A 55,614-nucleotide genomic window follows, 5' to 3' on the forward strand; every position below is an offset into this window, starting at 1 on the left:
CAGATGTTGGGGCAGCCCTTTGTCCAGATCCAGAACGACTACACCCGCCGCTACGAGGGCACCGGCCTCGGTCTGTCGCTGGTCAAGGGCCTCGTGGCGCTTCACGGTGGCGAGATTACGATCCGTAGCCGTGAACGCGAAGGCACGGTGATTACCGTTACGCTGCCTTGTGACGGCTCCGGCATCGTCGAGGCCAACCGCGAAGAACAGCGCTCGGCCGTGACTGTCGAATTTCCGCCGCGGCTGAGAGATAACGACACGCAGGCGGTTGCCGATGGCGACCGATTCGAAAGGACGGGTTCGAGCGAGGAACGGGGATATGGCGCCGCGCAAGCGAAAACAGCCTGAACGCAAGAAGGCGGCGCGTCCCGCGCCAGGCCTTGCCATGCGTGGGCTGGCGCTCGCCGGCCGAGGTGTTGCGCTTGCCGGCCGGGTGGTCGCCCGCCACCCCTTGAGTGCCGGCGGTACGGCTGCCTTTGCCGTTGTGTTCTCGTTCGTTGCTGCCAACGCCATGTGGTATCAGCACGGCTCACATCCATCACCTCTGCTTCGCACCCGCGTGCCGCTCGTCAGTCCCGAGACGGCCGAGCGCATCGCCGTCGCCAAGGGCGCCGAGATCGAGCCGCGCAATGTCACGACCTTCGTCATCAAGCGCGAGGGCGACAAAGACGCGGAGAGCGTCGAAGACGTGATTGCAGCATCATCATCCGAAGCGCCGTTGGAAAAGCCGACGCCCGAGCGGGTCGCCTCCGTGCCGGACACATCCGCGTCGCCGCTGGTCGCGGACGTCCAGAAGGAATTGGGACGCATCGGTCTTTACGATGGCGTGCCGGATGGGCGCCCGGGCCCACGCACGTCGGCCGCCATCCTGCGGTTCGAGAAACAGGCCGGGCGGCCCCAGACGGGGATCGCGAGCGCCGAGCTTCTGCACACGCTGCGCGCCACGTCGGGCCCGAAGCTGGCAGCCGCCATGCCTGCAAACCGGCCCTACGCCGACCCGAAACAGGCCGTTGCCGACGTTGACCCGGTCGCTGCCGCCATCCGTTCGGCCGAGACGGACAAGATGCTGATCCCGCGGGCCGAAATCCCGGTTTCCAGCGAACTGGTGCTGAACATCCAGAAGGGGTTGAGCAATCTCGCCTACGCCGACATTGTCGTCGACGGCGTTGCCGGAGATCAGACGCGCGCTGCGATCCGCCATTTCGAAAAGCACTACCGCCTGCCGCAGACCGGCGAGCCCAATCCCAAAGTACTGAAGAAGCTCAAGGAGATCGGCGCGCTCTGACGCACCGTCTCCGGCAAGGTCAGGCAACCGGGGTGCCCATGGCACGGCGTCTTTGATGCGTCGTGCAGGCGCGCCAGCCAACGACTTGGGAGGCCGCGGTGCTTCCTCGCGGCGCATCCGGTTTGCAAGCCCGCCGCCGCCCGTGTACAGGCATCACCATGCGCCTCAAATCCCACATCTTCGTCTCCGCCTTGCTACGCCGTGCTTTCGCGCTCGGGGGGTATGCGGCCGTCCTGCGCAAAGGGGCGGAGGACGCCGGCGCGATCTTCATCCGCCAGCGTACGCGCATGGGGACCGAGACGCTGTTTGCGCCGGCGCCGCAAAATTTCTTCGAAGACGACGCCGATACCGGCCGCAAGTTCGAGACGCGGCTGAAGGATCGTGACGGCGATGCGGTGGAGGATGCGCTTGCTCGCGAAATCCGCTTCGATCCGGATTGCTGGATCGTCGAGATCGAACTGGATGATCGCGCCGATCTGTTCGATGTCGTGCCGGACGAGGGAAAAAGTCTCTCTTGAAACATCCGTGAGAGGCGCTTGCCTCTCCACTTGGAATGGAACGCGCTCGGTCGTGCACAGAGCTCGCTGCGGCTGAAAACTATCGGCGGCCGAACACACGTTGCGCCCTGGCGCCACCGATGGCCGGAGCGACCTTGCGGATGGCGGGCTGACGGGCATCATTGGCATGGTCGTCGGCAAGATAGGCCTGGTGCCGTGCTGTGGGCGCGTCTTCCCGCGCGTCCGACTGCAGCCAGGCGTCAAGCCGCTCTCTGCTTGACTTCGGGTCCATTGTGCCGGTCAAGGCTTCCGCGCGGCTGGCCCCGCCGATGCGCTCGGCGAGATGCGGATAGAGCGATTGCAGGACGAAGATGAGATCGTCGCTTGGCAGCGAAAGGGCAATCAGGCTCGTCGCCAGCTGCTGGCCGGAGACGTCGAGAAGAATGCGCTCGACCAGAGGGCCGCCGGCATCGAGCGCCGTCGCCAGCGCACGAGAGAACAGGATGATCTCACCGCTCCGAGCAAAACGCACCAGCAGCGCGCTGTGCAGCCCGCTGATCGGGACGATGGTGGACGCGGCTTCGCGCGCACCGGTACGCGCAAGCGCCTTTATCTCCGCGCGCAGGCTCTCCTCGCGCGCGGCTCGATCCACTTCGGCGTCGGCATCCGGCTCGGCCGAAGCTGACGGAGCCGTGACTGGTCGTTGCTGCACGTCTGGGCGGGCGGAAAGACCCGCGGGGTTGTGGTGTTCGACCAAGGCATCGATGACGGACGGGGACAGGGCGGCGCGGCGCGCAATCGCGCTAGCATGCGCCGCGCTGTGCTGGCGGATGATGCCGATCAGCGTTCGATCCGAAAGCGCTTGCGAGCGGGTCAGGAAAATGGCGGCGATCGAGATCGGCATGCTGCCGATCAAAGCTGCGACCGGTTCGGGAACATGGGGGCATTGCGACAGCGCGGCGGCGGCCTGACGGCGCGCTTCGCTGCTGGAGCCGAGGAACAGGGGTTCGAACAGTTCGGAAAACTGCTTCATATCGGACTTGCGCGGAATTCGCAGGCTCTCGAAACCGCTGACGGTTGCCATCAGGACGACGTCCTTCAAGCGGCCCGTCTGTGGCCTTTCCAACTCACGAAAGCGATCCGTCACGATAAATCCTTGCACGCAAAACATGATTGCCATTGCCGGCGACCCGGAACGGCACACGTCACTAAAAATAAAAGAAAAGCGTTAGCGTACTGTTAACTATGGAGGTTGGGGCTTTATTCAGGCTTGCGGCGCGCAAGCCGCCGGCGGTTTTGTGTGGTTTCTGCCGTAAAGCCTTGCTTGCTGTGGGTTCGATCGCCTCCAGCCTTAAAAAATCCACAAGCGGCTTTAAGTGATCGCGGTGACGGTGAAGGGTTCCGGACGCCCGCCGACGCAAGAAGGCTTAGTGAAGAGGGGCCTTCCGATGGGAGACAGCTTACTGTGAAGAAAATAGTGTTGCGCGCGGCGGCCATATGCGCGCTTTTCCTGGCGCCGGCGATCGCCGAGGCTGCAGAGGGATTTGCAACTGCCAACGTCAATATGCGGTCCGGTCCAAGCACGCGCTATCCGGCGGTGTCGATGATCCCGGCCGGCGAGTCCGTTGAAATCCACGGCTGCCTTGCTGACCTGCCCTGGTGCGACGTTTCCTTTTATGGCGGCCGCGGCTGGGTAGCGGGGCGCTATGTGCAGGCGAACTATCGCCGCAACAGGGTCTATGTCGAACCGCAATATTACCGCCCGCTCGGTATCCCGACGGTGGTCTTCCAGTTTGATCGCTACTGGGACCGCAACTATCGCAGCCGTGACTTCTATCGAGACCGTGACCGCTGGCGCCGCGGGCCGGATTGGGTCGACGACAACCGTCGCCCGCGGGACTGGGAGCGTCAGCGCGACCGTGATCGCCGCGACTGGGAACGCGACCGCGCCCGGCAGGAGCGCGAGTGGACGCGCGACCAGGCGCGCGAGCAGCGCGAACGGGATCGAGATCGCCAGAACTGGGAGCGCAACCGAAGAGATGGCGAACGTTGGGACGATCAGGCGGGAGGCGACAACCGCCGCGAATGGGAGCGTCGCCGTGATCGCGAAGGCGTCCGTGTCCGGGAAGATTTCGAGGATGGTTATGGCGGCGCGCGCCCAGCCCCGCTCATTCGATGCCAGGCGATGGACCCATCCTGCGTAGAATGATGTGCGTGAAATGAAGAAGCGGCGGGCGGTTTTGCCCTCGCTTTCAGACGGGCGGCCCTTGGGTCGCCCGTTTCCGTTTTCGCACGGGCTTTCGGCTTGTCGTCGGAACCATTGTTGTTTCGATGCGTTGAGGCCGGGCAAGAGAAGGAGCGTTGCAATGGTAGAAAAGAAACTGCAGGCGGTGGCTGACACGATCGAAAGTGAAGTGGAAACATCGGCAGCCCGGGTCGAGTTGGAGGCGCAGATTGCGGAGTTGCGCGCCGAGATCAGCCGACTGACCGAGACCGTTTCGGCGATAGGCACTGGTGCCAAGGCGGTGGTGCAGGGTGAAGCGGAATTGATGACGGAGCGGGTGCGCGAGCGCGTCCGCGAAGAGCCGATTTCGACGCTTCTGACCGTTGCCGGTGTTTCGTTCCTCTTTGGCCTGTTATCCAGGCGCTAGCCGTTCCCCGTCCGCCCAAAGCTGTTACCCCGGATACAGTGTTTAGTTTTTCCGGGGGACATACTGCCCTTAGGTTCGGGGCGCAGATGCGGCGTTAACCATCTGTTAACCAGCCTATGGCTCAATCGAAGCGGACCGTCTATGATTGGTCTGTACCACTCGAGCAAGCCGCAACCTCCGGGCGACCGGAAGAAGGAGAAGATGAGAAAAGCGCGCCTGTCCGGGTTATGCCCGGGAAAATGCGCTGGCCCCGAAAGGGCAGGGTGAAATCTGTACGGTAGTTCATCCGTCTCAAGCCTTTATGGAGACGAGCATGGCAGACGTGATCAGAATTGAGGACCGCAAGGTCCAAATGCCACCACGCAGGCCTCCGGCCATATCGGGCGGAGCGAAAGTGCTTTTGTTTACCGGCATCCGCTACGAGCGTCTCGACGGCCGCGACCCGCAGCCAACCGCGCCTGACGGACGTCGGATCAAAAAGCAGTAGGCTTCTAGCCACCGCCATGTGTCGGCCCCATCGGCCGGCTTAAGCACGGCTTTGTTCGTGCTGACAACGCTCCGTCTGTGCGGACGCGATCATCTTCTTCACGACATTTGAATAGAAACGGCGAGACTGAAGGTCGGATCTTCTGACGATCAGATTGCACGGCCCGACGCGTGATCGCCCCGGTATACTTATGGCGATTTAAGTTTTTGCTTTCGCGCGACATGCGTCAGCGCCGGAACGGCTCGCAGCTTGATTCCGCCAGGAAATTCCGCACCTGGTCTTCAAAGCTGTCAAGCGGCGCCATGGCGCGCAGCACCGCGTAGCCATCCTCTTCCTTCATCTCCACCATGATCGATTGCGCCAGGGCTTCCGGCGGCGCCTTGCGCAGTTCAACCAGTTGGATCGGCGTCGCAACCACAAGATCCAGCCTGCCGTTGACGGCGGTATGGTCGTTCATGCTGAAGACTTCGTTGGAGCTGCTGTCGAAAACGGCGAGCGACCAGAAGGGAACCGAGCCGCTGGCGAGGAAACGCGCCGGTCCATCGGCGATGGAAAAGCTGCAAACCGCCGTGCGCAGGTAAGGGTCGACATTGCTGAGACCCGTCGGCCCGGGCGTGCTGGTCAAGGAAAAGAAGCTGTCCATCTCGAGAAGGCCGAGCACACGCGTATAGGCGTCACGACCGGTAAACTGCGGCAGCACCAGCACGATGACGATATGCAGCAGTGCCGCGCCCACGAGGCCAAGGATGGAGGCGAACAGAACACTACGCATCGCCGCATCCCGTTTTCACGACCTTCGGCATTGCGAGATCGATGAGGCCGGAGGAGCCTGCGGTCGGTGTATCGAGCAGCGTCAGTATGAGCCGGAAGGTGCCTGAATGCCGCAATGCCACCCAGTTGTCCGGCTTGGCGTTCGGCGAGACATGGATGCTGAAGGAACTGTCTTCGGCGCGCAGCACCGTCCATGAATTGATGGCCCAAGGCAGATCCGAGCCGGGGCGCAACGGGACGCCGTCGGCATTCGCAGCATAGAGCGTCCAGAACCGAGCTTGCGGCGTCAGCCCCGTGACATCGTAGGAGCAGGCCGCCGAAAGCTTGTCTCCCTTGTCATCGACCTGGGCCATGAACATCAACCCTTCGGCGCCGCCGTAGAGCAGTTCGCCGGCCCGGGCGCGGTGCGCCTTGGCATAGGGGTCGGCCTTATCGGTCTGTGCCTCGGGAAAGGCAACCCACGGGCCGATCGATATGGCGCCGAAACCGACCGTCGCCTTCAGCGCCCAGACGGCCGACGCGATGCCGCCGCCGAAGGCGATGGCAAGGGCAAGGGCGGCGAGGAGGGGAATTCGGAACAATGGCGGCTCTATCGAATATGGTTATGCGTCGCCGCACGGCGCAGCGCTGCCCATGTCTCGCCCATACGCGCGCGCGACGCAACGGCGATCATTGTGCCGAGCTGGCAGCCAGCATCGATCCGGTCTCTGACATCAAGGTTTCGAGCGCGTTCAGTTGCTGGCGGCATTCGGGAGACCCTCTTGGGTAGATCCACCGTCGGCGGCGCCGAGGACAGCCACCTTGCCGCCATTCTTCTCTGGCGCTTTCAAGGCGGGAGCTTTCTCGAAGGTTTCGCCCACGGAACGCAGCAACCGCGTGACATCCGCCGAAAGAGAGCGCGGCCGCACAAGTGGAGGCAGGGCATTTTCATCCGGCTTGGCGTTGGCGACCTGTGGTTGCTTGCTCGGGGCAGGTGCGGGATTGGTTATTCCCGGAATCTGGCGGTGGTCGATCCCCTGTTCGGCATAGTCCATCAACCTCTTGAAGGTCATCGCCGGCAGCGACCCGCCGGTCATATTGTTGGTCGAAGTATAGTCGTCGTTCCCGAACCAGACCGCGGTCGTGTAATCGCCGGTGAAGCCGACGAACCAGGCATCGCGGTAGGCCTGGGTGGTGCCGGTCTTGCCGCCCGTGACGATACCGTTGTCGAGTGCCGCCTTGCGTGCCGTGCCGATCACCGGGATCTGTGTCAGCATCGAGTTCATCGACGCATTGGCTTGTTCGGACAGGATGCGCTTGGCCGGCGGTTCATCGCGGGAAAAGTCGTAGAGGATGTCGCCGTCATAGTTCAGGATCTGGCTGATGCCGTGCCGGCGCGATTGCAGCCCGCCTGCCGGGAACACGGCATAGGCGGTCGCCTGATCGAGTACCGTCACTTCGGAGGTGCCGAGCGGCATCGTCTTGTCGGTACGCAGCGGCGTCTCGATGCCCATGTTCTTGGCGGTCTGCACGATCAGTTCAGTGCCGAGCTTGTCCTTGGCGAGACGCACAGGGATCGTGTTGATCGACTTGGCGATCGCCGTCAGGATGGTGATGCGGCCCGCGTAGCTGCGGCCGTAATTCTGCGGCGACCAGCCGCGCCAGGTGATCGGCGCATCGACGACGATCGTCTCGGGTGTCATGCCTTTTTCCATCGCGGCCGCGTAGGTGTAGACCTTGAAGGAAGAGCCGGGCTGGCGCAGCGCACGCGTCGCGCGGTTGAACTGGCTCTCACCATAGTCGCGGCCGCCAACCATCGCCCGGACTGGGCCGCCGTTTTCGACCATGACCAGCGCGCCCTGTTTCACATGGAAGCTTTCGCCGTATTGGCGCAGGCTGGATTCGACCGAATCTTCGGCCGCGTTCTGCAGCCCCATGTCGATGGTGGTACGCACGATCAGCGAATGCTGGGCAAACGGCCGGGCGATGCGCTGCACTTCGTCGAAGGCCCAGTCGAGGAAGAAGTCGGGCGCCTTCACCTGGGCGCGGTCGATGACGGTTGCCGGGTTGAGACGTGCTGCAATCACCTGGCCTTCGGTCATCAGTCCGCCCTGGACGAGGTTTGTCAAAACCTCGTTGGCACGGCCGCGGGCGGCCGGCAGGTTGACGTGCGGCGCGTAGCGCGCAGGCGCCTTGAACAGGCCGGCAAGCATGGCGGATTCCGCCAGGTTGACGTCGGTGATCGCCTTGCCGAAATAGAACTGCGCCGCTGCCGCCGCACCAAATGTTCCGCCGCCCATATAGGCGCGGTCGAGGTAGAGCCGCAGGATCTCTTTCTTCGACAGGTTGGATTCGAGCCAGATGGCCAGAAATGCTTCCTTGATCTTGCGCTCGATGGTGCGCTCGTTCGACAGGAACAGGTTCTTGGCAAGCTGCTGGGTCAGGGTCGAGCCGCCCTGGACGACGCCACCGGCACGCGCGTTCTCGGTCATCGCACGGGCAAGCCCGAGAAAGTCGATGCCGTAATGGTCGAAGAAGCGCCGGTCTTCCGTCGCAAGCACCGCCTTGATCAGATGATCCGGCAGCTCGTCGATCGGGACGGAATCTTCGTGGATGATGCCGCGATGGCCGATTTCGTTACCGTAGCGATCAAGGAACGTGACGGCGAAATCGCTTTGCGCCCGCCAGTTGCCCTTGGTTTCCTCGAAGGCCGGAAGCGCCAGTGCCAGCATCAGCACCGAGCCGGCCGTGCCCCAGGTCATGCCTTCGCCAAGCACCTCGAAGACCACTTTCTTCCAGCCGGTAACGCGGAAGCGGCGGAAGAAAATCGTCGTATCCTCCCACCATTGCGAGAGTTTGAATCCGGCATTCCAGACTGTCGAATCGATCCAGGAATCGATTCTCAGAAAGATGTGCCGTTTCTTCGGCCGGTTATCGTCTTTCCTCGGTTCCCGCACGGTCGCAACGTCCTGAAGGCTTTTGGCATCATGCCGGCGCCCCGCGATATTTGCGCGGCGCGAAATTTCACTCTACTTGCATATCGCGCCGGCGGCCTTAAAAAACCGGCAATTTTCTGCGAAATTTCTCTTCTGCATGTTTCCTTCGATCGTCGCCGACTGAAGGGCAAAGCAGGGAGAAACTCAAATCGCTACTGCGACCTTTGTACGTCTGATAAGACGTGCGGCGCAGTAGCGCGACCGATTTGACGAAAGTGTGATGATGATGGGCGAAATGCCTTTCTGGAAGGCGAAGAGCCTTGACGACATGAATGACGCGGAGTGGGAAAGCCTCTGCGACGGCTGCGGGCTCTGTTGTCTCAACAAGCTCGAAGACTGGGAGACGGCCGAGATCGCCTGGACCTCGATCCGCTGTACGCTGCTCGACGGCGAGAGCTGTCGGTGTAAGGATTATCCCAACCGTCAGGCGACGGTGCCGGATTGCATCCAGCTGACACCGGATGCGGTGCGCGAGATTACCTGGTTGCCGCCGACCTGCGGCTATCGGCTGGTGGCGGAAGGTCGTGACCTCTATTGGTGGCATCCGCTGCTCTCGGGCGATGCCGAGACAGTGCACGCCGCCGGCATTTCCGTGCGTGGCCGCACCGTCGCCGAAGACGGCATCGACATTGAGGATTACGAAGATTATCTGGTGACGTGGCCGCTGGAAGTCGGAGAGAAAAGCTCAGGTTAACAGACGGTTAGTCGTTCCGGTGGAATCGGTATCGCAAGCTCGCGCCATTGCGGGCGCCACTGAGAGCAGCTAGAGGTTGATGGAATTCCATCGTTCTCAGGCGCCCCGATGATCAGCACCGACCGTCTCATTCTCCGCCGACCACGGCTGGAGGATTTCGAACCCTATCAGCAGATGTGGTTGGACCCCGAGATCCTTCGGCATGTCGCACCAGGCCCCTTTTCCCGCGAGCAGATGTGGACGCGGTTCCTGCGCCAGGAGGGCGGTTGGCAGTTCTTTGGCTTCGGCTATTTCGTGATCGAAGAAAAAAGCTCCGGTCGTTTTGTCGGGCAGATGGGCTTCCAGGAATTGCGCCGCGAGATTTCGCCTTCACTGACTGGCACGATGGAAACCGGCTGGACGATCGCGCCCGCAGCGCAGGGGCGCGGCTATGCCAGCGAGGCGGCGCAGGCGGCATTCGATTGGGGGCGGGAACATCACGCCGGGCGTCGTGTCACCGCGATCGTCAGTCCGGCCAATGTGGCGTCCATTCGGATCGTCGAGAAGCTGGGAATGCAACTGTTTGCGCAGACGGAGTATCACGGCAAGCCCGTCACGCTGTTCGACCATATTCTCTAAGGCGGTCTCCGCCCGATGCGCTGGAAGTTTCTACGCCAGTTGCGTCAGTGACGGCCGTTTTTCTTCACCAGGCTTTTAGGCGCAACGTTGCGCCAGGCGGTTTCCATCGACTGGCGGATGAGATCCTCGTCGGCCTCGACAAAGTAGAGCGAAGTCCAGCCTTTGTCGCCCCAACCGCCGGGTACCGCGGCACAGACGCCGGGCTCCATTTCCAAAAGCATGCGCTGCTGGTCCGGCGTGAACTTGAAGACCGCCCGACCCGCCTCTGGCAGAGACATGAATATGCGCTTGCCCACGCGGAAGTCCCGCGTGCCGAAATGGGCATTTTCTTCCGTTCCCGGCAGGCTTAGCGCCAGTTTTTCAATCTCGTCGGTCAGCATGGAAAAAAGAGTAGCACGGTTTTTCCGATTGGCCAAAAGGCGGAAAATCGCCACACCGGCAGGTGTAACGAAGCGGTTTTGCATTGTCCTCTGGCGACAAGATCGCGACGCTATTTGGCCGTCAATTTCTGTCTCTGAGCGCGACCAGCATGCAACCTGATCACGCACAGAACGCGAGAATGCCCCAGGGTGCAAGATGCACTTTGTGTCCGCGGCGAATGACAAACAAAAGCCGCTCGCGGCGTTGACCGCGGGCGGCTTGAAGCTTGATGTGGTGCATTATCGACGAGCGCTGCTCGCCCACCAGCGCGTTTATTCAGCCGGCTGAACGGGCTTGGGTGTCGTCTGGCTGGCAGTGCGCATTTCGCGCCATTCGCTTTCGAAACGGTCCAGCAGCGACTGCGGTACCTTGGACTGCTGCGATGCCTGCTGGTTGTTTACGAGCGTCTGCATCCGATCCTCCCGGGCCTGTTGCAATTTCATGACAAGTTGATGGGCGGACAATTTCACATCGTAAACGCTTTGTAAATCAGTAGGTTAAGTCATTTAAACGATTTAAAAATCTTTAAATCGATTAATTTTTAGCTGATCCACAGTTGCGTTCAGGCGGTTGGCAGCGGCGGGCCATTTCGCGCCGTGTGAGTCGAAGGGGTGATGCTTCGGCCAACCGATCTTGTCGAGCCAACGCTGTTTTGCGATCACGGCGGTGGTGCTCGAGCTCACCACGATGGGAGCGAATACCTCACAGCGCATTCCGAAAATCGCGACAGGCAATGTGAGGTGAGACAAGGCTGTCGATTCGAAACGCCTGCAGCCTGCGCGACGGCGTCAAACAAAGCAGAGGCTTAGAGGAGGGAGTGGATTCTTCGCCTGACCGCGCTCACTCAATCCTGCAGGGTCCGGACTCAACTTGGGAAGAGGTGCGGCCAAGGGATTCAAAGGACTCGGATATTCAAACTCACTTCAAGTTCTGCCGCAAGCCCGGCGAAGGAGCCTGCGCCCACTTGGTCCTTGACCAATTGTCGGATGATAGCAAAAAGGGCTTAACAAATGACTGATCGTCAGAGGCTGCGTCTTTGCTATTCTCTTGGTGGGGTGCCGCGCCTGCGAAGGGTAGGCGAGATCTAATATTGCCGCCGAAGCTGGACCTTTTCCAGTATCGCCCGAGATACTTGTGCAATGCCATCGCGCAGGCGCGCTTTGCCGCCGCCGCGCGACGGGCGGACGCGGTATCCCTCCCACCGCGTCCGCCTGCCTTTTTGTGTGCCGGGGGAGTGGCTCACCGAACCGGGACCGGATCGATTGCCCTTTGTCGAAAGGCGGTGAAAACCATCGATAGGGAGAGGTGCGAACATCGACCCGTTCGTCTGTTCGTCGCCTCCGTACGGTGCGGGTCAGGGTTTCGCACGGCTGGTGTCAGGCGATGGATTGATCCCTCCCGGGTTTCGCCTTTAAGGGAATCGTTGCAATCTGCGGTCGGTTCGCCGTGGATACCGGCATTCACGGATAGCTGTTCGCCCGGCTGGGTGGCCGACATTCATTTGCCATTCAGCCTCTATCCGTTATTGCTTTTGCCATGATGCTTCCCAAGTCGAAAGTGCGTTCATGTCTTCACCAGTGATCATAGCCGCGCTTGCCGCAGGCCTTGCGGGCTTTGCTCCGCCTGAGGTCCGCATGCCCACGGACCTTGTCGTTCGTGTGGCCGGCGATTGCAGCGCCGCCGCTCAGCAAGTCGTTTCGGAAACCGGCGGCGAACTGCTTTCGGCGCAACCGACCTCTGATGGCCAGTGCGTGATTACGGTGCTCGTGCCAGGCAATGGCGGGCGACCGAAGAAGGTGACGGTAAGGGTGCCGATGTAATTCGCGCGTGACGACGCTGCGAAAGAGGGGAAGTGGGTACGAATGCGCATTCTGATAGTCGAGGACGACGTCAACCTGAACCGGCAGCTCGCCGAAGTGCTGAAGGAGGCTGGCTACGTCGTCGATCAGGCCTATGACGGCGAAGAGGGACACTATCTCGGCGAAGCCGAGCCTTATGACGCCGTTATCCTCGATATCGGCCTGCCCGAGATGGACGGCATCACCGTTCTCGAAAAATGGCGCGGCGGCGGCAAGACCATGCCGGTGCTGATCCTGACGGCACGTGATCGCTGGAGCGACAAGGTAGCCGGCATCGACGCCGGTGCCGACGATTATGTTGCCAAGCCGTTCCACGTCGAGGAAGTGCTTGCCCGCATCCGCGCCCTGATCCGCCGGGCGGCAGGCCACGCAAGCTCGGAGATCGTCTGCGGTCCCGTGCGCCTCGACACCAAGGGCTCGAAGGCAACCGTCGACGGGACGGCACTGAAGCTGACGTCGCACGAATTCCGGTTGCTGTCCTATCTCATGCATCATATGGGCCAGGTCGTATCGCGGACGGAACTGGTCGAGCACATGTACGATCAGGACTTCGATCGCGATTCCAACACGATCGAAGTTTTTGTCGGCCGCTTGCGCAAGAAGATCGGCAACGACCTGATCGAGACGGTGCGGGGCCTGGGATACCGCATGCAAGCGCCCGGCAATGGCAATTAGATCTCTTACGGCCCGTGTATTGGCGGTTTCGACCGTCTGGGCCGTCGTCGCCCTTGTCGTGATCGGGGTGGTCATTTCCGCCCTCTACCGACAGGGGTCGGAGCGCGGCTTCAAGGACCTCCTGCGCGCCCAGCTTTTCAACGTCGTCAACTCGATTTCGGTCAATGAGAAGACAGTGCTTGCCGGCAGCCCCCAGCTCGGCGATCTGCGCTTTTCCCAGCCGCAGACCGGATGGTACTGGATCGTCGATCCGATCGGCGAGTTCGACACGCCACCGCTGATCTCGACCTCGCTCGGCAATGCGAAGCTGCCGATCGCCAGCGTCGACGAAGTGCCCTTCGATACTGGCTATGTCCGCTTCTACACCACCAAGGATCCCTTCGGGAACGAGGTCGAAGTGGCCGAGACCGAGGTCGTTCTCGACATTCAGGGCCACACCGCCCGTTTCCGCGTTGCCGGCAACCGCGATGTGCTGGAGGCGGACATCAACCGCTTCACCCGCAATCTGACGATCGCGCTCTCCATCTTCGGTTTGGGCGGGCTCGGCATGAACGCATTGACCATTCTCTTCGGCCTCCGGCCGCTCGACCAGGTTCGCCGCTCTCTCGAGAAAATCCGGGCCGGCGAAAGCGAAAGGCTCGACGGTGCCTTTCCGCGCGAAATCCAGCCGCTTGCAAACGAGGTGAATGCGCTGATCGACAGCAATCGGCGCATCGTCGAGCGCGCACGTATGCAGGTCGGCAACCTCGCACACTCCCTGAAGACGCCGATTGCCGTTCTCCTCAACGAGGCCCGCGTGCTCGAGGCGTCGCATGGCGAGTTGGTTCGCACTCAGGTCGATGCGATGCAGATGCAGGTTCAATCCTATCTGAGCCGCGCGCGGATCGCCGCGCAGCGCGAATCCGTTCTCGCCCGCACCGAAGCGCAGCCGGCGCTGGAGCGGTTGGTGCGCGTGATGCGCAAGCTCAATCCGGAAAAAGAGGTTCATCTGTCGATCAATCCACCAGGCCTGGTGCTTGCCATGGAACTGCAGGATGTCGAAGAAACCGTCGGCAATCTGCTCGAAAATGCTGCCCGCCACGCCAGGGGCGAGGTGTGGCTCAATGTTCGTCCAGCTCTAAACGAACAGCATGCGAAGGAGAGCGGGCGGCAATGGATCGTCCTCGACGTTGACGACGACGGAGCTGGTCTTGATCCCGATCAGATCGCGTTGGCGTTGAAGCGCGGCAAGCGGCTGGACGAAAGCAAGCCGGGAACAGGCCTCGGGCTGTCGATCGTCAGTGAAATCGTGCGGGAATATCAGGGCACGCTGACGCTGTCGCGTCGGGATGAGGGCGGGCTGCGTGCAGAGCTGGTGCTGCCGGCTGCGGTTTAGGTGTCACACTGGCGCGCGAAAGTATCGCGTCGACGGCCCCAGCCGTTGCCTCTGTCAACAGGGAATGCCAAAAGAAAATCAAAGGGGAAGTCTTCACTCGACCTTGATGGTCGGTACAGTCGGAGCCCCCGCAGTAGAGAGTACATGTCGCGGATCATGAGGAACCAGGCAGAAATGACACGAACGTTTGTTGTCAGCGGCAGGATCGCGGTGATCGCGTCGGCGGTTGCTCTTGCCGGTTGCAGCACCACGTCGGGCGGGCAGACCGCGGCGGCAGGGCTGGGCACGACCGCAACCCGCAGCGTGTCTTCGACGACCTACATCGCCGCCCTTCAGGGGGGCATCATCGGCCGGCTCAGCAATCTCGATATCGGAACGTCGGACCGCCAGCGCGCGCTCGAAGCCGAGTACCGCGCGCTGGAAGCCGCTCCGGGCGGCCAGCCGGTCAATTGGCAGGGGCGCAGCGTCAACGGCTCGGTCGTCGCTGCCGCTCCTTTTCAGGTCGGTTCGCAGAACTGCCGCCAGTACAGCCACACCGTAACCGTCAAGGGACAGCCGACAACTGCGCGTGGTGCCGCCTGCCGGAATTCCGACGGGAGCTGGACGCCGCTCAGCTGACAGGATTTCCGGTTGCGGCGAAACGCCTCAAATCTCTGTCATCGCAGGTTTTCGAGTTGGAATGGCATGGGTGCCATAGTATTGAGCATGCATGTTGTTCTGGATCCTCGTCGCCACGCTGACGGCGGCTGTAGCCGTCGTGCTCATCCTCCCGCTGTTGCGGGCGGCAGCGCCCGCATCGTCTCCCCACAGTCATGATATCGAAGTCTATCGCGACCAGCTCGATGAGCTGACGCGCGATCAGGAGAGCGGCCTGATCAACGGCGACGATGCCGAGCTCGCGCGTGCCGAGGTTGCCCGTCGGCTGCTTGCGGCCGGCGAGATCGATCGCGCCGCCGCGCCGGTCGCAACGCCGCGCCGCGGTCTCAATTTCCTGGCGCAAGCCTTCGTGCTTCTCTGTCTTCCCGCGATCGGGCTCTGTCTTTACTTGTTCACCGGCAGCCCGGGTGTTCCGGCACAGCCTTTGGCCGCACGCCTCGCCGATCCCGGTTCCGACATCAACATTCTGATCGCGCGCGCGGAAAACCATCTGGCGCAAAATCCGAATGATGGGGCGGGCTGGGAAGTGCTGGCGCCGATCTACATGCGCAACGGTCGCGTCGAGGAGGCGGTCGCCGCCTACGATAACGCTGTCCGCCTGCTCGGGCCAACGCCGGCGCGGCTGGGTGGTTATGCTGAAGCCCTGATCGCGCTTTCGGACGGACTGGTGACCACCGAAGCGCAGTCGGCACTGCGCAGATCTCTCGCCATCGACCCGAACGACCCGCGTTCCGAATACTATCTTGCCCTCGGCCTGAAGCAGGAAGGCAAGAAGGACGAGGCACTTGCTGCCTTCAACCGGCTGATCGCCGGTTCTCCTGCGGATGCGCCGTGGGTGCCGTTGGTCAGGCAGCATGTCGCGGAGCTTTCGGGTGGCGCCGCCGGAAATGCTACCGCCGCAGCGCCCGGAAATCCGAGTGCCGACGATATCGCCGCCGCTGAGGACATGAGCGCCGGCGACCGCCAGGAGATGATCCGCGGCATGGTCGAAAGCCTGGCAAGCCGCCTCAAGGAGGATCCCGCCAACGCCGAAGGCTGGGCGCGGCTGATCCGTTCCCATGTTGTGCTTGATCAAAGAGACCAGGCGGCTGCCGCCCTAAAGGAAAGCCAGAAAACCTTCCCCGCGGACGGCGAACAGGGAAAGCAGCTGCTGGCGCTCGCCCGTGAACTCGGGATCAAGACGGACGGAGAAACGCAATGACGCGCAAACAGAAGCGATTGGCGATCATCGGCGGTGGCGTCGGCTTTCTGACGCTTGCCGTCCTTCTGGTGATGTTCGCCTTCAGCCAGGCGATCGCCTATTTCTACGTACCGAGCGACCTCGCCAAGGCCGATGTCCCGCCCGGAACCCGCATTCGCCTCGGCGGCCTGGTCGAGGCCGGCTCGGTCAAGCGTGGCGACGGAAAGACGGTGACGTTTACCGTCACCGATACGCTCGGCCAGGTGCCCGTGACCTATACCGGCATCCTGCCGGACCTCTTCCGCGAAGGGCAGGGCGTGGTGACCGAAGGCACTTTCGTCGCCGGCAACTCCGTCTTCGTTGCGGATTCCGTGCTTGCCAAGCATGATGAGACCTATATGCCGAAGGACGTCGCCGACCGCTTGAAGGCGCAGGGTGTCGAACTCAGCGGGAAGGAAACCGTTCGTTGATCATCGAACTTGGACATTATGCGCTGGTTCTGGCGCTCGCGACGGCCTTCGTGCAGGCTGCGTTGCCGATACTGGGTGCCAGGCTCAACGATCGCGCCCTCATGGAACTTGCCTCGAGCGCGGCGGTTGCCTGCTTTTTGCTCGTTGCCTTCTCCTTTGCGGTGCTGACCTTCGCCTATGTCACGTCGGATTTTTCGGTCCGTAACGTCTGGGAGAATTCCCACTCGCTGAAGCCGCTGATCTACAAGATCTCCGGTGTGTGGGGGAACCATGAAGGATCGATGCTGCTCTGGCTGTTGATCCTGGTGTTCTTCTCGGCGCTGGTCGCCACCTTTGGCCGCAATTTGCCGGAAACACTGAAGGCGAACGTGCTCGCAGTCCAGGCCTGGATTGCCGTGGCCTTCACGCTATTCATTCTCCTGACGTCGAACCCCTTTGCCCGCCTGATCCCGGCGCCGGGCGAGGGCAAGGACCTGAACCCGATCCTGCAGGACGTCGGCCTCGCCATCCATCCGCCCCTGCTTTACCTCGGCTATGTCGGCTTTTCCGTCTGCTTCTCCTTCGCCATCGCCGCCCTGATCGAGGGGCGCATCGATGCCGCCTGGGCACGCTGGGTGCGCCCGTGGACCCTTGCTGCCTGGACGTTCCTTACGGCCGGCATCTCGATGGGCTCCTATTGGGCCTATTACGAGCTTGGCTGGGGTGGCTGGTGGTTCTGGGATCCGGTCGAAAACGCCTCCTTCATGCCGTGGCTTGCCGGCACCGCGCTGCTGCACTCCGCTCTCGTCATGGAGAAGCGCGAGGCGCTGAAGATCTGGACCGTGCTGCTCGCGATCATGACCTTCTCGCTGTCGCTGCTCGGCACCTTCCTCGTGCGCTCCGGCGTGCTGACCTCGGTCCACGCTTTTGCCACCGACCCGACGCGCGGCATCTTCATTCTCGCGATCCTGGTCTTCTTCATCGGCGGTGCGTTTTCGTTGTTTGCCTTCCGTGCTTCCCGGCTGAAAGCCGGTGGCATCTTCGCGCCAATCTCGAAGGAGGGCGCCCTTGTCTTCAACAATCTCATCCTGACGACGGCGACTGCGACCGTCTTGACCGGCACGCTTTATCCGCTGGTGCTCGAGGCGCTGACCGGCGACAAGATTTCGGTCGGGCCGCCCTTCTTCAACATGACCTTCGGGCTTTTGATGCTGCCGCTTCTGTTTGCAGTACCCTTCGGGCCGCTGCTGGCGTGGAAGCGCGGTGATCTGATGGGCGTCGCCCAGCGGCTGTTTGCGGCCGTTGCCATCGGTCTCGTCGTCGGCTGCATCTATTACTATGCCATGAACGGCGGGCCTATCCTCGCTCTGTTTGGCATTGCTCTCGGTGTTTACCTGATCGTCGGCTCGCTGACGGATCTGGCCTTGCGATCGGGGCTCGGCAAGGTGACGGGCAACGTCGCCTGGCGACGTTTCTCCGGCCTTCCGCGCTCGGCCTTCGGCACGGCACTTGCGCATATCGGTCTCGGCGTCACGCTGATCGGCATCGTCGCGGTCACCGCGTTCGAGACCGAAACTGTCGTTGAGATGAAACCGGGCATGACGGTGGACGCCGGAGGCTACACCCTGCGCTTCGACGGCATGCGCAATGGCAGCGGTCCGAACTACTCTGAGGAATCCGGTCATTTCACCATCACGAGCGGTGGCGTGGTGGTCGCCGACATCTGGTCGTCGAAGCGGCTCTATCAGGCGAGGCGCATGCCGACCACAGAAGCCGGTATCCGCACCTTTGGCCTCAGCCAGCTCTATGTTTCGCTCGGAGACCAGATCAGCGAAGGCGGCATCGTCGTGCGCATCTGGTGGAAGCCGATGATCCTCTGCATCTGGGGGGGAACGCTGTTCATGATGGCGGGTGGTTTCGTCTCGCTCAGCGATCGCCGCCTGCGCGTCGGTGCGCCGACACGCGCCAAGCGGCCGAAGACGATCCCGGTGGGGGCGGCCGAATGAACCGATTGTTGCTCGCGTTCTTTCTGTTTCTGGCGTCGATCGCCCCGGCTTTCGCGGTCAATCCGGATGAGGTCCTGTCCGATCCGGCGCTTGAAGCGCGCGCGCGGGCGATCTCGGCCGAACTTCGCTGCATGGTCTGCCAGAACCAATCGATCGACGATTCCAACGCCGAGCTTGCCAAGGACCTCAGGGTTCTGGTGCGCGAGCGGTTGGCAAATGGCGATAGCGACGACGCCGTGATCGATTACGTCGTTTCGCGCTACGGCGAGTTCGTGCTGCTCAAACCCCGGCTTGAAACCAAGACGATGATCCTGTGGGGCATGCCGATCCTGCTTCTGTTCATCGGCGCGATGACGCTGCTGGTGGCCGCGCTCAAGCGTAGCCGCCAATCGCGCGGCACGCCGCTTTCCGATGACGAGAAGGAAAAGCTGAAGAAGCTGCTTCAGCCCTAGAACCGACTGGCAACCTGCCGCTTTCGATGGCCTTTGCCGACATTACCAAAAATTCATCCTCCGGACAGAACTCAGTAAGGTCCCATCCGTTACATCTTTCGTCATCGGCTGTTCCTCCAGTCAGCCAGTAGCGAGATCGCCACCCCCGCGGCGATTTTCGAAATCACGATGTCGAAGCTGCTTGTCTGCGGCTTCAAGGAAGAGAAAAGGCAAAACGGATGTTTACGAACAAATTCCAGCGTCCCTCCCTCAAGACTGTGTTGAAGGCCTCGACCGTTGCGGGTCTTGCCGCTGTCATGCTGACCTCCGGCCTGCCGGCGACGATCAGCCAATCCTTCGCCGAAGCCGTCAAGGTCGATGCGCCCCAGGTGCCGAGCTTTGCCAATGTCGTCGACGCCGTTTCCCCGGCCGTCGTCTCGGTCCGCGTTCAGTCGCGTGCCAACCCCGTTTCCGACGAGGGTAACGGTTTCACCTTCGATTTCGGCGGTCGCGGTCTGGATGAACTGCCCGACGATCACCCGCTGAAGCGCTTCTTCAAGGAATTCGGTGGCCCGCGCGGCGATGACCGCGCCGAACGCGGCCCCGGCCGTCGTGGCCCGCACGGCGAAGGTCGCCTGCGCCCGACGTCTCAGGGTTCCGGCTTCTTCATCTCGGAAGACGGCTACCTCGTCACCAACAACCACGTCGTTTCCGACGGCTCGGCGTTTACGGTCATCCTCAACGACGGCACCGAGCTTGACGCCAAGCTGATCGGCAAGGACAGCCGCACCGACCTCGCGGTACTCAAGGTCGATGACAAGCGCAAGTTCACCTATGTCAGCTGGGCAGACGACAACAAGGTTCGCGTCGGCGACTGGGTCGTTGCCGTCGGCAACCCCTTCGGTCTCGGCGGTACCGTGACCTCCGGCATCATTTCGGCCCGTGGCCGCGATATCGGCTCCGGCCCCTATGACGACTACCTGCAGGTGGACGCTGCCGTGAACCGCGGCAACTCCGGCGGCCCGACCTTCAACCTTTCGGGTGAAGTCGTCGGCATCAACACCGCGATCTTCTCGCCCTCGGGCGGCAATGTCGGCATCGCCTTCGCCATCCCGGCATCGGTCGCCAAGGACGTTGTTGCCGATCTGATGAAGGACGGTTCGGTATCGCGTGGTTGGCTCGGCGTTCAGATCCAGCCGGTGAGCAAGGATATTGCCGAATCGCTCGGCCTTTCCGAAGCAAACGGCGCCCTCGTCGTCGAACCGCAGGCCGGCTCGCCTGGCGAAAAGGCCGGCATCAAGAAGGGTGACGTCGTCACCGCGCTCAACGGCGACACCATCAAGGATCCGCGTGATCTTGCCCGCAAGGTCGCCGGCATTCGCCCGGGCACCACGGTCGATGTCGCGCTGTGGCGCAACGGCAAGTCCGAGACCGTCAAGCTCGAGATCGGAACGCTGCCGAAGGACGACAAGGAAGCGGCCAAGGATTCCGGTACGCAGTCCGAGGAAGCCCAGCCGTCGAGCGAGCAGGCCTTGGCCGACCTCGGCATGACCGTGGTTCCGTCGGATGACGGTCAGAGCGTGACGATCGCCTCGGTAGACGAGGACTCGGATGCCAGCGATCGTGGCCTGAAGCAGGGCGAGAAGATCGTTTCCGTCAACAATCAGGAAGTGAAGTCGGCGGACGATATCCTCAAGGTGATCAGCACCGCCAAGAAGGACGGCCGCAGCAAGGCGCTCTTCCAGATCGAGGCCGAGAGCGGCAGCCGCTTCGTGGCGCTTCCCATCGATCAGGGCTGATCGCGGCAGCGAATGAATGACCGGGGCGCCGCGATATCCGAGCGATTTCGCGGCGCTCGCCGTTTGAGGCGAAGTGATCGCCAATCCGGTCGTCGGATTCCGAAACCGGTTGAGACAGACAGAGGTCCGGGACTATGGTCACGCGTATGAAGATTCTTATCATTGAAGACGATATCGAGGCAGCTGCCTATCTTGGAAAGGCGTTCCGGGAAGCGGGCATTGTCTGCGACCATGCGAGCGACGGCGAAAGCGGTCTCTTCATGGCTAGCGAAAACAGCTACGACGTTCTTGTGGTCGACCGTATGTTGCCGCGCCGCGATGGCCTGTCGGTGATCACGGAGTTGCGTCGCAAGGACATCCACACGCCGGTGCTCATCCTGTCGGCGCTCGGTCAGGTCGACGATCGGGTGACGGGCCTGCGCGCCGGCGGCGACGACTACCTGCCGAAACCTTACGCCTTCAGCGAGCTTCTCGCCCGCGTCGAAGTGCTTGGACGCCGCAAGGGCGCGCCCGAACAGGACATGGTCTACCGGGTCGGCGATCTCGAGCTCGACCGCCTTTCGCACTCGGTTCGCCGTCAGGGCAAGGAAATCCCGCTGCAGCCGCGCGAGTTCCGGCTGCTCGAATATCTGATGAAGAACGCCGGCCAGGTCGTGACCAGAACCATGCTGCTCGAAAACGTCTGGGACTATCACTTCGATCCGCAGACCAATGTCATCGACGTGCACGTTTCGCGGCTGCGCTCGAAGATCGAGAAGGATTTCGATCTGCCGCTGCTTCGAACCGTGCGCGGCGCCGGATACATGATCAAGGATGATCGGACCGCCAGCGCATGAGCAAGCTCGGCGTCCTGTTCCGGACGACCGCCGTCCGGTTGTCCGCGCTCTATCTGATCCTTTTTTCGCTCTGCGCCGCGTTTCTCGTCTTTTACGTCACCGGCATGTCCGAGCGTCTATTGCAGCAGCAGACACGCGACGCTGTGACTGCAGAAGTAACCCAGATCGAACAGGTCTATACCCGAGGCGGGATCAATGGTCTCTTGCGTTCGCTTGAGAGACGCGCGCGCCAACCGGGTGCCAATCTCTATGTGATCGCCGGGCCGAGCGGCGAAATCCTTGCCGGCAACGTGGCGAGCCTTGAGCCAGGCCTTCTCGATCGCGAAGGCTGGACGGAGAAGCCGTTCGCCTATCAGCGCTATACCGACGAGACCCGCAAGGACAGCCACGTGGCGCTTGCCCATGTGCTGATGCTCGACAACGGCCTGCGCATCCTCGTCGGCCGTGACCTCCAGGAACCGCAGAAGTTCCGTGCCCTCGTGCGCCAGGCGTTGATGGTGGCGCTCGGCATCATGGGCCTTGGTGCGCTCATTATCTGGTTTGCCATCGGCCGCAATGCGCTGAAGCGCATCGACCGCATGTCGGAGGCGAGCACCAAGATCATGGCAGGCGACCTGTCGCAGCGTCTGCCGACGAGCGGCTCAGGCGACGAATTCGACCGGCTTTCCGAATCGTTGAACGCGATGCTCGGACGCATAGAGAAGCTGAACGAAGGCCTGCGCCAGGTTTCGGACAACATTGCCCACGACTTGAAGACGCCGCTGACGCGGCTGCGCAACAAGGCGGAGGCGGCACTGGCGCGCAAGGGCACAAGTCAGCGTGGTGCGCTTGAAGAAATCATTGGCGAGTCTGATCAGCTGATCCGCACCTTCAATGCGCTCCTGATGATCTCGCGTGTCGAAGCGGGCTCTGCCGCTGCCGAGATGAGCGAAGTCGACCTTTCGCAGATCGTGTCGGACTGCGTCGAACTCTATGAGCCGGTCGCGGAAGATGTCGGCCTGAGGCTCGAAGCGGATGTCGCGCCGGGCACGGTCATTTCCGGCAACCGCGAGCTTGTCGGCCAGGCGCTCGGCAACCTCCTGGACAACGCGATCAAGTACGCTGAAGCTGGCGCCGATCCGCTGATCAAGGTCTCGCTCGGCAGGCGCGACGGCAAGGTCATTCTTTCGGTTGCCGACCACGGCCCGGGTGTTCCCGAGGAAAAGCGCGAGGAAGTCGTCAAGCGTTTTGTCCGGCTGGACGAGAGCCGCTCCAAGCCGGGCACCGGCCTCGGACTGTCGCTTGTGGAAGCCGTGATGGAGATGCACCATGGCGCATTGAATCTTGCCGTAACCGATCCCGACGGCGCCGATAACGGCAAGGGTCTGACGGTACACATGGTTTTCCCGGCGCCCGCGACCTGATAGACCGGTTTGCGGAGAACAGGGGGAAAACGGCATGCAGGATACGATGGCAGCGCACTGGTGGGGCATGGAGACGGCGCCGATCAAACCGGCGAGCCAGGCCGACGCCAAATCCGCGCTGTCGGTACTGAAGGACATGGCCAAGGGCCATGATCGGATCAGCCGCCTGCTGGCATCCGAAACGCCGTTCAAGGCTTTCGTCGTCTCTGCCTTTGCCCTGTCGCCGTTCCTGCGCGACACCGGTGGCAGTCAGCCCGGCATACTCGAACAGATCTTGACCGAACCGCTGCCGCAATTTCTTGCCGAAAGGGTTCGGCGAGCGCGAGACGCCTGGGCGCCGGCAGAGCCGGGCGTGGCGCTCCCCGACACCGAGGTCATGACGCGACTTCGAAAGGCCAAGCGCGAGCTTGCTTTTGCCGTGGCGCTGGCTGATCTCTCCCGACACTTCGACGGTCGCGAGACGACGCGCTGGCTGAGCGAATTTGCCGGTGCTGCGGTTTCTGCCACGATCGACCATCTGCTGCTGAGCGGCCACCAGGCGGGAAAGCTTGCACTCAAGGATGTGACTGCCCCCAGCGAAGGTTCCGGCGTCGTCGTTCTCGGCATGGGCAAGCTCGGCGCCTTTGAGCTCAATTATTCCTCCGACATCGATCTCGTGGTGTTCTACGATCCGCAGTCCGGCATCGTCGTCGATCGCGACGACGCGTCCGAGACCTTCGGCCGGCTGCTGCGACGCCTCATCCGCATCCTCCAGGAGCGCACCGGCGACGGCTACGTCTTTCGCACAGATTTGCGGCTGCGTCCGGATCCCGGCTCGACTCCACTCGCGATCCCCGTCGAGGCGGCCATGCTCTATTACGAGGGCAGGGGGCAGAACTGGGAGCGCGCCGCCTTCATCAAGGCGCGTCCCGTTGCCGGTGACATCGCTGCTGGCGATGCATTCTTGAAAGAACTGACGCCGTTCGTTTTCCGCAAGTACCTCGACTATGCGGCAATTGCCGACATCCATTCAATCAAGCGGCAGATCCACGCGCACAAGGGCCACGGCGAGATTGCGGTCAAGGGGCACAATATCAAGCTCGGTCGCGGCGGCATCCGCGAGATCGAGTTCTTCGTTCAGACGCAGCAACTGATCGCCGGCGGGCGCATGCCCGATCTGCGGCTGAAGGCAACCGAGCCGATGCTGCGCGCGCTGGTCAAGGCCGGCTGGATCGACGAGACGACGGCAGATGAACTGGTCGAGGCCTACTGGTTCCTGCGCGATGTCGAACACCGGATCCAGATGGTGCGCGACGAACAGACCCATGTGTTACCGGAGACAGAGGCGGAGCTGAAGCGCATCGCCTTCATGCTCGGTTTCGAGGACACGGCCAGCTTTTCAAAGGACCTGTCAAAGGTCCTGCGTACCGTCGAGCGACGCTACGCCCAGCTCTTCGAGCAGGAGGCGAAGCTTTCGAGCGAGACCGGCAATCTGGTCTTCACCGGCCAGCGTGACGATCCCGATACGCTCGAGACCCTGAGGAAGCTCGGTTTCCAGCGGCCCTCCGACATCTCGCACACGATCCGCACCTGGCATTACGGCCGCTACCGCGCGACGCAGTCGGTGGAAGCGCGCGAGCGTCTGACGGAACTGACGCCACAGCTCCTGCGCGTTTTCGGCGAGAGCCGGCGCGCCGACGAAGCACTCTTGCGTTTCGATCACTTCATTTCCGGTCTGCCAGCCGGCATCCAGCTGTTTTCACTGCTCGGCAACAATCCGCGGCTCCTGTCGCTGATCGTCAACATCATGTCGTCTGCGCCGCGGCTGGCCGAGATCATCGCGGCGCGGCCACATGTGTTCGACGGCATGCTCGATCCCGGCCTCCTGGCGGAGTTGCCGACCAGGGACTATCTGGCGCCGCGCATCGCCAACTTCGTTTCCGGCGCCCGTCACTATGAAGAAGTGCTCGACCGGCTGCGCATCATCGCTGCTGAACAGCGTTTCCTGATCGGAATTCGCCTGTTGACGGGCTCCATCTCTGGTGCGCAGGCGGGCCGGGCCTTTACCGATCTTGCCGACCTGATCATCGCTGCGGCGGTGGACGCGGTGCTGGCAGAGGTGCGTTCGGTCCACGGCGATTTTCCGGGCGGGCGCATTGTTGTCGTCGGCATGGGCAAGCTCGGCAGCCACGAGCTGACGGCGGGCTCTGACGTCGATCTGATCCTGCTCTACGACTATGACGACGCTGCCACGGAATCGGACGGCGGCAAGCCGCTCGATCCGATGCGCTATTTCACCCGGCTGACCCAGCGCCTGATCGCAGCCCTCTCGGCGCCGACCGCCGAAGGTGTGCTCTATGAGGTCGACATGCGGCTCCGGCCATCCGGCAACAAGGGGCCGGTCGCCACCCGCATCAATGCCTTTGCCAAGTATCAGCGCGAAGAAGCCTGGACCTGGGAGCATCTGGCGTTGACGCGGGCGCGCTGTATCTGCGGTGACGACAGCCTGAAGGCGCAAGCCGACGCCATCTTCGCCGAAGTGCTCGGCCAGAAGCGCGATGTTGCCAAAGTCAGCGCCGACGTGATCTCGATGCGCGAGATGATCGACAGCGAGAAGCCGCCAAACGACATCTGGGATTTCAAGCTGATCCCCGGCGGTCTTGTCGATATCGAGTTCATCGCGCAATACTTGGCGCTGATTGCACCCACCAAGGGCGTGCCACCGCTTGAAGCCGGCGCCCATACGGCCGATGCCTTGAGGGTGCTTGGTGGTGCGATGATGAATCCGAACGATGTCGATACCACGATAGAAGCGCTGGGCCTCTTCACCGAGCTGTCGCAGATCGTGCGGCTGTGCATCGAGGGAGAGTTCGACCCGAAGGAGGCGCCGGCCGGTCTCGTCGACCTCGTCTGCCGTGCCGGAGACTATCCCGACCTGAAGACGCTGGAGGCCGATATCAAGCGGCTGTCGAAGGCCGTCAGGCGAATTTTTCAGTCTGTGGTTTCGGGATAGGGCTGCGGGTCGCTTTCGCGATCGGGCATGCGCAGAGAAATGATCGTGCCGACGTTCTCGGCGGAATGGATCTTCATCGTTCCGCCGTGAAGGCGCGTCAACGAGCGGGAGATGGCAAGCCCGAGGCCGGAGCCGCCCTTGCTCTTGGCATACTGGCTTTGCACCTGCTCGAAGGGCTGGCCGATCTTCTGCAGGGCGTCGCGCGGGATGCCGATGCCGGAGTCTGCGATCGTCAGCGTCACCGCCCCGGTGACCTTGCGGGCGCGCAACGAAATGCGCCCGCCTTCATTGGTGAACTTGACCGCGTTCGACAGGAGGTTGAGCAGCACCTGCTTCATCGCCCGACGATCCGCGACCACGGTCAGGCCCGAAGCGATATGCTGCACCACATGGATGTTCTTCTGCTGCGCCGGGATCGTGGTGAAGCGGATCGTCTCCTCGATCAGCGGTGCGAGATCGATCGTCTCGCGGCTGATGCGCATATGGCCCGCCTCGATCTTCGACATGTCCAGGATGTCGTTGATCACGTTCAGGAGGTGTTTGCCGCTCTCGTGGATGTCGCGCGAGTACTCATCGTACTTCTCGGAGCCGAGCGGCCCGAACATCTGGGTCTGCAGGATCTCCGAAAAGCCGAGAATGGCGTTGAGCGGGGTCCTCAGCTCATGGGACATGTTGGCCAGGAATTCCGACTTGGCGCGGTTTGCTGCCTCGGCGCGTTCCTTCTCCGCCTGGTAGTTGGCGTTGGCGATCGAAAGCTCCGTCTTCTGCCTTTCCAGCGTCATGCGCGAGGCTGAGAGATCGCCGATGGTCGCCATCAGCCGGCGCTCGGATTCGCGCAGCCGCACCTGGTGCCGCTTCAGAAGCGTGATGTCGGTGCCGACAGAAACGAGGCCGCCGTCGCGCGTGCGCCGTTCGTTGATCTGCAGCCAGCGCTCGTCGGCGAGCTGCACTTCCGTTGTTTGCGAGTGGTTGCTCCGGTCCGGATCAGCGATGCGGCGCTCAACCACCGGACGGGCTGCCGCCGCGTGAACGGCGATGCGTTCCGTGCCCGGCACCAGCACGTGGTCCGGCAGCTTGTAGGCTTCCTGGTAGTGCGTGTTGCACATGACCAGCCGGTCCTGCTTGTCCCAGAGAACGAAGGCTTCGGACGTGCATTCGATCGCATCGGCCAGGCGCTGGTCAGCTTCCGCGTAACGCTGGGCCAGGCGATGCTGTTCGGTGACGTCCATGGCGATGCCGATGAGATGGGCGCGGCCGGAAACGGTGCGGATGATCTCGGCGCGGGCGCGCAGCCAGACATAGTGGCCGTCCGCATGGCGCATGCGGAACACCTGGTCGATCTGGCGTGCATCGCCGCGGGCGATCGTGCGGGCAACGCCATAGATCCCGCGATCATCGGGATGCATCAGCCGTGCGGCGTCGCCGAAGGACAACACGCTGCTTTCGCCGGGCATGCCCAGCATTTCGTACATCGACCGCGACCAGAACAGCCGTCGGTTGGCAAGGTCGAAATCCCAGAGGCCGCAGCGGCCGCGCGATAGCGCGGTCTCTACCCGCAGGTTCGATTCGACAAACACCGAGTCGGCGTCGCGGGCCCGTTTGGCCTGGATGTAGTAGGCATAAAGGACCACCAGCAGGATCGCCGAAATGCCGGCAAACAGTGTCACATTAAGCGACACCTCGTCGCGCCACGCCGTTTCCAGCTGGGTCACCGGCGTTGCTGCCAGGATGACGCCGGCCGCTTCCGGCAGCTGCGCCAAGGCGACGATATGGTCGATGCCGTCGATGGCCGTCTTCATGATGCTGGAATGTTCGCCGTAATACTGCAGCGTGGCGATATCTGGTGCCACCGAGGCAAGTGTCCGGCCGATCAGCGGCACGCCATCCGGCGTGCTGGCGAAGATCCGGCCATCCTTGCGCACAGTCAAAAGGAACGTGCCCGGATCGAGCATGGTGGTGGGCAAGTACTGGGTCAGGCGCTGCTCAGCGTCCCAACGGCGGCCCTCGTCAAACAGCGTCATGCCGTCGGCCTGAAACGCTGCGACAGCGGTGGCGGCTGCGAGACCGACGGTCTGGCGCGAGCTGTCCTCCATCCTGCTGTGTTCGTCCATGATGCCGGACATGCGCGAAACCGCGACGATAATTAGGAATGCGATGATGAGGATCGGGATGGAACGCTTGAGAATAGGCTCCGCGCTCGCCAGACGCTGCGACGTCGGCTCGGCGAAAATCTTCGCCTGCGAGATGAACTCGCTTTCCAGGCCGGCAAAGCCTGGAAACCTGAGTCGCAACCGCCCGTCGGCTGCGCTCGCTGGTCGCGCGTCCGCCATCTTACCCAATGTGAAACCCTCTGATGATTCGGCGCGCCGCTCGCCCGAATCTGACTCAATGAATCACAGGGCGATTCGCCTTGTCCAGAGGAAAGGGTAAAGATTTCTTAACCATTTCTTATCGTTGGAAAATAATAGGCCGGGTCGCCCAAGCGGCCCGGCCTTTCGATAACGGCTGTTTTTCCCAGGCTTTTCAGGCCTTGAGCATGCGCTCGACGATGTCGCTGACATCGGCTGAAAGCTTGGTCGCGCTTACAATTTCCTTCAACGCATTGCGGGCGTGACCGGCGCGCACGTCTTCGAGCGAGCGCCAGGAGCGCATCGAGGTCAGGATGCGCGCTGCGAGTTGCGGATTGCGCGGATCGATGTCTAGGATCTGCTTGGCGAGGAAACGATACCCCTCGCCATCGGCGCGGTTGAAACCTGTCGGATTGGCGAAGGCGTAGCTGCCGATCAGCGACCGCACGCGGTTCGGATTGTTACCGTTGAAAAGCGGCTCCGTCATCAGGGTCTTGATGCGATCGAGCGTGCCGGCGCCCGGGATCGTCGCCTGAACGGCGAACCACTTGTCGATGACGAGCGCGTTGTCGGCAAATCGCTTGCGGAAGGTCGCAAGTGCCTGAGCCGCCTCGGGCGCATCCGGGAACCGGTGCGCCAGCAGCGCCAGGGCATGGCTGAGGTCGGTCATGTTGTCGGCGGCTGCAAAGGCTTCCGCCGCCCGCGCCGGATTGTCTTCGCCATGGACGAGATAGGTGAGGGCGGCGTTGCGCAGAGCGCGGCGTCCGGCACTTTCCGCATCCGGGCTGAAGGCAGCCTTCGACGCCATTTCGTCCGCGAGCCGAAGGAAGGTTTCGCGTCCGGCAACGGCGATCGCCTTGAGGACCTGCTGCCGGGCGGCATGGATGGCGTCTGGATCGTTGTCGGCGCCGATCTCGCGGGCGATGTCGGCTTCGCTTGGCAGCGACAGCGCCTGCGACCGGAATGCCGGCTCAAGAGTGTCGTCGGCGGCCGCGCCGATAAGGCCATCGATGAGGGCTCTTTCGACAGTGACGGATTTGCCAGCACGAACGTCGGCTGTCGCTGATACCAGATTGGCAAGCGCAATGGCGTTGAGCGCCTGCCAACGGGCGAACAGATCGCTCTCATGCCGGGCGATCAGCGCCAGATCGTCGTCGGACTGCTCGATATGCAGGTTGATCGGGGCAGAAAAGCCCCGGTTGAACGATGGAACCGGGCGCGAGGTGATACCGGAGAACACCACAGTCTGCTTGCGCTCGGTGAGGTGGAGCACGTCGCCAGTGATATCCGCGCCAGTTACGCTCGAAAGGTCCGCTTCCGCACCGTCCTCGAGCAGCAGGCCCATGCGCAGCGGAATGTGCATCGGCTCCTTGGCACTTTGCCCAGGCGTCGCCGGCACGGTCTGTTCGAGCGACAGTGTGAAGGTCTGTTTTGCCGCGTCATAGGCGCCGGAGGCCGTCACCAGCGGTGTGCCTGCCTGATGGTACCAGAGCGAGAACTGGCTGAGATCGCGGCCGCTGACTTCAGCGAAGCAGGCGATGAAATCCTCGATCGTCACAGCCTGGCCGTCGTGGCGCTCGAAATAGAGATCCATGCCCTTCGTGAACAGGTCGCGACCGAGAATGGTCGCGATCATCCGGGTGACTTCGGAGCCCTTCTCATAGACGGTCGTCGTGTAAAAATTGTTGATTTCGCGATACTTCGTCGGCCGGACCGGGTGGGCGAGGGGGCCCGCATCCTCGGGGAACTGTTCCGATTTCAGGTGCCGGACTTCGGCGATGCGCTTGACGGCGCGCGAGCGCATGTCGGCAGAAAACTCGTGGTCGCGATATACCGTCAGGCCTTCCTTGAGGCAGAGCTGGAACCAGTCGCGGCAGGTGATGCGGTTGCCGGTCCAGTTGTGGAAGTATTCGTGTGCGATGATCGCTTCGATGTTGGCGTAATCGGCGTCGGTCGCTGTTTCCGGGTCGGCCAAAACGTATTTGTCGTTGAAGACGTTGAGCCCCTTGTTCTCCATGGCGCCCATGTTGAAGTCGGAGACGGCGACGATCATGAAGATGTCCAGATCGTATTCGCGGCCGAAGGCCTCTTCGTCCCACTTCATCGAGCGCTTCAGCGCGTCCATCGCGTAGGATGCGCGCGGCTCCTTGCCGTGTTCGACGTAGATCTTCAGCGCGACCTCTCGGCCAGACAGGGTGGTGAACGTGTCCTCGACTACGCCAAGGTCGCCGGCAACCAGCGCAAAGAGATAGCTGGGCTTCGGATGCGGATCGAACCAGGCGGCGAAGTGCCGGCCATCGCCCATGTCGGCGCCGCCGAGATAGTTACCGTTGGAAAGCAGCAGCGGCGCGGACTTCTTGTCGGCGATGATGTTGACCGTATAGACGGCGAGAACATCAGGGCGATCCGGGAAATAGGTGATGCGGCGGAAGCCTTCCGCCTCGCACTGCGTGCAATAGACTCTGTTGGTGCGGTAGAGACCCATCAGCTTGGTGTTGGTCTCGGGCGAGAGCAACGTGGTGATGGTGACTTCGAACGGGGCGGCCTCGGGCAGGCCACGGATGGTCAGCGTGTCGTCGGTCACGTCGTAGAGCGTGGCTGCGAGTACTTCCTGGTCGAGCAGCAGGCCGGTCATGACGAGTTCGTCGCCGTCGAGCACCAGGGGCGCCGATGCGTCGACGCCTTCCCGCCGATGCAGGATCAGCCGCGCTTCGACCTTCGTTTCCTTCGGGTCTAGTTCGAAGGTCAGATCCACTCTTTCAAGAACGAAGTCGGTCGGCCGGTAGTCTTCCAGATGAATGATCTGGCCAGTATTTGTCCGCATGGTCAGTCCCGCTCGCGCCTTGCTACTGGTGGATTTGTAGAGGGCGCTTGTGATGGTGAAAAGGCCAAAGGGCGAAAAGCCGGATATGCCACACGATTGTGATGCCGGCGACCGCACTTCCGGCAGAAAAGACATGGCGTCCGGTATTCTTCCCGCTCCCTTATCGCTTTGACGTGTATCGAAGTGGCACTAACAAGAAATAAACCGGAAAGGTTTTTTTCGACCTCGCTAAAGAAATCTTTGCGGCCGGCGCGACGACTGCGAATTCATCAAGAAAAAACACAAGTCATCAAGAAGTTTGATCCGACTTTCGCGGGCAGCACGGCTACAGTGACATGGTTCTCCGGTGAGCTTCTCACCCAAATCTCCCAAACTGTCGCCGCTGCGGTCCTTGTCCGCGCAGGCCCGAGAAGTGCTTTCCATGGATGCCGAAGTCGAAAACCCGATGAAAGGGATCCTGCTCAAGGTCCTTTCGGTCGTCATTTTCGTTTGCATGTCGACCCTGATCAAGGCGGCGGGAACCGATATCGCCACTGGCCAGATCACCTTCTATCGATCCGCTTTCGCCATGGTGCCGATCCTCGGTTATCTCGCCTTTCGCGGCAATGTGCGCGATGCATTCAAGACGAAAGACCTGGGTGGCCACATCGCGCGCGGCTTCGTCGGTATCCTGGCAATGAGCTTCGGCTTTTATGGTCTTGTGCATTTGCCGCTCCCGGAAGCCATCGCCATCGGCTATGCGATGCCGCTGATCGCCGTTGCCTTTGCCGCGATCTTTCTCGGCGAGACCGTCCGCCTCTACCGCTGGTCTGCTGTCGCCATCGGCCTGGTCGGCGTCATGATCATCACCTGGCCGCGGCTGACGCTGTTTCGTGAAGGTGGTCTGGGGTCGTCCGAGGCGCTCGGAGCGGCAGCGGTGCTGCTTTCGGCGGCCCTCGGCGCGATTGCCATGGTGCTGGTGCGCAAGCTGGTGAAGGCCGAGCGCACCCACACGATCGTGCTCTACTTCTCGCTCTCGGCCTCGGTCTTTTCGCTGGCCACCCTGCCGTTCGGCTGGCCAAGCATCTCGCAGGAAGCGTTCCTCTTACTGATGGTCGCCGGTTTTTGCGGCGGCGTGGCGCAGATCCTGTTGACCGAAAGCTACCGCCACGCCGACATGTCGACGATTGCGCCGTTCGAATACACGTCGATCGTGCTCGGCCTGATCATCGGCTATTTTCTGTTCGAGGACATTCCGACGGGCACGATGCTGATCGGCACTGCCATCGTCGTCGGCGCCGGCATCTTCATCATCTTTCGCGAACACCGTCTCGGGTTGGAGCGCAAGGGCGCCCGCAAGCACGTCACGCCGCAGGGCTGACATCCCGGATTTACTCTGGCTGGCGCTCCCAGGCCGGCACCGTGTCGTCCTCGATCAGCCTCTCCTGCGATGCTTGCTGGGCGGTCGCGCTTGTGACGTCGGGTCCCGGTGTCGGCAGCACCGTGGTCGCCTGGAAGTCGGTCTTGGCGACCAGTCCCTCGTGCTGGCCGCGCCGCAGGATGCGCCAGGCGGCGTAACCTCCATAGAGAGCGAAGTAGACGGCAAGCACGATGAACAGTGCCGCCGGCCCGAAGCGGTCCATCACGGGCCCGACCATGAGCGGGCCGGAGATCGTGCCAAGGCCGTAGGTGATCATCAGGCCTGAGGAGATCTCGACATACTCGTCCGGTTTGGCGAGGTCGTTGGCATGCGCGACGTTGAGCGCATAGATCGGGAACAGCACCGAGCCGACGAAGGCAGCAATCACATAGAGCACCGTCGGGCTGCTGCCGATGGAGGCAGACATGACCAGGCAGGAGATAACCCCGACGATACCGCAGCCGGCCATGACGATGCGCCGGTCGATGCGATCCGAGGCGCGGCCGATCGGGATCTGCGAAATGGCGCTGCCGGTCAGGAGCGAGGCAAGCAGGGTTGCGCCTTCAGCCGTCGAGAGGCCGATCTTCTGGGTAAACACGCCGCCGAGATTGAGCCAGGCGCCCGAAAGTGCGCCGGCGAGAAAGCCGCCGACCACGGCCACGGGAGAGCGGCGAAACAGTCCGGGAATATCGAACCGCGCCTGTGCCGGCGGTGCCGGCATGGGAGAGGAGGAGAGCGCCGTCGGCAGCAGCGCCAAAGAGAACAGCACGCCGCACAGGATGAAGAGCGACGTGTTGGTCGGGTCTCCGAGCGGCACCATGTATTGCCCGCCGATGGTGCCGACCATCGTGGTGATGAGGTAGAGCGAGAACAGCATGCCGCGGTTCTCGTTGGTCACCCTTTCGTTGAGCCAGCTTTCGATGACGAGATAGCTGCCGGAAATGGCAAAGCCGGATATGGCGCGAAAGACGATCCACAGGCGCCAGTCGACGACGAGCCCGCAAAGCAGGATGGCGATCGAAAGCAGGGTGATCAGTGCCGTGAAGACGCGGACATGGCCGACGCGCAGCACGAATTTCGGCGTGACGATGCAGGAGAGCGTGAAGCCGACCGTGTAGCCGGTGGCGATGACCGAGACAGTCAGCGTCGACCAGTTCTCGGCGACGGATCGAACCGGGATGACATAGCTCTGAAGCCCGAAGGCCACCATCATCAACAGGGTGGACAGCATCAGGCTGAGGACGGAAGCGAGACTGGCCAGCATCGGCGCTCCTGAAAACAAATACGCGCCGAGTTGACCAACCGGATGGCTGGCAACGAAGGCGCGACGTGGAGCGAGGGCAGTCAGGCGGTGATGCCGGATGAACCGATCGCTTCAAACTCGAAACGAGTGTGGCTGTATCCAGTTTTCAAGGCGCTGTCGATTGCGACAGCCGATAGCAAAAAGACGGTAACTGTCCGTCGTCGGGCATTGTCAGTTCGGCAGCAGCGGGCTGATCGCCGAGCGATGAGCGCGGCGGGCATCCTTGGTGGTGCTGAGCGCGGTGTATTCGCGCGAGGCACGAACGGCTGTGCCGATATCGGCGATCGAATCGAACAGGACCCTGAGGCTTGCGATGGGCTTGGTCATGATCGTGTTCCTTGTCTTATCGTCGTCTCATTAGGGCGGCACGCCTCGGCGCACCGCGTAGCGATCAACGCTGAATGAAGTCGGCGAAAAGTTGCGACGGACGGGTGGTCCGGGCAAGGCCGATTGCAGTCATCTGCTCGTTGGCTGCCGTGCCGAAACGGTTGAACGGCGTCCGCAGAGCAGCGCCCGTATGACGGAGCGTCTCAAAGCTGCTGTGGATCGGGCGAAAGCGGGCAGTCATGGTTCTTGTTCCTTATTCCATTCCTCCCGTTCCGATATATTGCGCTGCAGCATGGATTTTGCAATGCATCAGAACGCCGCACAGATATGCGCAAACCGCATGGCTTTCTTCACACTTTGTTCATGAAAAGGACAGGCGGCGGTCAGCCGCTGATGCGAGCCTTGAAGGCCAGCATATCCTGCCAGGCGAAGCGCTTGTTGATCGGCGCTGACACCAGGTCCTGCGGGTGCAGGGTAGCGAGGGTCGGGACGGTGTGCCCGCCCATTTGCAGGTCGCGCCATTCGCCGCGCAGCTGGTGGATTGTGTCGCTGCCGCCGAAAAAGAAGCGCGCCGTGAAATTGCCGAGCAGCAACAGGTGCTTGGGCTCGGCGAGCGCAACCTGGCGCTCGATGAAGGGGCGGCAGATGTCGGCTTCGCGCGCGGTCGGCACGCGGTTGCCCGGCGGTCGCCACGGCACGACATTGCTGAGAAGAACGTTTTCGCGCGACAGCCCGATTCCGGCCAGCATGCGGTTGAGCATGTCGCCGAGCCTTCCTGAGAAAGGCTGGCCGTCGCGATCGTCGTCCGCATAGGGCATGGGGCCGACGATCATGACGCCATTTGACGTGTCGCCTTCGGCAAAGACGAGATTGCGGGCGCTGTTTCTGAGATTGCAGCCGACGAAGCCTTCCATGGCGAGGCGCAGCTCGGCAAGCGAGCGTGCCGAATCGGCGGCAAACTGCGCCTCCTTGACGGCCTGGGCGTCGGGGATGGCGACCGCCGGGGCGTTGACGGCGGGGGCCGGAGCGCGCGTTTCACGGGCCTGATTGGCGGCCGGGCTTGCCTGCTGTCGCGTCGCAGGCGCTGCCTCCGAGCGGGCTGCGGGCTGGCTTGCGCCTGCTTGCTGGCGCTGCTCCGAACGCGCCGCCTTCATCGCCTCGAACTCGGCGAAGCGATCGACAGGCTCCTCCTCCATGAGCCACTCGACACCCGCGTCCGCATGGAAGGCGAGCAGGGCGGCGAGTTGGCCGGGGGAGAGGGTGTCGGCAGAGATCATGGGCGCCAACCTAGCACGTCAGAAAAGTCGGTCCAATGGCTTCATGCCGCATTCGCGGTCCAGTGGCCGATATCGTCATGTTCGCCGATCAGCGCCAGACCGTGGGCGATCGACAGCAATTCGCCGCCACTTTCGATCCGGTCCTTTTCGAAGCGCCGCTCGAACAGGTTGCGCACCGCCGGCACGAAGGAGGTGCCGCCGGTGAGAAACACCTTGTCGATGCTTGCGGGCGGCGTCTCCGTTGTCGTCAGGACCTCGTCGAGCGCTTCCTCGATGCGGGCAAGCTCGGGCGCAATCCAGCCTTCGAAGTCGGCGCGGCGCACGGTGCGGCGAGACATCTCGCCGAGCGGCGAGAAATAGAACTCCGTCTCTTCCTCTTGCGACAGGCGCATCTTCGTTGCGGAGATCGCCTGGTAGAGCGGGTAACCCTCGTCATGCTCGATCAGGTCGACGAAGGCCTCGAGTTTTTCCGGCTCCAGGCTCTGGCGCACCAGCTTCTTCAGTTCCGTGAAGTCTTTCAAGGTCTTGAAGATGGAAAGCTGATTCCAGCGGCCGAAATTCGCATAGTAGTTCGACGGGACTTCAAGCAGCTTGTCGAAGCTCTTGAACAGACTCCCCTTTCCGATCAGCGGCGAGATCACATTGTCGATGATGCGGAAGTCGAAATGATCGCCGGCGATGCCGACGCCCGAGTGACCGATCGGCGTCGCCGTCAGGCGCCCCGCCTTGGTCTCGAAACGGATCAGCGAATAGTCGGTGGTGCCGCCGCCGAAGTCGGCAACCAGCACGGTCGCGTCGCGCTTGAGGTTCTGGGCGAAGTAGAATGCCGCCGCCACCGGCTCGTAGACATAGTGGATTTCGGGGAAGCCGAATTCCGAAAGGGCAGCGCTGTAGCGCTCGAGTGCCAATGCCGGATCGGGGCTGGAACCGGCGAAACGGACGGGTCTGCCGACGACGATGCGGCTATATTGGCTCATCCAATCGTCGCCGGCATAGTCCTTCAGCTTGGTCAGGAACACCCGCATCAGGTCTTCGAAGCTGTGGCGCTTGGCATAGATCTGCGTGCCCTGGAACAGTGGGCTGGCGGCGAAGGTCTTGATCGACTGCAGGAAACGACAGTCGCCGGGATTGTCGATGAACGAGCGGATGGCCGCCTGTCCTGCTTCCACCTTCAACGCTGACGCGCCGAGGTTCGGATCCTTCATGAAGGAGAGTGCCGTGCGCATGGCGTCGGTGCTGCCCGCCAGGCTGTCGAAATTCATCGAATGGGTGGTGTCGCCTGCCGAAACAGCGAGGACCGAGTTGGTGGTGCCGAAATCGAAGCCCAGTGCTCTGGCCATGTGATGTCTCCTGACGTCCTATGTCTTTGGTGTCGTTGCGCCATGCCCTGTCCAGGGCTGCGCAAGGCGACACGGCTTTGTTCCGCACACCGCTTTCTAGGCTCGTGCCGGGGAGGTCGGCGACACCTGGAATGCAGCGAAAGGCATGCCGTTCCGGCGCCGTGGGCGCCTTGCCGAAATGCCGGTTGCGGATGGGATTGCCGGCGTCTTCCGCCGGAATGTCGAATGACCGGCCTCGTGACATGGCTATTCGGCAAAAGCAAGGCTGCAAGCCCGGCAGCCCACAATGACAGCGGCGAAATGACATATTTACGTTTACGTTCACGTCATATAGACATTTGTGCTAAACTCATGACCTCATGCGCAAAAGCGGGCATCGTCTGTCGCATCCCGGCTCGACAAGCCAAACTGCATTTGCCATGACGAGATGATATGGCCTGGGAACTGAGCTGGCAGAAGACCGGCGGGACTGGAGAGACGGAATGAGCGAGCGACAAGAGCTACCCGAGCGCGAGAGCATGGAGTTCGACGTGGTGATCGTCGGCGCGGGGCCTGCGGGTCTTTCAGCCGCGATCCGGCTGAAGCAGATCAATCCTGAGCTTTCCGTGGTGGTTCTGGAAAAGGGCGCCGAAGTCGGCGCGCATATCCTGTCGGGCGCCGTGGTCGATCCCATCGGCATCGACCGGCTGCTGCCGGGTTGGCGCGACGAGGCGGATCATCCGTTCAAGACTGAAGTCAAGGACGATCACTTCCTGCTGCTCGGCCCCGCGGGCTCGATCCGCCTGCCGAACTTCGCCATGCCGCCGCTGATGAACAATCACGGCAACTACATCGTCTCGCTCGGCAATGTCTGTCGCTGGCTTGCCGGTCACGCCGAAGCGCTCGGCGTCGAGATCTATCCGGGCTTTGCCGCAACCGAAGTTCTCTATAACGATGAAGGCGCCGTCATCGGCGTTGCCACCGGTGACATGGGCATCGAGAGGAATGGCGAGCCTGGCCCGAACTTTGCCCGCGGCATGGCGCTCCTTGGCAAGTACACGCTGATCGGCGAGGGCGTGCGCGGTTCGCTGGCCAAGCAGCTGATTTCGAAATTCGATCTCTCCAAAGACCGCGACGTGCCGAAATTCGGCATTGGCCTCAAGGAACTCTGGCAGGTCAAGCCCGAGAACCACAAGCCCGGCCTGGTGCAGCACTCGTTCGGCTGGCCGCTCGGCATGAAGACCGGTGGCGGCTCGTTCCTCTACCATCTCGAAGACAACATGGTCGCCGTCGGTTTCGTCGTGCACCTCAACTACAAGAACCCCTATCTCTTCCCGTTCGAGGAGTTCCAGCGGTTCAAGACCCATCCGGCCATCCGCGGCACCTTCGAGGGCGGCAAGCGCCTGTCGTACGGCGCTCGCGCCATCACCGAGGGCGGCTACCAGTCGGTGCCGAAGCTGTCGTTCCCGGGCGGCGCTCTGATCGGCTGTTCGGCCGGCCTCGTCAACGTGCCGCGCATCAAGGGCAGCCACAATGCGGTGCTCTCGGGCATGCTGGCGGCCGACAAGCTGGCCGAAGCGATCGCGTCGGGCAGGGCCAATGACGAGCCGGTCGAGATCGAGAACGAATGGCGCCAGACCGACATCGGCAAGGATCTGAAGCGGGTCAGGAACGTCAAGCCGCTGTGGTCGAAGTTCGGCACGGCGATCGGCGTGGCGCTCGGCGGTCTCGACATGTGGACCAACCAGCTGTTCGGTCTGTCGCTTTTCGGCACGCTGAAGCACGGCAAGACCGATGCGCAGAGCCTCGAGCCGGCTGCAAAGCACACGAAGATCGATTACCCGAAGCCCGATGGCGTCTTGACCTTCGATCGTCTGTCCTCGGTGTTCCTGTCGAACACCAACCACGAGGAAGACCAGCCGATCCATCTGCAGGTGAAGAACCCGGAACTGCAGAAGACCTCGGAGCTCGACGTCTTTGCCGGGCCGTCGACGCGCTACTGTCCCGCCGGGGTCTATGAATGGGTGGAGAAGGACGGCAAACCGGTCTTCGTCATCAACGCGCAGAACTGCGTGCACTGCAAGACCTGCGACATCAAGGACCCGAACCAGAACATCAACTGGGTGCCGCCGCAGGGTGGCGAAGGACCGGTCTATCCCAACATGTAAGGATGGGTTTTCGCGCGACTGCGCAAAACTCAACCTCCGAACAGCAAGCATCTGGAGGCGCCGCGCACTTGCCCGGCGCCTTTTTCATGTCAATTGCGCGCCGATATCCGATCGACGAACTCGGCGATCAGCGGTGCGATCTCGGGCAGGCGTTCATCGAGGGCGAAATGGCCCGTATCGAACAGATGAAGCTCCGCTTCCGGAACGTCGGCCAGGAAGGCGCGAGCGCCGGCCTCGGTGAAGAACGGATCGTTGCGCCCCCAAGTGATGAGAACAGGCGGACGCGCGTCGCGCAGCCATTGCTGCCATTCCGGATAGCGCGTCAGATTGCTCTTGTAGTCGAAAGCGAGATCGATCTGCGGCTGGCGGCGATCCGGCCGGTCAAGGAAATGCTGATCCATCGTCCACCCATCAGGGGCGACCAGTTCCGGGTCGGATGTGCCGCCTTCATATTGCGCCCGCGTCATCTCCAGCGTCAGCAACTGCCGCACCTGTTCTGTAGCGCCTTCGTCTCCGGGCGCGAGCGCGATGAAGTCACGGGCTGTGTCTGAAAGACCCTCCCGGTACGCATTGCCGTTCTGGACGATCAGCCCGTCAATCAGTTCTGGACGGCGCCTTGCCAACCGGAAGCCGACTGGGGCGCCGAAATCGAAGGCGTAGAGAAAGAAGTGCCTGAGCGACAGGGCCTCGACAAAACCTTCGATCAGGTCGGCGAGGCGATCGAAGCTGTAGAGGAACTCGCCTCCTTCGTTCGTCGAAGTGGGCGCGTCGCTGTGGCCGAAGCCCGGATAATCAGGTGCAATCAGGCGATAATGGCCGCCAATCGCGTCCATCAGTCGGCGGTATTGATGCGAGGATGAGGGAAACCCGTGCAGCAGGAGCAGCGTCGGCGCATCCGCATCGCCCGGCACACTTTCCCGGTAGAAGATCTTGACGCCGTCAACGACCGCAAAGCGGTGTCGAATGGCGGGGACGCTGATCGCACTCATATCACACTCCTGTTTCCAATGTTTATGCATTAGAATTGCGCTGGAGAATCTAATGTGTCAATATCAAAAATATGCATTAGATAAATGAGCATGACATGGAATTGATCCCTTTCGTTGGAGAGCCCCTCGCGCTGGACCTGATCAACACGCGTCCGTTGACCGGGGAAGGGCCCGTTGACCTTATCGGCGATGCGGATGGGCTTGCCGCGTGGGTAGAGCAGCAGGCGGGTCGGTTGCAGGACGCCTCTCTCTTGGTTTCCGGCAGGCTTTCCGTTGAAGAACTGGCTCTGGTGCATGCCGTGCGCGACCACGTGGCCTCGGCAGTCAGAAGCCTGATGGAAGGTCGGGATGTGGCGGCAGGCGATGTCGCCGGCCTCAATGCGGCTATGGCTGCAGCGCCGGTGACGCGGCGGCTGGATTGGAGGGATGCACCTGCGGTCAAAAGCGAAAGGGCGGGAAAATCAGGCGTCCAGCTGGCAGGTTTCCTGGCGGAGGATGCCGCCCTGTTGCTGGCGGGGCCGGATGCCGGGCTCATCCGCAAATGCGAGGCCGATGACTGCGTCATGCTGTTCGTCGGCAACAATGCCCGTCGGCGCTGGTGCTCGGCCGCCCGCTGCGGAAACCGGGTCCGCGTGTCGCGCTACTACAAGCGCAGCAAGTCGTCCTGATCGGACGTGGTCTTTCCTTCCCCCATGCGCCGGCAACGGCGGGAACATTAGGAAAGGCAATCGTTGACGCAAATGGGAAAGTCCTTGCCGGAAAGACCCTATAGCCTGGAGGTGTCGTTGTCGTGCCAAGCGCGTCGACGGATCTGCAGGCCATTCGGTCCCTGTTGTTTTTGCGTTGGACCGGAGCCTGTTGACACGCGGCCGATCACTGCGGTGAGATCAGTCGTCCGACGGGACGTACCGCCAGAACAGAGGGAACAGAAATGAACAAGCTTCTTGCAACGACTTGCCTGGCCGCCGGCCTTCTTGGCCTTGCCGGCACGGCCTCGGCAGCCGAATGCGGCGACGTGACGATCGCCAACATGAACTGGCAGAGCGCCGAGGTTCTGGCGAGTGTCGACAAGATCATTCTGACGGAAGGCTATGGCTGCAACGCCGAGCTTGTCGTCGGCGATACCGTGCCGACGATCACCTCGATGATCGAAAAGGGCCAGCCCGACATTGCGCCGGAAGGCTGGGTGGATCTGCTGCCTGATGTTGTCAATCGCGGCCTTGAAGAAGGCAAGCTGGTCGGTGCCGCCGTGGCGCTTTCCGATGGCGCGGTGCAGGGCTGGTGGGTGCCGAAATATGTCGTCGACGCCAACCCCGATATCAAGACGATCGACGATGTGTTGAAGCACAAGGATCTCTTCCCTGATCCGGAAGACGCCAGCAAGGGCGCCGTCTTCAATGGCCCGCAAGGATGGGGCGGCACGGTTGTCACGACCCAGCTCTACAAGGCCTATGGCGGCGAGGCGGCCGGCTTCACGCTGGTCGATACCGGCTCGGCTGCGGGCCTCGATGGCTCGATTGCCAAGGCCTACGAGCGCAAGCAGGGTTGGGTCGGCTACTACTGGGCACCGACGGCACTTCTCGGCAAGTACGAGATGGTGAAGCTCGGCCACGGCGTCGAGGCTGATGCTGCGGAATGGAAACGCTGCAACACGGTTGCCGATTGCCCGGATCCGAAGAAGAACGACTGGCCGAAGGACAAGGTCCAGACGCTGGTAACCAAGACCTTTGCCGATCGCGCCGGTCCGGCCATGGACTACTTGAACAAGCGCGCCTGGACCAACGACACCGTCAATAAGCTGATGGCCTGGATGACCGACAACCAGGCAAGCGGCGAGGAAGGTGCAAAGCACTTCCTCCAGGAAAACCCTGATATCTGGACCACCTGGGTCTCCCCTGACATTGCCGAGAAGGTCAAGGCCGCGCTTTGATTGCCATCGACTGATGAAATCGGGCGGCGCACTGTTCCGTGCGCCGCCCTTTGGTTGATGGTTGGTGGACGCAAAACAAAAACAAGGTCGCCACCGTGGAAGAGTGAAGGGGAATGAAATGGAATGGTTGACCCAATTTCCACATATGGATGACGACCGCCTGCGGGCATTGAAAAAGGCGATCGACGAGGGGTTTCGCACCTTCACGCGCGCCTATGGCGACGGCATTGAAGCGTTCTTCGAGCCGTTACAGTTCTTTCTGATCCAGTCGGAGCGCTTTATGACGCGCACGCCCTGGCCGATCATCATCCTGCTGATTGCTGCTCTCGCCTGGTTTGCCAGCCGGAACTGGAAGATCGTCGCTGGCTGCGTCGGCACGCTGCTGCTCATCGGCTATTTCGACATGTGGGACGATACGATGAAGACGATCTCGATGATCTTCGTCTGTACCGTGCTGTCGATCGCCATCGGCATACCGCTCGGCATCGTCATGTCGCGCTCTGACCGCGTCCAGAATGTGGTCAATCCGATCCTCGACGTGATGCAGACCATGCCGAGCTTCGTCTATCTGATCCCGGTAGTCATGCTGCTCGGCATCGGAAAGGTGCCGGGGCTGATTGCCGTTGTTATCTACGCGATCCCGCCGATGATCCGGTTGACCAACCTCGGCATTCGCCTCGTCGATAAGGATGTGCTGGAGGCGGCCGATGCGTTCGGCTCTTCCGGCTGGCAGAAACTGAAGAACGTGCAGATGCCCTTGGCGCTACCGACGATCATGGCCGGTATCAACCAGACGATCATGATGGCGCTGGCCATGGTGGTCATCGCTTCGATGATCGGGGTTCAGGGGCTTGGGCAGCCGGTGCTGAAGGCGATCGCCAACCAGTATTTCACGCTCGGCATTTTCAACGGCCTGGCCATCGTCGGTATCGCGATCATCTTCGACCGCGTCAGTCAGGCCTACGGCCACCGGCTTCAGAAGCATCGCGAGATCGTTCACGGCTGAAAATGACGGCGCCAACAAACAAAGTGGCCCGGAAGCTGTCGCTTCCGGGCCATTTTTCGTTCCGACCCTTTACGGCTTGCGCGGTGAAAGGATGCCGGTCGAGAGCGCGACGCCGGCTGCCGTGATGATCGCGGCAACGATCTCGAATGGGCCGATCTCTTCGCCGAGAAGGACGGCACCGCCGATCATCGCCAACACCGGCGTCAGTGCCGTGAAGGCGGCGGCCTGGGTTCCGCCGAGGCTGCGGACCGCGACACCATAGGCAACCATGGCGACGAGGCCCGAGAGAAGGCCCTGGCTGGTGATCTGCAAGGCGATCTCCTTCAATGGAACGCTGACAAGCGTGCTGCCGAAGATGCCGGCAAGCAGCAGGTGGATGAGGAACGACCAGACCGCAATCAGTGCGCTGCCTTCGAGCGGGCTGAGGCCGGAACGCCGGAAGGCGTGGGTATAGATTGCCCAGAGCGTGGCTGCAGCCGGGAGCAGCGCGTAGCCGGCCCAGCCGGTGCCGGTGGTGCCGACAAGGCTGCGGGCAAGCAGGAGGGCGACGCCGGCGACGATCGCGGCAAAACCGGCGATACGCATGCGGTCGGGCCGCTCACCGAAAACGGTAATGCCGATCAGTGCCGTTGCCAGCGGCATCGAGCCCCCGAGCAGCACGCCGACCGAAGATGCGGGTGTGGCATGAATGGCAAAGGCTGCGACCTGGAAGAACAGCGCGCCGGAGCCCGCGACCATCAGGATGAGCAGGAGCGCCGGCAGCTTGGCCGGTAGCAACCCGGTCTTCAGCCACACCGGTGTGAGGACCAGTGCTGGAATGCCGTAGCGGATAAGGCCAAGGTCTATCGTGCCGAGCGCGGTGCCGGCGGTGTGTCGTGTCGCAAGAATCCACCCGGCCCAGATCAGCACGGTGATGAAGGCGCCGGCATAGCCGGTGGCGACGGGTGCGGTGGTGCCGCGATCGAGTGTGAGCGCAACCATCTGATTTTCCTTCCCGAATTGGATGCCCGTCGTTATCGGGGTTGGGAAGAAGATTACTGCCAATGGGCAAGGCATGTCCTTGCGATTTATGCTCGAAATGGCCTATGGTGCGCAATCATGTGCCAAAATGGCCTCATTGGAACGTCAGCTATGCCAAATCTGGATAAATTCGATCTCGCGATTCTCAAGATCCTACAGGAGGATGCGCGGGCAACGAACGTGGAGATTGCCGAACGTGTCAATCTGTCGCCGTCTCCTTGCCTGCGGCGTATCCGAAATCTGGAGAAATCTGGCATCCTGCGTGGCTATCGGGCTGACATCGACCGCAAGGAGGTGGGGCTTGGGCTGACCGTTTTCGTGGAGATCAAGGTCGGCCAGCACAGCCGCGAGAATGCCCAGCGTCAGCAGGAGGCACTGCTTGCCATTCCCGAGGTCGTATCCTGCTTCCTGATTTCAGGAAATGCCGATTTCCTGGCTGAAGTCGTCGTCGAGGACCTATCGGCCTATGAGACTTTGCTGACGGAGACGTTGCTGGCGATGCCCGGCGTGACGGACATTCGCTCCAATTTCGCCATCCGCTCGATTAAGACGGGCGGCCCGCTGAAGCTGCCGGAGTAGGGCTGAAAGCAGGTCGGCGATAGCGAAACCGGGCTCCCATCTCCCGCAGGCGGCAGGTTAAGTTTTTGTAAGGCACTGGAAACGGCGCCGATTGCGCTTATCTCATCGCGGTGGCCGCCCCCGTGTCACGGCAATGGAGCCAGTAAGCCTTTCATGAAAATCAAAGCGATCTTCAATCGGGACGGTGGAACCTTCCGAACGACGGACATGACGGCCTATGGCAGCAAGGTTGAGGCAATCTTTCGCGACGCCGGCCACCAGATCGAGATCGCGACCGTCTCGGGTGCCGAGATGCAGCAGGCACTCGAAAAGACCTGCAGGCGCGACGATCTCGACGCGATCGTCGCTGGTGGCGGCGATGGCACGATTTCGGCAGCCGCCGGTGTAGCCTGGAAAACCGGCATGCCGCTTGGCGTCGTCCCGGCCGGGACGATGAACCTTTTTGCGCGCACACTGAAATTGCCGCTCGATATCTGGAAGGCGCCGGAGGTTCTGGCGCAGGGCACGATCATCGATGGCGACATCGGCAGCGCCGACGGCCGCGCCTTCGTGCACCAGTTTTCGATGGGGCTGCACGCGCGCATGGTGCGTTATCGTGAGTCGTTCAGCTTTCGATCGCGGCTGGGCAAGATTACGGCCAGCACGCGCGCTGCCGTCGGGGTCATCCTCAATCCGCCGGATTTCGAGATCGAGTTCGACGTGGATGGCCATCATGAAAGCCGCCACGTCTCGGCGGTGTCCGTGTCGAACAATCCGTTCGGGCGCGATACGCTGATGTATGCGGACGATGTGACGGCCGGCCACCTCGGTTTCTACACTGCGCCGCCTCTCAGCCCGCCCGGCGTTGCCAAGCTGGCGCTCGACGTGCTGCGTGGCAAGTTTCGCGACAATCCCGTGATTACGGAAATGAGCGGCCATGCGCTGGATCTGCATTTCCCCAAGGTTGATCGGAAGATCAATTGCGTGATTGATGGCGAACTTCTGCCGATGGGGCGGGACGTCGCTCTAAGGATCCATCCGGGCGAACTGAAATTGCTCGTCGGTGCCGATAGGCCTGGTTCTTAAGCCTGGGCCGGTCCGTGACCCCGGGCCAATCCATCGCTCCGGGGCTCGGCCGACGCACCTGAGGCAGCCGATGCTGTCGTCGTTCTCGTCCTTGCCGTATGGCGCGGGAGCAATTGGCCGGCGCCAACTTCCATTTGCCATGCATCGCGTCCGCTGTCGCGGACACGATGCAGCTCTGAAGAAAGCCGGAAGGGTCGTTGCCGTCTACTGGAACGACGTCTCGTAAAAGCTTCTGAGCTTGCGGGAATGCAGCTTTTCGGGCGGCATCGAAGCCAGCTTCTGCAGAGCCAGAATGCCGATCTTCAGATGTTGGCTGACCTGCGTCCGATAGAAGGTCGTGGCCATTCCCGGAAGCTTGAGCTCGCCGTGCAGCGGTTTGTCGGAAACGCAAAGCAGGGTGCCGTAGGGTACCCGGAAGCGGAAGCCGTTGGCAGCGATCGTCGCCGATTCCATGTCGAGCGCGATGGCGCGCGCCTGAGACAGGCGCTTGACCGGTCCGCGCTGGTCGCGCAGTTCCCAGTTGCGATTGTCGATGGTGGCGACGGTGCCGGTGCGCATGATCTGCTTGAGATCATAGTCGCGGTAGCCGGTGACTTCGGCGACGGCGTCCTGCAGCGCCACCTGAACCTCGGCAAGTGCCGGCAGTGGGATCCAGACCGGCAGGTCGTCGTCCAGCACATGGTCTTCGCGCATGTAGGCATGGGCAAGCACATAATCGCCGAGGCGCTGGCTGTTCCTGAGACCGGCGCAATGCCCGAGCATCAGCCAGACGTGCGGGCGCAGCACGGCGATATGGTCCGTGATCGTCTTGGCGTTGGACGGGCCGACGCCGATATTGACCATTGTGATGCCGCCATGGCCCTTCTTCTTCAGATGGTAGGCGGGCATCTGCGGCAGGCGGGCGAGCGTATAATCCGTTTCGGGCTTGTCGGCGCCGGCGGGCGTTATGATGTTGCCGGGTTCGACGAAGGCCGTGTAGCCATTGCCGCCTTCCGCCATCTGCTGGCGTGCCCAGGCGCAGAACTCGTCGATATAGAACTGGTAGTTGGTGAACAGCACGAAGTTCTGGAAGTGCGTCGCGCTCGTGGCCGTATAGTGGCTGAGGCGGGCCAGAGAATAGTCGATGCGCTGGGCTGTAAACGGTGCCAGCGGCGAGGGTTCGCCCGGGCCCGGTTCATAGGAGCCGTTGGCGATCTCGTCGTCAGTCGTCGTCAGGTCCGGCGCGTCGAACAGGTCGCGCAACGGAATATCGATGGAATCGCCGGCCGATGCTTCGACGTGCGCGCCTTCCCCAAACGCAAAATGCAGCGGGATCGGGGTCGAGGATTCCGACACGGTGACGCCGAGGCCGTGATTGCGCATCAGGTGCCCCAACTGTTCCTTCAGATAGTGCCGGAACAGTTTCGGTCGCGTGATCGTCGTGGTGTAAACGCCCGGTGCGCTGACATATCCGTATGACAGGCGGGAATCGACATGGCCGAAGCTGCTGGTTTCGATGCTGACCTGTGGGTAGCAGGCGCGATAGCGCGTCATCGGAACGCCGTTCTTGCCCAGCCCCTCGAAAGCCTCTGTGAGGAACCGGGTATTGCGATCGTAAAGTGCCTCCAGGCAATCAACCGCGGCCGCCGGATCTTCGAAGAACTGCGGCTCGAACGGGTCGGGTGTGGACACGGAAAGGACGGAGTGTGAAGAGATTCGCTTGTTCATGTCGCATTATAGGCTGCGGCTTCTGACAAGCAAACGACAAGATGCGGCATGCACAACCGCACCGATCAGAACAACTTTAGCGCGGTCCGGCGAGAATGATGGTGCTGCCGACGAGGGCGACGGCCATTCCGGTCAGATCCCAGCGATCGGGCTTGATGCCTTCGGCGAGCCACAGCCATAGAAGCGACGCGGCGATATAGACCCCGCCATAGGCGGCATAGGCGCGGCCGGCCGCCTCGCTGTCGATCAAGGTCAGCAGCCAGGCAAACAGCGCCAGCGACGCCACGCCCGGGATCAGCCACCAGATCGGCCTGTCGAGTTTCAGCCAGGCCCAAAAGGCGAAGCATCCGGCAATCTCGGCAAGGGCAGCAAGCGAATAGACGGCATAGGCTGGCATAGATGGCGGATCCTTTCACGCGTGAAAGGACAGGAAGGCGTTTGGCGATGCAAGAGAGGAAGGCAAAATAAAAGGCGCTGGTGGCGCCTTCGGTCAGCTCATGGATTGGCGCTGCAGCGTCACGAAGAGAACGAGGCCGGCGCCCTGCTTGCCGATGCCGAGGCCGTTGGCCTTGCTATAGGCGAGCGCCCCAACCGGCGCCATCAGCAGGCTGGCAAGTGCAAGAACACGCAGCGAGAGAAAGGCGGAGGTGGAAAGGGCGGCCAGCATGTCGGTCTCTCCGTTAGAGCTTGGCTTGGCAGTATTGCGCCGTATGCGCGGTGCAATCGGTCAGCGAGCCGAGATAGGTGTTGGTGCGGCGACGTTCGGTGTCTGCACTGACTGCGGCTGCAAGGGTCATCGCGAAAACAACCATCAGAAGGCTGATAATAGTGAGGCGCCGAGCAAGAATGTCCATGGTTCTGTCCGTTGGTCTGGAGGCGGTTCAAATCGATTGAGTGGGTTTTCGCACAACCAAACTGAACTCTTGCTGATATCGCCGTTCATCTGGCGTTCATCTTGCGATTGATGTCGCCGTCATTCTCGCGGGTAGGGCGCGGCAAACGCGGTAATCAGGCAGTGGGTGGTGTTGGGTTGACGGCTCGATGGGCCCGTCCTTGCAAAAACAAAACCCGCCGAAAATCTCGGCGGGCTTGTCGATGATCGGAGGGCATCTGAGGGGCACCCATTTTAGAAGGATCGTTCCTGGAGAATCCCGCTCTTCAATAGATTCACCGAAGGCCGATCGGGTACTTTGGAATTCAAGTACCGGAGCGTGCTTTGTGCGCCCTTCTGAAGGCCCGGCGGTCTAGAGGCGCGACCAGGTCTGCGTTTTGCAGAGAACCTTGAGCACGCATCCCTTCATCTTTAGCGAGTTGCCGTCGACCGCACCGGAGCCGCTATAGGTCTTGTCGGTTTCCGGATCGGTGATTTCCCCGGAATAGTTGCCGCCCGTGCCGGTCAGGTTGCCGATCCGCTTGCCGATGAATTTGCCGGTCTTCAACGTGACGCAGTAGGCGCCGCCGCAAGGGGCGATTTCGGCCGTCGCGCCGGTTGCGGTCTTCCAGTTGCCGACGATCGGTTCGGCGGCAGCAGCCGTTCCGGCAACGCCGACAGCGAGAGCCGCTGTCATGATCAAGGTACGTATCATTCATTCCTCCAGATAGAAGTCGCCGGCGCGGTCCGCTTCGCCGGCATCTCTGCAGATATCCTCGTTTGAAAGGCAGTCTCCTCACCGCCGCGGGCAAGATAGCTTACGCGTACGTAAAGGTAAACTGGCTTGTACGCACCCGTTTATGCTTTTTCTTTGCCGGTTTCCGGCGGAGAAAAATCGAGGAAACACAGCATCTGCGGGTTGGGTCCTTTTTTCGTGGTTACCATTTGGTTGAAATCGGCGGTTGAATATTTCGTAAATTTTTATGCGAATGCACTGAATTTCCGGCCTTTCGATGTTTAACAAAAACTCAAGTTTACCAAGCGTTTGAACTTTGTTTGTCTCAAATTAATCATGCATTTTAAGCGCGTATTGAAGGCCGTGCCGCATAGTAAGACCCATAAGACGAGCGGAGAAATTCACTCCGCCGAATGACCGAAGATGACGCTGCAAAAGACGGCGCGGTTCGGAAAGGCCCGCAAAGAGGCACGGTCGAACAGGGACCAAAAACAAATGCTGATCTGGAGCATGGTCCGCCTCTAAAGGGCGGGCCGCTTCGGAAAACCAACCAGGCAATACAGGGACAAGACAATGGCACGCTTTGATATGCAGGTTGCTTCGAATACCGCGATGGGTGGTGAAAACCAGGCGGACGTCTTCTGCGAGATGGGGCTGGCCTATGCCACCGGTCGCGGTCGTCCGGTCGATCTGGTGGCCGCCCACAAATGGCTGAATATCGCCGCGATCAAGGGCTGCGACCGCGCCGTCGAACTGCGCGCTGACCTTTCGATGACCATGAGCAAGGCCGATCTGGCCGCCGCTCTTCGCGCTGCCCGCGAATGGATGACGGTTCACTGAGAAACAGGCGGGGCCCGCGCTCCCGTCCAGCGGCGCCCGCGAGCGGGCAGGCGCCGGATATATGACCTACTGGCCGCCAGCCAGTTTCGCCATAACGTTGGGCAAGGCTGCTTCCAGCAAAACCATCTCCGCTTGCGGGCCGGTGCTGACGCGAATGCAGCGGTTGAGCGGAGCGACGCCGGGCATGCGGATGAAGATGCCGTGGTCGCTCATCAGCGTATCGACGATCGCGCGCGCATAGACCGCGTCGCGCCCACAATCGATCGCAACGAAATTGGTGGCCGACACGAGCGGCGACAAGCCGTTGTGTCCAGCGATCTCAGCGATGCGTTCGCGCGAACCCGCAATCCGCGCCGTGACCGTTGCCAGATAATCCTGATCCGCGAGTGCCGCGACTGCTGCTGCGACGCCGATCCTGTTCATCCCGAAATGATTGCGGATCTTGTCGAACGCCTGGGCGGTCCCGGGCGTGGTGATGACGTAACCGACCCGCGAGCCCGCAAGCCCATAGGCTTTCGAGAAAGTCCGGGTTCTCACGACATTGGGCATGTCGATGAACGCGTCGGTCGCCGGCAGGGCTTCCGCCGGCGCCGTCTCGCAATAGGCCTCATCCAGAATGAACAGCGTGGTTTCCGGCAACGCCTTGGCGAATTCGACGATACGCTCGGCCCCCCACCAGCTTCCCATCGGGTTATCAGGGTTGGCGAAGTAGACGAGCGGGGCGTTCTCCTTTTTGACCGCAGCAAGCAAGCCGTCTAGATCCTCGCGATCGCCGACATAGGGCACCGTCACCAGCCGTCCACCATGCCCGACGACGTGGTAGTTGAACGTCGGATAGGCGCCGAACGAGGTGACGACCGGCATGCCGGGTTCGATCACAAGCCGCACGATCTGGCCTAGCAAGCCGTCGATGCCTTCGCCGATCGCAATGTTGGCGGCCGAGACACCAAGTCGAGTGGCCAGCGCCTGCTTCAGATCATGGTTTTCCGGGTCCGCATATTTCCACGTTCCGGTCGCCGCCTCCCGCATCGCCTGCACGACGCTTTCGGCAGGCCCGAAGCCGCTTTCGTTTGCACCGATGCGGGCCGCGATGGCGCGTCCGCGCTGGCGCTCGATGGCCTCGGGTCCGACAAACGGAATGGTGGAGGGCAGGGATTGGATGAGTGGCGTGAAACGAGTAAAGGCGGACATGCTGGATATAGGGCCCCGTTCGAACAAAGTTCGCGGAACTTACTGCATAATTCCCTAAATCGGAATCGATTTGAGGGCAAAACGATGCCGCGATTCAAAGTGTTGCAGCAACGTTTGCCCGCCTAAGCGGACACGCAGCCCTGCAACGCATGCTTTGGTGATGCGGAACAGCCTTGATGAGAAAATAGCGACGCGGATTGTAGCGCTTCGACGGGCGAGAGCCAGCAGGGCAAGACCTAGCGGCGCTTGGGTGCATTGGCGTTCTGGCCGGTAAAGAATTCCTGCCGGATGATCTCGCGCAGCAGGGTCTGTTCGATCGGCTTGATGAATTGCACGCCGATGCGCTCGCCGTTGCGATAGACCTCGGCGCAGCCGATGCGAAGCGACGTGCCGATGATGTGGAGATAATAATGCTGTGGTAGGCCGATCGTGGTCTGCACGGCAAAGCTCGCGCCGCCACGCGAGATGTCGATCATCCGACAGGTGCGGACCGACACGCTGCCAAGCCCCGGCTGTACCGTCGTCAGGGTGGCGGCATGGCCGATGGAAAAGCGTTCGTATCGACGCTCGTAGAACGGCGAGGGCACGCAGGAATACATCGTCTGCTGCATCTGTCATTCTCCGCCTGCGCCGGATCGCGAAATGCGATCATTCGGCCTTCGATCGTGGGCAATTCATTTGTCCACGCTTAATCCTCGCGTGAATGCCGAGGTAAGTCGAGTGCAGTTTCGGTGCAGAAGTTTGCAATCCCCTGAAGGAGATCGATAAAAATGTAACGTCGGTCGTTTTCCTTGAGGCGAAGCCGGCGGGGCTCAAAAACCACCGCTTGAAAATTGCATGCGGATCAGCCGGCTGACGAAGTCCGGGGCGAGCAGCATGTTGAAGCGCACGCCAAGCTCAGCACCGCTACGATGGACCTGAGAGCAGCCGATCTCTTCCTTGAACCCGTCGATCTGGAGGAAGAAGTGTTTCGGCACCATCAGCGCGGCATTGAAGTCGAGCATGGCGCCGGCGATCGAAATGTGACGCAGCAGGCATTGATATTTGGTCTTTGCCTTGAGGTGCTGGCCGATGATCAGGATTCGGCAGGGACGCTCAATGAAGTAATGTTGATACGTGGTTGCCAGCTGCCCTGGCTTCGCTTCCGCGACATGCATTTTCATCGACATGGCAAGCTCCGATAACGCATAGCCTTTCCTTGGCGCAGGAGATGCATCGCGCCCGCCCGGAATCACCCGGCGCAAGAGATGCGGCGTCTGAGTTAAGGTTGCCGACTTGCTTCGACCTTGCGGCGCAGGCCGGAGGACGAGGCTCAAAAAATATGGCGAACGGGGACATTGAAAGCCTCTGGCTCATACGTAATAGTTTCATCAGGGCATGACTGTGGGGCGGTGGCATCGTTCCGAAATGCCGGCAATGGGGTTGTGCGCCTCCTGTCTCCTGCTCCCGAAGAGCCAGGATGTGAGGGAGCGCCGGAGGGAAGAGCATGATTACGGGGCAACTCCCGCGGTGGCGTTCATTCGTCATTCTTTTCGTGGCCGTGCTGGCCTTTGCGCCGACGGATGTCCTGGCCGCAAAACGCGTCGCCCTGTTGATTGGCAACGAGAAGTATGAGGCGACCTCGCAACTCAACAACCCCGCCAATGACGTCGAGCTGATGAAGGCCTCCTTCGAGGAGGCCGGTTTCGATTCCGTCACCACGGTTCACGATGTCGGGCGCCAGGCTATGGTCAAGGCGCTGCGGGATTTCGAAGACCTGGCAACGGGCGCCGATGTGGCGATTGTCTACTATTCCGGCCACGGCATGGAAATGAACGGCCAGAATTTTCTTCTACCGACCGACGTAAAATTGCAGACGGACAAGGATATCGAGGACGAGGCGGTCGGGCTCGATCGGGTTCAGCGTTCGCTTGAGGGCGCGACCAAGCTCAAGCTGGTGATTCTTGACGCCTGTCGCAACAATCCGTTCGAGCAGAGCATGACGCGCTCGATCTCGACGCGGGCAGTTTCGCGAGGTCTCGCGCGGGTTGAACCGGAATCGGCCGACCTCTTGGTCGCCTTTGCCTCCAAGGCCGGCACAGTGGCCCTTGACGGCGAGGGGAAGAACAGCCCCTTTGCCACGGCGCTTGCCAAGTATCTCACGGAGCCGGGCGTCGATGTGCGGATCGCCTTGGGCAAGGTGCGCGACGAGGTGGTTTCTGTCACCAACCGCGGCCAGGAGCCCTTTGTCTATGGATCGCTCGGTGGCGCGCAAATCTTCCTGAACATAAAGGAAGTCAACATCAGCATCACCAACAACGGCGAGCAGCTCTCGCCGAACAGCCAGTCGGCCGCTGCCGCCGACTGGCAGAATATCCGCGATCTCGCCGACAAGGACCTGATTGCCGCCTTCCTCGCCAAGCATGGAACCGATCCGGTCTACAAGATGCTGGCGGAGAAGAAGCTGAAGCTTTTGAGCGAGGCCGAGCAGACATCGAGCGTGACACCTGACGAAATCGCCTGGGACGCCCTGAAGCAATCGACCGATGCCGCAGCCCTCACGCGGTTCCTCGAGCGTTATCCCGACAGCAAGCATAAGGCGGAGGCGGAGCAGCAGATCGCGGCCCTCGAGCCGCAAAAGGGCCTCAACATCTCGCAGACCGGCAAGGACACGCAGGCCTCGCGCGACTGCTATCTGCTGGCAGGCGAACCGCAGTCCATGCCCGGTTTCGTCGGTGTGAATTTCCTGAAGCTTGATTCGGCGCGCGCACTGACCGCCTGTGCCCAGGCGGTCAACGAGAACCCCGACGACATGATGCTCGTCAATATGCTGGGACGAGCGCAGGACGCCGGACGCGATTACATTGAGGCGCGCCGCAATTACCAAAAGGCCGCCGACGGCGGAAATATGTATGCGTTGACCAACCTGGCCTGGTTCTCCGTCTACGGCACCGACGGGGCCGTCGATGTCGATCAGGGCAAGCGAATGTTCGAGCAGGCGGCAAAGGCCGGCAATGCCTATGGCCAGGCATCGCTCGGCTGGCTCTATCGCGAGGGTTATGGCGGCATTGCCCGGGACTACGAGGAAGCGGCGAGGTGGTATCAACTGGCCGCCGACCAGGGCTACGCCAATGCCATGGCGACCGTCGCGTGGTTCTATAGAGAGGGGCTTGGCCTGTCGAAGGATCTGGCGCAATCGCTCGCCTGGTACAAGAAGGCAGCCGAAGGCGGCGACGTCAACGCGATGTCGTCACTCGGTTGGGCCTATCAGAACGGGCTTGGCACCGAGCAGGACTATGTGGAAGCCAAGACCTGGTATGAAAAAGCGGCCAATGTCGGTGACTCCTATTCGATGGCGTTGCTTGGCTGGTTCTACGATGTCGGCACCGGCGTCGCCCAGGACTATGCTCAGGCGCGCATATGGTACGAAATGGCAGCGAATGCCGGCAGTGCCTACGCGATGGGAAATCTGAGCCGTCTTTATGACTATGGGCTCGGCACCAAGGCGGATGCGAGGGAGGCTGTGCGCTGGGCGGCAGCCAGCGTCGAGGGTGGTGACCCAGCCAAGCTTCAGGAATTGAAGTCCCAGCCGAGCAATTTCACGCCTGCCTTCCGCAAGGAAATGCAGGCGCTGTTGAAAGACCGCGGCCTTTACAGCGGTCCCGTCGATGGGGACTTTGGAGCGGCGACGCTCGATGCGATCGACAGGCTTTCCCGGAAGTCATGAATTGATCCCCGGCGGCAAGCTCTTGATCAGGGCGCCACTGGCATTGTCCGAGCAGGGGAGGCATCGCAGGCAACGCGAGAGCGATCCGTATCCGCCGGCATTTTGTGAACAACGCCTTTGCCGGGATCGTGTGGGATCAAACGTGCCGCGATATCGAACTAATCGGCGCGGATTTTGATGGGAACTGTGTCGATGTCGCCTCAGGCAGCTTGTCGAGCATGGGCGAGATCCGGTTGCTGGGTGCGTCCACCCGCTGGAAAACCATCGGCGGTCGTGCCGGATACCAGGGCGAAAATGGGGCAACTCCCGTTCGCGGGCTCTACATCAACACCGGCGCTGCCGATAATTTCAAGTTCATTGTTATTCGTACTCCTAATGGCGCTATTGCGAACGGCGCCACCGGCTCTACTCAAACTTGGCTTGGAGTTGACGGGGAGCCAGACCGAGTATCCCTTTCGAAGTAGTCCGACGCGGCCAACGATGCGGCAGCAGCGTCGGCCGCCGTTCCGGTTGGTGGGTAGTACCGGAACGGCTCGGCTCTAATGGTCCGCACCGTTTAGTTCGGGGTGAAGACCACGTTTATCATCTCGTAATTGTTGGGGAGCTCTTCGCCATCATAGGGCGCCCCAATGCCTTCGAGGGTCAGGTGCTCACAACGATAGCCATGATCCTTCATGTAGTCGACAAAACCCTTGGGCGTCCGGTTGGAAACAGCTTGCAGGGCACGGGGGTTGAGTTCGCTCATAATCAGTGGGCGAGAACTTCTTAAAACGTTCGATGCGCCGTCAAAGGCGAGTGGTTCGGCGCCCTCGATGTCAATCTTGATGAAGTCAACTTTTCGGTCGCGGATGACGTCATCGAGCGTGAGAACTGGCGTCGGTTGCAGTTCAGCACCAGCGTTGCGGAATTGCTCCTGCAGCCAGCCTTCGGGGAGTGTCCACGTTCCGCC

54 protein-coding genes (2 of these 54 running past the window's edge) are annotated in these 55,614 nt (G+C 61.7%); 30 read left to right on the forward strand and 24 right to left on the reverse strand.

Annotated elements, in window-relative coordinates:
* The 3 genes from LPJGGPFB_RS07185 to LPJGGPFB_RS07195 all read left to right on the forward strand — a co-directional run.
* Positions 1 to 348 carry the 3' portion of a sensor histidine kinase gene (locus LPJGGPFB_RS07185; protein WP_173420976.1) on the forward strand. It extends 1,230 nt beyond the left edge of the window, so 348 of the gene's 1,578 nt are visible here — the last part of the coding sequence; its start codon lies beyond the left edge, outside the window; its stop codon occupies positions 346 to 348.
* Positions 320 to 1,285 carry a peptidoglycan-binding domain-containing protein gene (locus tag LPJGGPFB_RS07190; protein WP_173419363.1) on the forward strand — a complete coding sequence of 322 codons (966 nt, stop codon included), beginning with the start codon at positions 320 to 322 and terminating at the stop codon, positions 1,283 to 1,285. Before LPJGGPFB_RS07185 ends, LPJGGPFB_RS07190 begins: the two co-directional genes overlap by 29 nt.
* Positions 1,286 to 1,443: 158 nt before the next feature.
* Positions 1,444 to 1,803: a DUF1491 family protein gene (locus LPJGGPFB_RS07195; protein ID WP_173419364.1), complete on the forward strand. Its 360-nt coding sequence runs from the start codon at positions 1,444 to 1,446 to the stop codon at positions 1,801 to 1,803.
* Positions 1,804 to 1,882: 79 nt separating this feature from the next.
* On the opposite strand, the gene LPJGGPFB_RS07200 is transcribed toward LPJGGPFB_RS07195, so the two are convergent.
* On the reverse strand, positions 1,883 to 2,953 hold the full coding sequence (locus LPJGGPFB_RS07200; protein WP_173420977.1) for a DUF2336 domain-containing protein: 1,071 nt from the start codon (positions 2,951 to 2,953) through the stop codon (positions 1,883 to 1,885).
* 294 nt (positions 2,954 to 3,247) lie between these two features.
* Between LPJGGPFB_RS07200 and LPJGGPFB_RS07205 the strand changes: the two genes are divergently transcribed.
* The 3 genes from LPJGGPFB_RS07205 (at position 3,248) to LPJGGPFB_RS07215 (ending at position 4,920) form a co-directional block, all read left to right on the forward strand.
* Positions 3,248 to 3,991: an SH3 domain-containing protein gene (locus LPJGGPFB_RS07205; protein WP_173419365.1), complete on the forward strand. Its 744-nt coding sequence runs from the start codon at positions 3,248 to 3,250 to the stop codon at positions 3,989 to 3,991.
* Between the two features lie 157 nt (positions 3,992 to 4,148).
* The gene (locus LPJGGPFB_RS07210; protein WP_173419366.1) at positions 4,149 to 4,433 is read left to right on the forward strand and encodes a hypothetical protein; all 285 of its coding nucleotides are present in this window, start codon (positions 4,149 to 4,151) and stop codon (positions 4,431 to 4,433) included.
* 313 nt (positions 4,434 to 4,746) lie between these two features.
* A complete protein-coding gene (locus LPJGGPFB_RS07215) occupies positions 4,747 to 4,920 on the forward strand; it encodes a hypothetical protein (RefSeq protein WP_171986895.1) in 174 nt (57 codons plus the stop codon).
* 226 nt (positions 4,921 to 5,146) lie between these two features.
* Here the strand turns inward: LPJGGPFB_RS07215 and LPJGGPFB_RS07220 are convergent, their stop codons facing one another.
* The 3 genes from LPJGGPFB_RS07220 to LPJGGPFB_RS07230 all read right to left on the reverse strand — a co-directional run bounded on the left by LPJGGPFB_RS07220 (position 5,147) and on the right by LPJGGPFB_RS07230 (position 8,627).
* Entirely contained in the window at positions 5,147 to 5,692 is a 546-nt protein-coding gene (locus tag LPJGGPFB_RS07220) for a DUF1254 domain-containing protein (protein ID WP_173419367.1), read from the reverse strand.
* Entirely contained in the window at positions 5,685 to 6,272 is a 588-nt protein-coding gene (locus LPJGGPFB_RS07225; RefSeq protein ID WP_173419368.1) for a DUF1214 domain-containing protein, read from the reverse strand. Before LPJGGPFB_RS07225 ends, LPJGGPFB_RS07220 begins: the two co-directional genes overlap by 8 nt.
* Before the next feature lie 150 nt (positions 6,273 to 6,422).
* On the reverse strand, positions 6,423 to 8,627 hold the full coding sequence (locus LPJGGPFB_RS07230) for a transglycosylase domain-containing protein (protein WP_173419369.1): 2,205 nt from the start codon (positions 8,625 to 8,627) through the stop codon (positions 6,423 to 6,425).
* A gap of 265 nt (positions 8,628 to 8,892) precedes the next feature.
* Between LPJGGPFB_RS07230 and LPJGGPFB_RS07235 the strand changes: the two genes are divergently transcribed.
* Entirely contained in the window at positions 8,893 to 9,360 is a 468-nt protein-coding gene (locus tag LPJGGPFB_RS07235; RefSeq protein WP_173420978.1) for a YcgN family cysteine cluster protein, read from the forward strand.
* 108 nt (positions 9,361 to 9,468) lie between these two features.
* Positions 9,469 to 9,978: a GNAT family N-acetyltransferase gene (locus LPJGGPFB_RS07240; RefSeq protein ID WP_173419370.1), complete on the forward strand. Its 510-nt coding sequence runs from the start codon at positions 9,469 to 9,471 to the stop codon at positions 9,976 to 9,978.
* 44 nt (positions 9,979 to 10,022) lie between these two features.
* On the opposite strand, the gene LPJGGPFB_RS07245 is transcribed toward LPJGGPFB_RS07240, so the two are convergent.
* A complete protein-coding gene (locus LPJGGPFB_RS07245) occupies positions 10,023 to 10,358 on the reverse strand; it encodes an MmcQ/YjbR family DNA-binding protein (RefSeq protein ID WP_077504029.1) in 336 nt (111 codons plus the stop codon).
* A gap of 312 nt (positions 10,359 to 10,670) precedes the next feature.
* On the reverse strand, positions 10,671 to 10,811 hold the full coding sequence (locus tag LPJGGPFB_RS07250; protein WP_171986894.1) for a hypothetical protein: 141 nt from the start codon (positions 10,809 to 10,811) through the stop codon (positions 10,671 to 10,673).
* 1,152 nt (positions 10,812 to 11,963) lie between these two features.
* Between LPJGGPFB_RS07250 and LPJGGPFB_RS07255 the strand changes: the two genes are divergently transcribed.
* From LPJGGPFB_RS07255 to LPJGGPFB_RS07310, 12 genes are all read left to right on the forward strand, one after another.
* A complete protein-coding gene (locus LPJGGPFB_RS07255; protein ID WP_173419371.1) occupies positions 11,964 to 12,218 on the forward strand; it encodes a hypothetical protein in 255 nt (84 codons plus the stop codon).
* Between the two features lie 42 nt (positions 12,219 to 12,260).
* Positions 12,261 to 12,932, forward strand: a complete 672-nt coding sequence (gene feuP / locus LPJGGPFB_RS07260; RefSeq protein ID WP_077504027.1) for a two-component system response regulator FeuP — start codon at positions 12,261 to 12,263, stop codon at positions 12,930 to 12,932.
* A complete protein-coding gene (locus LPJGGPFB_RS07265; protein WP_173419372.1) occupies positions 12,922 to 14,307 on the forward strand; it encodes an ATP-binding protein in 1,386 nt (461 codons plus the stop codon). The genes feuP and LPJGGPFB_RS07265 overlap by 11 nt, the downstream gene beginning before the upstream one ends.
* Before the next feature lie 174 nt (positions 14,308 to 14,481).
* On the forward strand, positions 14,482 to 14,925 hold the full coding sequence (locus LPJGGPFB_RS07270; protein WP_173419373.1) for a hypothetical protein: 444 nt from the start codon (positions 14,482 to 14,484) through the stop codon (positions 14,923 to 14,925).
* Positions 14,926 to 15,016: 91 nt separating this feature from the next.
* On the forward strand, positions 15,017 to 16,165 hold the full coding sequence (gene ccmI, locus LPJGGPFB_RS07275) for a c-type cytochrome biogenesis protein CcmI (RefSeq protein ID WP_173419374.1): 1,149 nt from the start codon (positions 15,017 to 15,019) through the stop codon (positions 16,163 to 16,165).
* Positions 16,162 to 16,614, forward strand: coding sequence for a cytochrome c maturation protein CcmE (gene ccmE / locus LPJGGPFB_RS07280; protein WP_173419375.1), 453 nt, complete (start codon positions 16,162 to 16,164; stop codon positions 16,612 to 16,614). The genes ccmI and ccmE overlap by 4 nt, the downstream gene beginning before the upstream one ends.
* Positions 16,611 to 18,599, forward strand: coding sequence for a heme lyase CcmF/NrfE family subunit (locus LPJGGPFB_RS07285; protein ID WP_173419376.1), 1,989 nt, complete (start codon positions 16,611 to 16,613; stop codon positions 18,597 to 18,599). The genes ccmE and LPJGGPFB_RS07285 overlap by 4 nt, the downstream gene beginning before the upstream one ends.
* A complete protein-coding gene (locus LPJGGPFB_RS07290) occupies positions 18,596 to 19,051 on the forward strand; it encodes a cytochrome c-type biogenesis protein (RefSeq protein WP_173419377.1) in 456 nt (151 codons plus the stop codon). Before LPJGGPFB_RS07285 ends, LPJGGPFB_RS07290 begins: the two co-directional genes overlap by 4 nt.
* A 218-nt stretch (positions 19,052 to 19,269) precedes the next feature.
* A complete protein-coding gene (locus LPJGGPFB_RS07295; protein ID WP_173419378.1) occupies positions 19,270 to 20,829 on the forward strand; it encodes a Do family serine endopeptidase in 1,560 nt (519 codons plus the stop codon).
* Positions 20,830 to 20,963: 134 nt separating this feature from the next.
* Entirely contained in the window at positions 20,964 to 21,665 is a 702-nt protein-coding gene (locus LPJGGPFB_RS07300; RefSeq protein ID WP_173419379.1) for a response regulator transcription factor, read from the forward strand.
* Positions 21,662 to 23,068 carry a sensor histidine kinase gene (locus LPJGGPFB_RS07305; protein WP_173419380.1) on the forward strand — a complete coding sequence of 469 codons (1,407 nt, stop codon included), beginning with the start codon at positions 21,662 to 21,664 and terminating at the stop codon, positions 23,066 to 23,068. Before LPJGGPFB_RS07300 ends, LPJGGPFB_RS07305 begins: the two co-directional genes overlap by 4 nt.
* Before the next feature lie 34 nt (positions 23,069 to 23,102).
* The gene (locus LPJGGPFB_RS07310) at positions 23,103 to 26,060 is read left to right on the forward strand and encodes a bifunctional [glutamine synthetase] adenylyltransferase/[glutamine synthetase]-adenylyl-L-tyrosine phosphorylase (protein WP_173419381.1); all 2,958 of its coding nucleotides are present in this window, start codon (positions 23,103 to 23,105) and stop codon (positions 26,058 to 26,060) included.
* Here LPJGGPFB_RS07310 and LPJGGPFB_RS07315 read toward each other — a convergent pair.
* Both LPJGGPFB_RS07315 and pepN read right to left on the reverse strand, forming a co-directional pair.
* Positions 26,039 to 28,399 (reverse strand): PAS domain-containing sensor histidine kinase, encoded by a 2,361-nt coding sequence (locus LPJGGPFB_RS07315; protein ID WP_173419382.1) that lies wholly within the window; start codon positions 28,397 to 28,399, stop codon positions 26,039 to 26,041. The genes LPJGGPFB_RS07310 and LPJGGPFB_RS07315 overlap by 22 nt on opposite strands.
* Positions 28,400 to 28,583: 184 nt before the next feature.
* Positions 28,584 to 31,232: an aminopeptidase N gene (pepN, locus tag LPJGGPFB_RS07320; protein ID WP_173419383.1), complete on the reverse strand. Its 2,649-nt coding sequence runs from the start codon at positions 31,230 to 31,232 to the stop codon at positions 28,584 to 28,586.
* Positions 31,233 to 31,653: 421 nt separating this feature from the next.
* Here pepN and LPJGGPFB_RS07325 point away from each other — a divergent pair, with 421 nt between their 5' ends.
* Positions 31,654 to 32,592 (forward strand): DMT family transporter, encoded by a 939-nt coding sequence (locus LPJGGPFB_RS07325; RefSeq protein ID WP_173419384.1) that lies wholly within the window; start codon positions 31,654 to 31,656, stop codon positions 32,590 to 32,592.
* 10 nt (positions 32,593 to 32,602) lie between these two features.
* Here LPJGGPFB_RS07325 and LPJGGPFB_RS07330 read toward each other — a convergent pair whose 3' ends face one another.
* The 5 genes from LPJGGPFB_RS07330 to LPJGGPFB_RS07350 form a co-directional block, all read right to left on the reverse strand.
* Positions 32,603 to 33,895, reverse strand: coding sequence for an MFS transporter (locus LPJGGPFB_RS07330; RefSeq protein WP_173419385.1), 1,293 nt, complete (start codon positions 33,893 to 33,895; stop codon positions 32,603 to 32,605).
* A 210-nt stretch (positions 33,896 to 34,105) separates the two neighbouring features.
* On the reverse strand, positions 34,106 to 34,261 hold the full coding sequence (locus LPJGGPFB_RS07335; protein ID WP_173419386.1) for a hypothetical protein: 156 nt from the start codon (positions 34,259 to 34,261) through the stop codon (positions 34,106 to 34,108).
* A 64-nt stretch (positions 34,262 to 34,325) separates the two neighbouring features.
* Positions 34,326 to 34,502, reverse strand: coding sequence for a hypothetical protein (locus tag LPJGGPFB_RS07340; RefSeq protein ID WP_112807130.1), 177 nt, complete (start codon positions 34,500 to 34,502; stop codon positions 34,326 to 34,328).
* A gap of 142 nt (positions 34,503 to 34,644) precedes the next feature.
* Positions 34,645 to 35,538 carry a uracil-DNA glycosylase gene (locus tag LPJGGPFB_RS07345; RefSeq protein WP_173419387.1) on the reverse strand — a complete coding sequence of 298 codons (894 nt, stop codon included), beginning with the start codon at positions 35,536 to 35,538 and terminating at the stop codon, positions 34,645 to 34,647.
* A gap of 41 nt (positions 35,539 to 35,579) precedes the next feature.
* Positions 35,580 to 36,878, reverse strand: coding sequence for an Hsp70 family protein (locus tag LPJGGPFB_RS07350; RefSeq protein WP_173419388.1), 1,299 nt, complete (start codon positions 36,876 to 36,878; stop codon positions 35,580 to 35,582).
* Between the two features lie 482 nt (positions 36,879 to 37,360).
* Here LPJGGPFB_RS07350 and LPJGGPFB_RS07355 point away from each other — a divergent pair, with 482 nt between their 5' ends.
* On the forward strand, positions 37,361 to 39,025 hold the full coding sequence (locus LPJGGPFB_RS07355) for an electron transfer flavoprotein-ubiquinone oxidoreductase (RefSeq protein WP_173419389.1): 1,665 nt from the start codon (positions 37,361 to 37,363) through the stop codon (positions 39,023 to 39,025).
* Between the two features lie 89 nt (positions 39,026 to 39,114).
* On the opposite strand, the gene LPJGGPFB_RS07360 is transcribed toward LPJGGPFB_RS07355, so the two are convergent.
* A complete protein-coding gene (locus LPJGGPFB_RS07360; protein ID WP_210264365.1) occupies positions 39,115 to 40,014 on the reverse strand; it encodes an alpha/beta fold hydrolase in 900 nt (299 codons plus the stop codon).
* 95 nt (positions 40,015 to 40,109) lie between these two features.
* Here LPJGGPFB_RS07360 and LPJGGPFB_RS07365 point away from each other — a divergent pair, with 95 nt between their 5' ends.
* From LPJGGPFB_RS07365 to LPJGGPFB_RS07375, 3 genes are all read left to right on the forward strand, one after another.
* Entirely contained in the window at positions 40,110 to 40,682 is a 573-nt protein-coding gene (locus LPJGGPFB_RS07365; RefSeq protein ID WP_173419391.1) for a CGNR zinc finger domain-containing protein, read from the forward strand.
* Positions 40,683 to 40,945: 263 nt separating this feature from the next.
* The gene (locus tag LPJGGPFB_RS07370; protein WP_173419392.1) at positions 40,946 to 41,944 is read left to right on the forward strand and encodes an ABC transporter substrate-binding protein; all 999 of its coding nucleotides are present in this window, start codon (positions 40,946 to 40,948) and stop codon (positions 41,942 to 41,944) included.
* A gap of 118 nt (positions 41,945 to 42,062) precedes the next feature.
* On the forward strand, positions 42,063 to 42,950 hold the full coding sequence (locus LPJGGPFB_RS07375) for an ABC transporter permease (RefSeq protein ID WP_173419393.1): 888 nt from the start codon (positions 42,063 to 42,065) through the stop codon (positions 42,948 to 42,950).
* Positions 42,951 to 43,019: 69 nt separating this feature from the next.
* Here the strand turns inward: LPJGGPFB_RS07375 and LPJGGPFB_RS07380 are convergent, their stop codons facing one another.
* Complete coding sequence (locus tag LPJGGPFB_RS07380) at positions 43,020 to 43,931, reverse strand: DMT family transporter (RefSeq protein ID WP_173419394.1); 912 nt, start codon at positions 43,929 to 43,931, stop codon at positions 43,020 to 43,022.
* A 150-nt stretch (positions 43,932 to 44,081) separates the two neighbouring features.
* On the opposite strand from LPJGGPFB_RS07380, the gene LPJGGPFB_RS07385 reads away from it, so the two are divergent.
* A complete protein-coding gene (locus tag LPJGGPFB_RS07385; RefSeq protein ID WP_053246850.1) occupies positions 44,082 to 44,549 on the forward strand; it encodes an Lrp/AsnC family transcriptional regulator in 468 nt (155 codons plus the stop codon).
* Positions 44,550 to 44,702: 153 nt separating this feature from the next.
* Positions 44,703 to 45,614, forward strand: coding sequence for a diacylglycerol/lipid kinase family protein (locus tag LPJGGPFB_RS07390; protein ID WP_173419395.1), 912 nt, complete (start codon positions 44,703 to 44,705; stop codon positions 45,612 to 45,614).
* Between the two features lie 204 nt (positions 45,615 to 45,818).
* Here LPJGGPFB_RS07390 and LPJGGPFB_RS07395 read toward each other — a convergent pair whose 3' ends face one another.
* The 5 genes from LPJGGPFB_RS07395 to LPJGGPFB_RS07415 form a co-directional block, all read right to left on the reverse strand.
* Entirely contained in the window at positions 45,819 to 47,321 is a 1,503-nt protein-coding gene (locus LPJGGPFB_RS07395) for an AMP nucleosidase (RefSeq protein ID WP_173419396.1), read from the reverse strand.
* A gap of 76 nt (positions 47,322 to 47,397) precedes the next feature.
* Complete coding sequence (locus tag LPJGGPFB_RS07400) at positions 47,398 to 47,718, reverse strand: YnfA family protein (protein WP_173419397.1); 321 nt, start codon at positions 47,716 to 47,718, stop codon at positions 47,398 to 47,400.
* A gap of 93 nt (positions 47,719 to 47,811) precedes the next feature.
* On the reverse strand, positions 47,812 to 47,988 hold the full coding sequence (locus LPJGGPFB_RS07405) for a hypothetical protein (RefSeq protein ID WP_162174731.1): 177 nt from the start codon (positions 47,986 to 47,988) through the stop codon (positions 47,812 to 47,814).
* A 13-nt stretch (positions 47,989 to 48,001) separates the two neighbouring features.
* Entirely contained in the window at positions 48,002 to 48,175 is a 174-nt protein-coding gene (locus LPJGGPFB_RS07410; protein ID WP_115420674.1) for a hypothetical protein, read from the reverse strand.
* 390 nt (positions 48,176 to 48,565) lie between these two features.
* Complete coding sequence (locus LPJGGPFB_RS07415) at positions 48,566 to 48,907, reverse strand: DUF2147 domain-containing protein (protein ID WP_173419398.1); 342 nt, start codon at positions 48,905 to 48,907, stop codon at positions 48,566 to 48,568.
* Between the two features lie 594 nt (positions 48,908 to 49,501).
* On the opposite strand from LPJGGPFB_RS07415, the gene LPJGGPFB_RS07420 reads away from it, so the two are divergent.
* Entirely contained in the window at positions 49,502 to 49,768 is a 267-nt protein-coding gene (locus LPJGGPFB_RS07420; protein WP_173419399.1) for a sel1 repeat family protein, read from the forward strand.
* Between the two features lie 66 nt (positions 49,769 to 49,834).
* On the opposite strand, the gene LPJGGPFB_RS07425 is transcribed toward LPJGGPFB_RS07420, so the two are convergent.
* From LPJGGPFB_RS07425 to LPJGGPFB_RS07435, 3 genes are all read right to left on the reverse strand, one after another.
* The gene (locus LPJGGPFB_RS07425; RefSeq protein WP_173419400.1) at positions 49,835 to 50,959 is read right to left on the reverse strand and encodes a pyridoxal phosphate-dependent aminotransferase; all 1,125 of its coding nucleotides are present in this window, start codon (positions 50,957 to 50,959) and stop codon (positions 49,835 to 49,837) included.
* A gap of 236 nt (positions 50,960 to 51,195) precedes the next feature.
* Complete coding sequence (locus LPJGGPFB_RS07430) at positions 51,196 to 51,570, reverse strand: PilZ domain-containing protein (RefSeq protein WP_173419401.1); 375 nt, start codon at positions 51,568 to 51,570, stop codon at positions 51,196 to 51,198.
* Between the two features lie 201 nt (positions 51,571 to 51,771).
* Positions 51,772 to 52,194, reverse strand: a complete 423-nt coding sequence (locus LPJGGPFB_RS07435) for a hypothetical protein (protein ID WP_345791035.1) — start codon at positions 52,192 to 52,194, stop codon at positions 51,772 to 51,774.
* A 251-nt stretch (positions 52,195 to 52,445) separates the two neighbouring features.
* Here LPJGGPFB_RS07435 and LPJGGPFB_RS07440 point away from each other — a divergent pair, with 251 nt between their 5' ends.
* Complete coding sequence (locus tag LPJGGPFB_RS07440; RefSeq protein ID WP_173419402.1) at positions 52,446 to 54,665, forward strand: caspase family protein; 2,220 nt, start codon at positions 52,446 to 52,448, stop codon at positions 54,663 to 54,665.
* Between the two features lie 104 nt (positions 54,666 to 54,769).
* Positions 54,770 to 55,129, forward strand: coding sequence for a hypothetical protein (locus LPJGGPFB_RS07445; RefSeq protein ID WP_173419403.1), 360 nt, complete (start codon positions 54,770 to 54,772; stop codon positions 55,127 to 55,129).
* A gap of 92 nt (positions 55,130 to 55,221) precedes the next feature.
* On the opposite strand, the gene LPJGGPFB_RS07450 is transcribed toward LPJGGPFB_RS07445, so the two are convergent.
* Positions 55,222 to 55,614, reverse strand: partial view of an FkbM family methyltransferase gene (locus tag LPJGGPFB_RS07450; RefSeq protein ID WP_173419404.1) — the final stretch only. It continues 630 nt past the right edge of the window; the window shows 393 of its 1,023 coding nt (coding positions 631–1,023); the start codon falls outside the window, past its right edge — the gene reads right to left on this strand; it ends in the stop codon at positions 55,222 to 55,224.

Source organism: Ensifer adhaerens, assembly GCF_013283195.1.
Taxonomy (GTDB): Bacteria; Pseudomonadota; Alphaproteobacteria; order Rhizobiales; family Rhizobiaceae; genus Ensifer; species Ensifer adhaerens_G.

Excerpts from the sequence above, each read along its gene's own strand:
- LPJGGPFB_RS07340 (WP_112807130.1), bottom strand. The coding sequence starts at position 34,502 with ATGACTGCCCGCTTTCGCCCGATCCACAGCAGCTTTGAGACGCTCCGT.
- LPJGGPFB_RS07190 (WP_173419363.1), top strand. The coding sequence starts at position 320 with ATGGCGCCGCGCAAGCGAAAACAGCCTGAACGCAAGAAGGCGGCGCGT.
- LPJGGPFB_RS07210 (WP_173419366.1), top strand. The coding sequence starts at position 4,149 with ATGGTAGAAAAGAAACTGCAGGCGGTGGCTGACACGATCGAAAGTGAA.
- LPJGGPFB_RS07355 (WP_173419389.1), top strand. The coding sequence starts at position 37,361 with ATGAGCGAGCGACAAGAGCTACCCGAGCGCGAGAGCATGGAGTTCGAC.
- LPJGGPFB_RS07215 (WP_171986895.1), top strand. The coding sequence starts at position 4,747 with ATGGCAGACGTGATCAGAATTGAGGACCGCAAGGTCCAAATGCCACCA.
- LPJGGPFB_RS07350 (WP_173419388.1), bottom strand. The coding sequence starts at position 36,878 with ATGGCCAGAGCACTGGGCTTCGATTTCGGCACCACCAACTCGGTCCTC.
- ccmE (WP_173419375.1), top strand. The coding sequence starts at position 16,162 with ATGACGCGCAAACAGAAGCGATTGGCGATCATCGGCGGTGGCGTCGGC.
- LPJGGPFB_RS07265 (WP_173419372.1), top strand. The coding sequence starts at position 12,922 with ATGGCAATTAGATCTCTTACGGCCCGTGTATTGGCGGTTTCGACCGTC.
- LPJGGPFB_RS07375 (WP_173419393.1), top strand. The coding sequence starts at position 42,063 with ATGGAATGGTTGACCCAATTTCCACATATGGATGACGACCGCCTGCGG.
- LPJGGPFB_RS07330 (WP_173419385.1), bottom strand. The coding sequence starts at position 33,895 with ATGCTGGCCAGTCTCGCTTCCGTCCTCAGCCTGATGCTGTCCACCCTG.
- LPJGGPFB_RS07255 (WP_173419371.1), top strand. The coding sequence starts at position 11,964 with ATGTCTTCACCAGTGATCATAGCCGCGCTTGCCGCAGGCCTTGCGGGC.
- LPJGGPFB_RS07415 (WP_173419398.1), bottom strand. The coding sequence starts at position 48,907 with ATGATACGTACCTTGATCATGACAGCGGCTCTCGCTGTCGGCGTTGCC.
- LPJGGPFB_RS07290 (WP_173419377.1), top strand. The coding sequence starts at position 18,596 with ATGAACCGATTGTTGCTCGCGTTCTTTCTGTTTCTGGCGTCGATCGCC.
- LPJGGPFB_RS07310 (WP_173419381.1), top strand. The coding sequence starts at position 23,103 with ATGCAGGATACGATGGCAGCGCACTGGTGGGGCATGGAGACGGCGCCG.
- LPJGGPFB_RS07235 (WP_173420978.1), top strand. The coding sequence starts at position 8,893 with ATGGGCGAAATGCCTTTCTGGAAGGCGAAGAGCCTTGACGACATGAAT.
- LPJGGPFB_RS07360 (WP_210264365.1), bottom strand. The coding sequence starts at position 40,014 with ATGAGTGCGATCAGCGTCCCCGCCATTCGACACCGCTTTGCGGTCGTT.
- LPJGGPFB_RS07440 (WP_173419402.1), top strand. The coding sequence starts at position 52,446 with ATGATTACGGGGCAACTCCCGCGGTGGCGTTCATTCGTCATTCTTTTC.
- LPJGGPFB_RS07270 (WP_173419373.1), top strand. The coding sequence starts at position 14,482 with ATGACACGAACGTTTGTTGTCAGCGGCAGGATCGCGGTGATCGCGTCG.
- LPJGGPFB_RS07245 (WP_077504029.1), bottom strand. The coding sequence starts at position 10,358 with ATGCTGACCGACGAGATTGAAAAACTGGCGCTAAGCCTGCCGGGAACG.
- LPJGGPFB_RS07425 (WP_173419400.1), bottom strand. The coding sequence starts at position 50,959 with ATGTCCGCCTTTACTCGTTTCACGCCACTCATCCAATCCCTGCCCTCC.
- LPJGGPFB_RS07295 (WP_173419378.1), top strand. The coding sequence starts at position 19,270 with ATGTTTACGAACAAATTCCAGCGTCCCTCCCTCAAGACTGTGTTGAAG.
- LPJGGPFB_RS07385 (WP_053246850.1), top strand. The coding sequence starts at position 44,082 with ATGCCAAATCTGGATAAATTCGATCTCGCGATTCTCAAGATCCTACAG.
- LPJGGPFB_RS07430 (WP_173419401.1), bottom strand. The coding sequence starts at position 51,570 with ATGCAGCAGACGATGTATTCCTGCGTGCCCTCGCCGTTCTACGAGCGT.
- LPJGGPFB_RS07240 (WP_173419370.1), top strand. The coding sequence starts at position 9,469 with ATGATCAGCACCGACCGTCTCATTCTCCGCCGACCACGGCTGGAGGAT.
- LPJGGPFB_RS07345 (WP_173419387.1), bottom strand. The coding sequence starts at position 35,538 with ATGATCTCTGCCGACACCCTCTCCCCCGGCCAACTCGCCGCCCTGCTC.
- LPJGGPFB_RS07395 (WP_173419396.1), bottom strand. The coding sequence starts at position 47,321 with ATGAACAAGCGAATCTCTTCACACTCCGTCCTTTCCGTGTCCACACCC.
- pepN (WP_173419383.1), bottom strand. The coding sequence starts at position 31,232 with ATGCGGACAAATACTGGCCAGATCATTCATCTGGAAGACTACCGGCCG.
- LPJGGPFB_RS07390 (WP_173419395.1), top strand. The coding sequence starts at position 44,703 with ATGAAAATCAAAGCGATCTTCAATCGGGACGGTGGAACCTTCCGAACG.
- LPJGGPFB_RS07400 (WP_173419397.1), bottom strand. The coding sequence starts at position 47,718 with ATGCCAGCCTATGCCGTCTATTCGCTTGCTGCCCTTGCCGAGATTGCC.
- LPJGGPFB_RS07335 (WP_173419386.1), bottom strand. The coding sequence starts at position 34,261 with ATGACCAAGCCCATCGCAAGCCTCAGGGTCCTGTTCGATTCGATCGCC.
- LPJGGPFB_RS07380 (WP_173419394.1), bottom strand. The coding sequence starts at position 43,931 with ATGGTTGCGCTCACACTCGATCGCGGCACCACCGCACCCGTCGCCACC.
- ccmI (WP_173419374.1), top strand. The coding sequence starts at position 15,017 with ATGTTGTTCTGGATCCTCGTCGCCACGCTGACGGCGGCTGTAGCCGTC.
- LPJGGPFB_RS07250 (WP_171986894.1), bottom strand. The coding sequence starts at position 10,811 with ATGCAGACGCTCGTAAACAACCAGCAGGCATCGCAGCAGTCCAAGGTA.
- LPJGGPFB_RS07220 (WP_173419367.1), bottom strand. The coding sequence starts at position 5,692 with ATGCGTAGTGTTCTGTTCGCCTCCATCCTTGGCCTCGTGGGCGCGGCA.
- LPJGGPFB_RS07200 (WP_173420977.1), bottom strand. The coding sequence starts at position 2,953 with ATGTTTTGCGTGCAAGGATTTATCGTGACGGATCGCTTTCGTGAGTTG.
- LPJGGPFB_RS07195 (WP_173419364.1), top strand. The coding sequence starts at position 1,444 with ATGCGCCTCAAATCCCACATCTTCGTCTCCGCCTTGCTACGCCGTGCT.
- LPJGGPFB_RS07325 (WP_173419384.1), top strand. The coding sequence starts at position 31,654 with ATGGATGCCGAAGTCGAAAACCCGATGAAAGGGATCCTGCTCAAGGTC.
- LPJGGPFB_RS07365 (WP_173419391.1), top strand. The coding sequence starts at position 40,110 with ATGGAATTGATCCCTTTCGTTGGAGAGCCCCTCGCGCTGGACCTGATC.
- LPJGGPFB_RS07300 (WP_173419379.1), top strand. The coding sequence starts at position 20,964 with ATGGTCACGCGTATGAAGATTCTTATCATTGAAGACGATATCGAGGCA.
- LPJGGPFB_RS07305 (WP_173419380.1), top strand. The coding sequence starts at position 21,662 with ATGAGCAAGCTCGGCGTCCTGTTCCGGACGACCGCCGTCCGGTTGTCC.
- feuP (WP_077504027.1), top strand. The coding sequence starts at position 12,261 with ATGCGCATTCTGATAGTCGAGGACGACGTCAACCTGAACCGGCAGCTC.
- LPJGGPFB_RS07410 (WP_115420674.1), bottom strand. The coding sequence starts at position 48,175 with ATGGACATTCTTGCTCGGCGCCTCACTATTATCAGCCTTCTGATGGTT.
- LPJGGPFB_RS07420 (WP_173419399.1), top strand. The coding sequence starts at position 49,502 with ATGGCACGCTTTGATATGCAGGTTGCTTCGAATACCGCGATGGGTGGT.
- LPJGGPFB_RS07370 (WP_173419392.1), top strand. The coding sequence starts at position 40,946 with ATGAACAAGCTTCTTGCAACGACTTGCCTGGCCGCCGGCCTTCTTGGC.
- LPJGGPFB_RS07405 (WP_162174731.1), bottom strand. The coding sequence starts at position 47,988 with ATGCTGGCCGCCCTTTCCACCTCCGCCTTTCTCTCGCTGCGTGTTCTT.